The 57,275-nt window shown below is 59.6% G+C and carries 49 protein-coding genes and 4 pseudogenes (2 of these 53 running past the window's edge); 27 read left to right on the top strand and 26 right to left on the bottom strand.

The genetic code is table 11. The annotated features are described in order from the left end of the window. The 5 genes in view from trpB to ACLI1Q_RS11775 are tightly spaced (at most 23 nt apart) and all read right to left on the bottom strand, a layout consistent with a single transcriptional unit that may run on beyond the window. Positions 1-1,053: the 5' portion of a tryptophan synthase subunit beta gene (gene trpB / locus ACLI1Q_RS11795; protein ID WP_239269583.1), read on the bottom strand. It extends 150 nt beyond the left edge of the window; the window shows 1,053 of its 1,203 coding nt (coding positions 1-1,053); the start codon lies at positions 1,051-1,053; the stop codon falls past the left edge of the window. A gap of 2 nt (positions 1,054-1,055) precedes the next feature. Further along, positions 1,056-2,483, bottom strand: a complete 1,428-nt coding sequence (gene trpCF / locus ACLI1Q_RS11790) for a bifunctional indole-3-glycerol-phosphate synthase TrpC/phosphoribosylanthranilate isomerase TrpF (protein WP_411697009.1) — start codon at positions 2,481-2,483, stop codon at positions 1,056-1,058. 23 nt (positions 2,484-2,506) lie between these two features. Beyond that, positions 2,507-3,526 (bottom strand): anthranilate phosphoribosyltransferase, encoded by a 1,020-nt coding sequence (trpD, locus tag ACLI1Q_RS11785; protein ID WP_239269585.1) that lies wholly within the window; start codon positions 3,524-3,526, stop codon positions 2,507-2,509. Beyond that, positions 3,526-4,173 carry an anthranilate synthase component II gene (locus tag ACLI1Q_RS11780; RefSeq protein WP_239269586.1) on the bottom strand — a complete coding sequence of 216 codons (648 nt, stop codon included), beginning with the start codon at positions 4,171-4,173 and terminating at the stop codon, positions 3,526-3,528. Before ACLI1Q_RS11780 ends, trpD begins: the two co-directional genes overlap by 1 nt. Next, positions 4,170-5,696: an anthranilate synthase component 1 gene (locus ACLI1Q_RS11775; protein WP_239269587.1), complete on the bottom strand. Its 1,527-nt coding sequence runs from the start codon at positions 5,694-5,696 to the stop codon at positions 4,170-4,172. The genes ACLI1Q_RS11780 and ACLI1Q_RS11775 overlap by 4 nt, the downstream gene beginning before the upstream one ends. Positions 5,697-6,006: 310 nt before the next feature. Here ACLI1Q_RS11775 and ACLI1Q_RS11770 point away from each other — a divergent pair, with 310 nt between their 5' ends. Together ACLI1Q_RS11770 and ACLI1Q_RS11765 are read left to right on the top strand one after the other, a co-directional pair. Continuing rightward, complete coding sequence (locus ACLI1Q_RS11770; RefSeq protein WP_239269588.1) at positions 6,007-7,482, top strand: NAD-dependent succinate-semialdehyde dehydrogenase; 1,476 nt, start codon at positions 6,007-6,009, stop codon at positions 7,480-7,482. A 220-nt stretch (positions 7,483-7,702) separates the two neighbouring features. Continuing rightward, on the top strand, positions 7,703-8,887 hold the full coding sequence (locus ACLI1Q_RS11765; RefSeq protein ID WP_370657797.1) for an MFS transporter: 1,185 nt from the start codon (positions 7,703-7,705) through the stop codon (positions 8,885-8,887). 26 nt (positions 8,888-8,913) lie between these two features. On the opposite strand, the gene ACLI1Q_RS11760 is transcribed toward ACLI1Q_RS11765, so the two are convergent. The 3 genes from ACLI1Q_RS11760 to ACLI1Q_RS11750 form a co-directional block, all read right to left on the bottom strand. Continuing rightward, on the bottom strand, positions 8,914-9,546 hold the full coding sequence (locus ACLI1Q_RS11760) for an MOSC domain-containing protein (protein WP_239269628.1): 633 nt from the start codon (positions 9,544-9,546) through the stop codon (positions 8,914-8,916). 1 nt (position 9,547) lies between these two features. Then, a complete protein-coding gene (locus ACLI1Q_RS11755) occupies positions 9,548-12,133 on the bottom strand; it encodes a hypothetical protein (RefSeq protein WP_239269590.1) in 2,586 nt (861 codons plus the stop codon). A 111-nt stretch (positions 12,134-12,244) separates the two neighbouring features. Then, the gene (locus tag ACLI1Q_RS11750) at positions 12,245-13,828 is read right to left on the bottom strand and encodes an alkaline phosphatase (RefSeq protein ID WP_239269591.1); all 1,584 of its coding nucleotides are present in this window, start codon (positions 13,826-13,828) and stop codon (positions 12,245-12,247) included. 297 nt (positions 13,829-14,125) lie between these two features. Between ACLI1Q_RS11750 and leuS the strand changes: the two genes are divergently transcribed. The 6 genes from leuS (at position 14,126) to ACLI1Q_RS11720 (ending at position 21,451) form a co-directional block, all read left to right on the top strand. Continuing rightward, positions 14,126-16,972, top strand: coding sequence for a leucine--tRNA ligase (leuS, locus tag ACLI1Q_RS11745; protein WP_284772022.1), 2,847 nt, complete (start codon positions 14,126-14,128; stop codon positions 16,970-16,972). Between the two features lie 3 nt (positions 16,973-16,975). After that, positions 16,976-17,710: a metal-dependent transcriptional regulator gene (locus ACLI1Q_RS11740; RefSeq protein WP_284772023.1), complete on the top strand. Its 735-nt coding sequence runs from the start codon at positions 16,976-16,978 to the stop codon at positions 17,708-17,710. 136 nt (positions 17,711-17,846) lie between these two features. Then, the gene (gene nrdI / locus ACLI1Q_RS11735; protein WP_023016373.1) at positions 17,847-18,320 is read left to right on the top strand and encodes a class Ib ribonucleoside-diphosphate reductase assembly flavoprotein NrdI; all 474 of its coding nucleotides are present in this window, start codon (positions 17,847-17,849) and stop codon (positions 18,318-18,320) included. A gap of 39 nt (positions 18,321-18,359) precedes the next feature. Beyond that, positions 18,360-19,373: a class 1b ribonucleoside-diphosphate reductase subunit beta gene (gene nrdF, locus ACLI1Q_RS11730; protein ID WP_284772024.1), complete on the top strand. Its 1,014-nt coding sequence runs from the start codon at positions 18,360-18,362 to the stop codon at positions 19,371-19,373. Positions 19,374-19,619: 246 nt separating this feature from the next. Then, positions 19,620-21,254: an IS21 family transposase gene (gene istA / locus ACLI1Q_RS11725; RefSeq protein ID WP_239275901.1), complete on the top strand. Its 1,635-nt coding sequence runs from the start codon at positions 19,620-19,622 to the stop codon at positions 21,252-21,254. 2 nt (positions 21,255-21,256) lie between these two features. After that, positions 21,257-21,451, top strand: coding sequence for a hypothetical protein (locus ACLI1Q_RS11720; RefSeq protein ID WP_284849815.1), 195 nt, complete (start codon positions 21,257-21,259; stop codon positions 21,449-21,451). On the opposite strand, the pseudogene ACLI1Q_RS11715 reads toward ACLI1Q_RS11720, so the two are convergent. Beyond that, a pseudogene (locus ACLI1Q_RS11715) lies at positions 21,448-22,665 on the bottom strand (IS3 family transposase). The gene ACLI1Q_RS11720 and the pseudogene ACLI1Q_RS11715 overlap by 4 nt on opposite strands. A gap of 69 nt (positions 22,666-22,734) precedes the next feature. Between ACLI1Q_RS11715 and ACLI1Q_RS11710 the strand changes: the two are divergent. Both ACLI1Q_RS11710 and ACLI1Q_RS11705 read left to right on the top strand, forming a co-directional pair. Next, positions 22,735-23,382 (top strand): annotated as a pseudogene (locus tag ACLI1Q_RS11710) (ATP-binding protein); the annotation flags it as partial. An 82-nt stretch (positions 23,383-23,464) separates the two neighbouring features. Continuing rightward, a pseudogene (locus ACLI1Q_RS11705) lies at positions 23,465-23,974 on the top strand (NADPH-dependent FMN reductase); the annotation flags it as partial. A gap of 28 nt (positions 23,975-24,002) precedes the next feature. Here the strand turns inward: ACLI1Q_RS11705 and ACLI1Q_RS11700 are convergent. Further along, complete coding sequence (locus tag ACLI1Q_RS11700; protein WP_284772240.1) at positions 24,003-24,641, bottom strand: hypothetical protein; 639 nt, start codon at positions 24,639-24,641, stop codon at positions 24,003-24,005. A 314-nt stretch (positions 24,642-24,955) separates the two neighbouring features. On the opposite strand from ACLI1Q_RS11700, the gene ACLI1Q_RS11695 reads away from it, so the two are divergent. Further along, complete coding sequence (locus ACLI1Q_RS11695; RefSeq protein ID WP_284772239.1) at positions 24,956-25,402, top strand: MarR family winged helix-turn-helix transcriptional regulator; 447 nt, start codon at positions 24,956-24,958, stop codon at positions 25,400-25,402. An 83-nt stretch (positions 25,403-25,485) separates the two neighbouring features. On the opposite strand, the gene ACLI1Q_RS11690 is transcribed toward ACLI1Q_RS11695, so the two are convergent. From ACLI1Q_RS11690 to ACLI1Q_RS11675, 4 genes are read right to left on the bottom strand one after another with little or no spacing between them, the layout of a single operon-like run. Then, positions 25,486-26,460 carry an MDR family oxidoreductase gene (locus ACLI1Q_RS11690; RefSeq protein ID WP_284772238.1) on the bottom strand — a complete coding sequence of 325 codons (975 nt, stop codon included), beginning with the start codon at positions 26,458-26,460 and terminating at the stop codon, positions 25,486-25,488. 35 nt (positions 26,461-26,495) lie between these two features. Then, positions 26,496-27,479, bottom strand: coding sequence for an NAD(P)-binding domain-containing protein (locus ACLI1Q_RS11685; protein WP_284772237.1), 984 nt, complete (start codon positions 27,477-27,479; stop codon positions 26,496-26,498). Next, the gene (locus tag ACLI1Q_RS11680) at positions 27,479-28,096 is read right to left on the bottom strand and encodes a response regulator (RefSeq protein WP_411697007.1); all 618 of its coding nucleotides are present in this window, start codon (positions 28,094-28,096) and stop codon (positions 27,479-27,481) included. Before ACLI1Q_RS11680 ends, ACLI1Q_RS11685 begins: the two co-directional genes overlap by 1 nt. After that, complete coding sequence (locus ACLI1Q_RS11675; protein WP_284772235.1) at positions 28,089-29,186, bottom strand: sensor histidine kinase; 1,098 nt, start codon at positions 29,184-29,186, stop codon at positions 28,089-28,091. The genes ACLI1Q_RS11680 and ACLI1Q_RS11675 overlap by 8 nt, the downstream gene beginning before the upstream one ends. 153 nt (positions 29,187-29,339) lie before the next feature. Here ACLI1Q_RS11675 and ACLI1Q_RS11670 point away from each other — a divergent pair, with 153 nt between their 5' ends. Both ACLI1Q_RS11670 and ACLI1Q_RS11665 read left to right on the top strand, forming a co-directional pair. Continuing rightward, positions 29,340-30,323, top strand: coding sequence for an ABC transporter permease (locus ACLI1Q_RS11670; RefSeq protein ID WP_239269598.1), 984 nt, complete (start codon positions 29,340-29,342; stop codon positions 30,321-30,323). A gap of 1 nt (position 30,324) precedes the next feature. Beyond that, positions 30,325-30,960, top strand: coding sequence for an ABC transporter ATP-binding protein (locus ACLI1Q_RS11665; protein ID WP_239269599.1), 636 nt, complete (start codon positions 30,325-30,327; stop codon positions 30,958-30,960). Here the strand turns inward: ACLI1Q_RS11665 and ACLI1Q_RS11660 are convergent. Next, a complete protein-coding gene (locus tag ACLI1Q_RS11660) occupies positions 30,947-32,539 on the bottom strand; it encodes a bifunctional ADP-dependent NAD(P)H-hydrate dehydratase/NAD(P)H-hydrate epimerase (RefSeq protein WP_239269600.1) in 1,593 nt (530 codons plus the stop codon). The two genes, ACLI1Q_RS11665 and ACLI1Q_RS11660, sit on opposite strands and share 14 nt — an antisense overlap. A 17-nt stretch (positions 32,540-32,556) precedes the next feature. Continuing rightward, positions 32,557-33,372: an Fpg/Nei family DNA glycosylase gene (locus ACLI1Q_RS11655; protein WP_239269601.1), complete on the bottom strand. Its 816-nt coding sequence runs from the start codon at positions 33,370-33,372 to the stop codon at positions 32,557-32,559. 118 nt (positions 33,373-33,490) lie between these two features. Here ACLI1Q_RS11655 and ACLI1Q_RS11650 point away from each other — a divergent pair, with 118 nt between their 5' ends. The 4 genes from ACLI1Q_RS11650 (at position 33,491) to ACLI1Q_RS11635 (ending at position 37,247) form a co-directional block, all read left to right on the top strand. After that, positions 33,491-34,987, top strand: a complete 1,497-nt coding sequence (locus ACLI1Q_RS11650; protein WP_411697006.1) for a DUF1846 domain-containing protein — start codon at positions 33,491-33,493, stop codon at positions 34,985-34,987. 42 nt (positions 34,988-35,029) lie between these two features. Beyond that, positions 35,030-35,971: a rhodanese-related sulfurtransferase gene (locus ACLI1Q_RS11645; protein WP_239269603.1), complete on the top strand. Its 942-nt coding sequence runs from the start codon at positions 35,030-35,032 to the stop codon at positions 35,969-35,971. A gap of 370 nt (positions 35,972-36,341) precedes the next feature. Continuing rightward, positions 36,342-36,863 (top strand): hypothetical protein, encoded by a 522-nt coding sequence (locus ACLI1Q_RS11640; protein ID WP_411697005.1) that lies wholly within the window; start codon positions 36,342-36,344, stop codon positions 36,861-36,863. A gap of 21 nt (positions 36,864-36,884) precedes the next feature. Then, on the top strand, positions 36,885-37,247 hold the full coding sequence (locus ACLI1Q_RS11635) for a hypothetical protein (RefSeq protein ID WP_239269605.1): 363 nt from the start codon (positions 36,885-36,887) through the stop codon (positions 37,245-37,247). A gap of 942 nt (positions 37,248-38,189) precedes the next feature. Here the strand turns inward: ACLI1Q_RS11635 and ACLI1Q_RS11630 are convergent. From ACLI1Q_RS11630 to ACLI1Q_RS11610, 5 genes and pseudogenes are all read right to left on the bottom strand, one after another. Next, positions 38,190-40,053, bottom strand: a pseudogene (locus ACLI1Q_RS11630) (chorismate-binding protein). 17 nt (positions 40,054-40,070) lie between these two features. Beyond that, on the bottom strand, positions 40,071-40,553 hold the full coding sequence (locus tag ACLI1Q_RS11625; RefSeq protein WP_239269607.1) for a hypothetical protein: 483 nt from the start codon (positions 40,551-40,553) through the stop codon (positions 40,071-40,073). 10 nt (positions 40,554-40,563) lie between these two features. After that, the gene (locus tag ACLI1Q_RS11620) at positions 40,564-41,535 is read right to left on the bottom strand and encodes a universal stress protein (RefSeq protein WP_411697004.1); all 972 of its coding nucleotides are present in this window, start codon (positions 41,533-41,535) and stop codon (positions 40,564-40,566) included. Between the two features lie 94 nt (positions 41,536-41,629). Then, a complete protein-coding gene (locus tag ACLI1Q_RS11615; RefSeq protein WP_239269609.1) occupies positions 41,630-42,124 on the bottom strand; it encodes a MarR family winged helix-turn-helix transcriptional regulator in 495 nt (164 codons plus the stop codon). A gap of 54 nt (positions 42,125-42,178) precedes the next feature. Next, positions 42,179-43,267 carry an inositol-3-phosphate synthase gene (locus tag ACLI1Q_RS11610; RefSeq protein ID WP_239269610.1) on the bottom strand — a complete coding sequence of 363 codons (1,089 nt, stop codon included), beginning with the start codon at positions 43,265-43,267 and terminating at the stop codon, positions 42,179-42,181. 116 nt (positions 43,268-43,383) lie between these two features. On the opposite strand from ACLI1Q_RS11610, the gene ACLI1Q_RS11605 reads away from it, so the two are divergent. The 8 genes from ACLI1Q_RS11605 to dnaB all read left to right on the top strand — a co-directional run bounded on the left by ACLI1Q_RS11605 (position 43,384) and on the right by dnaB (position 51,102). Then, on the top strand, positions 43,384-43,758 hold the full coding sequence (locus ACLI1Q_RS11605; protein ID WP_239269611.1) for a DUF5318 family protein: 375 nt from the start codon (positions 43,384-43,386) through the stop codon (positions 43,756-43,758). Between the two features lie 75 nt (positions 43,759-43,833). Continuing rightward, positions 43,834-46,092: a transglycosylase domain-containing protein gene (locus ACLI1Q_RS11600; RefSeq protein ID WP_239269612.1), complete on the top strand. Its 2,259-nt coding sequence runs from the start codon at positions 43,834-43,836 to the stop codon at positions 46,090-46,092. A gap of 16 nt (positions 46,093-46,108) precedes the next feature. Beyond that, entirely contained in the window at positions 46,109-47,500 is a 1,392-nt protein-coding gene (locus ACLI1Q_RS11595; RefSeq protein ID WP_239269613.1) for a glycosyltransferase family 87 protein, read from the top strand. Further along, the gene (locus tag ACLI1Q_RS11590; RefSeq protein WP_239269614.1) at positions 47,497-47,685 is read left to right on the top strand and encodes a hypothetical protein; all 189 of its coding nucleotides are present in this window, start codon (positions 47,497-47,499) and stop codon (positions 47,683-47,685) included. The genes ACLI1Q_RS11595 and ACLI1Q_RS11590 overlap by 4 nt, the downstream gene beginning before the upstream one ends. A gap of 122 nt (positions 47,686-47,807) precedes the next feature. Next, positions 47,808-48,098: a 30S ribosomal protein S6 gene (gene rpsF, locus ACLI1Q_RS11585; protein ID WP_023016353.1), complete on the top strand. Its 291-nt coding sequence runs from the start codon at positions 47,808-47,810 to the stop codon at positions 48,096-48,098. Positions 48,099-48,147: 49 nt separating this feature from the next. Then, positions 48,148-48,705, top strand: a complete 558-nt coding sequence (locus ACLI1Q_RS11580; protein ID WP_239269615.1) for a single-stranded DNA-binding protein — start codon at positions 48,148-48,150, stop codon at positions 48,703-48,705. A 48-nt stretch (positions 48,706-48,753) separates the two neighbouring features. Continuing rightward, positions 48,754-49,206, top strand: coding sequence for a 50S ribosomal protein L9 (gene rplI / locus ACLI1Q_RS11575; protein WP_023024485.1), 453 nt, complete (start codon positions 48,754-48,756; stop codon positions 49,204-49,206). A gap of 462 nt (positions 49,207-49,668) precedes the next feature. After that, positions 49,669-51,102, top strand: a complete 1,434-nt coding sequence (dnaB, locus tag ACLI1Q_RS11570; protein ID WP_239269616.1) for a replicative DNA helicase — start codon at positions 49,669-49,671, stop codon at positions 51,100-51,102. A 5-nt stretch (positions 51,103-51,107) separates the two neighbouring features. Here dnaB and ACLI1Q_RS11565 read toward each other — a convergent pair whose 3' ends face one another. From ACLI1Q_RS11565 to ACLI1Q_RS11550, 4 genes are read right to left on the bottom strand one after another with little or no spacing between them, the layout of a single operon-like run. Further along, entirely contained in the window at positions 51,108-51,572 is a 465-nt protein-coding gene (locus tag ACLI1Q_RS11565; RefSeq protein ID WP_298695115.1) for a VanZ family protein, read from the bottom strand. 28 nt (positions 51,573-51,600) lie between these two features. Next, the gene (locus ACLI1Q_RS11560) at positions 51,601-52,902 is read right to left on the bottom strand and encodes an MFS transporter (protein ID WP_284849757.1); all 1,302 of its coding nucleotides are present in this window, start codon (positions 52,900-52,902) and stop codon (positions 51,601-51,603) included. Positions 52,903-52,905: 3 nt separating this feature from the next. Then, a complete protein-coding gene (locus ACLI1Q_RS11555) occupies positions 52,906-55,101 on the bottom strand; it encodes a heavy metal translocating P-type ATPase (RefSeq protein ID WP_284849758.1) in 2,196 nt (731 codons plus the stop codon). Between the two features lie 9 nt (positions 55,102-55,110). Then, on the bottom strand, positions 55,111-55,311 hold the full coding sequence (locus tag ACLI1Q_RS11550) for a heavy-metal-associated domain-containing protein (protein WP_023024475.1): 201 nt from the start codon (positions 55,309-55,311) through the stop codon (positions 55,111-55,113). A 119-nt stretch (positions 55,312-55,430) separates the two neighbouring features. On the opposite strand from ACLI1Q_RS11550, the gene trxA reads away from it, so the two are divergent. Together trxA and ACLI1Q_RS11540 are read left to right on the top strand one after the other, a co-directional pair. Beyond that, positions 55,431-55,802 (top strand): thioredoxin, encoded by a 372-nt coding sequence (gene trxA, locus ACLI1Q_RS11545; protein ID WP_023024472.1) that lies wholly within the window; start codon positions 55,431-55,433, stop codon positions 55,800-55,802. A gap of 91 nt (positions 55,803-55,893) precedes the next feature. After that, positions 55,894-56,631 (top strand): PspA/IM30 family protein, encoded by a 738-nt coding sequence (locus ACLI1Q_RS11540; RefSeq protein ID WP_239269619.1) that lies wholly within the window; start codon positions 55,894-55,896, stop codon positions 56,629-56,631. Here ACLI1Q_RS11540 and ACLI1Q_RS11535 read toward each other — a convergent pair. Next, positions 56,628-57,275 carry the 3' portion of an NYN domain-containing protein gene (locus ACLI1Q_RS11535; protein WP_239269620.1) on the bottom strand. It continues 528 nt past the right edge of the window, so the window shows 648 of its 1,176 coding nt (coding positions 529-1,176); the start codon falls outside the window, past its right edge; the stop codon is at positions 56,628-56,630. The genes ACLI1Q_RS11540 and ACLI1Q_RS11535 overlap by 4 nt on opposite strands.

Here is a 57,275-nt window from a genome sequence, read left to right as displayed (position 1 = left end):
GAGGGCGGGAATGATGCCTTCCTTCTTGGACAAGAGTTGGAATGCCTCTAGGGCCTCGGCGTCCGTGATTCCCACGTATTTTGCTCGGCCGGTTGCGTGAAGGTGCGCGTGCTGTGGGCCCACGCCGGGGTAGTCCAAACCCGCAGAGATGGAATAGGATTCTTCAACCTGACCGTCAGAATTGCGCATGAGGTAACTGCGCGCGCCGTGGAGGATGCCCACGGTGCCGTTGTTGATGGTGGCTCCGTGTTCGCCGGAGTCGAGGCCCGCACCGCCTGGTTCGGCGCCGACCAATTCCACCGCGTCCTCGTCAATGAAGTCCGCGAACATGCCGATGGCGTTGGAGCCGCCGCCCACGCAGGCGACGACGAGATCGGGAAGGCCGCCCGTCTTCTCGATCAGCTGCGCCTTGGCTTCGGTAGAAATGACGCGGTGGAATTCGCGCACGATGGTGGGAAATGGGTGCGGCCCCGCCGCGGTGCCGAGCAGGTAATGCGATTCATGGAAGGTAGCGGTCCAATCGCGCAGGGCCTCGTTGACGGCATCCTTCAGGGTTCCGGATCCGGTATCAACGGGGATGACCTTCGCGCCCATGAGTTCCATGCGGAAGACGTTCGGTTGCTGGCGCTGGACATCCTTGGCGCCCATGTAGACCACGCATTCGAGATCGAGCAGCGCACACGCTAATGCCGTTGCCGTGCCGTGCTGGCCCGCGCCGGTCTCGGAAATGATTCGCTTTTTGCCCATACGCTTTGCCAGGAGGGCCTGTCCGAGCACTTGGTTGGTCTTGTGTGCCCCGCCGTGGACGAGGTCTTCGCGCTTTAGGAAGATCCGCGCCTTCCCGCCGAGCTTTTTTACCTCGGTAACGGGGGTTGGACGACCCAGGTAGTCGCGCAGCAATCCGGCGAGCTCTTCGCGGAACCTGGGATCATTTTGGGCATCAACAAACGCCTGCTCCAATTGATCCAATGCGGGGATGAGGGATTCCGGGACGTATTGACCGCCGAATTCCCCGAAGTACGCGGGAAGGAGTGTTTCACGTGAATCGGGCATGGTTAATCTTTCTTGTCTGGTTGGTTGAATAATTGGATGGTGCGGAAGGTTTGAGAAATCAGGGCGGCGTCTTTGTTCCCGGGGCGCGTTTCTAATCCTGAATTCAGGTCGAGCCCAGCGGTACCCACGCGGAGCGCGCCTTCCAGGTTGTCTAGACTGAGGCCCCCTGCCAGGAGGCTGTGAGCTTTGATGTCTTCCGGGATCGACGCCCAATCAAATCTTTGGCCGGTGCCTCCCCTACCCGAGTCGAGCACGAGGCGGTCCACACGCGCGGCGAGTTCCGGCGCCATCTCTATCCACTGGGGGTTGGTCATGTCGATGGCCCGCCAGACAAACTCGGCATCGGTGTCCGCGAGCACCGCGCGGGCACGCTCGATCAGCGCCAGCTCGCCATCCAAGTTGCCCTGGAACGGGGCGTGCAACTGGATTCCGGATAGCCCGCGGGTCGCCGCCGCGGCCCGCAACTCTGCGGGGTCGTCGCTGCGGCTGACTGCTACGAAATCCAAGCCGTGCTCGGCGGCGATGATTTTCTCGGCGGTTTCACGTGAAACATTGCGCGGGGAATCCGGGGCGAAGATGAGCCCTCCGTAGCGGGCACCGGCGGCACGGGCGGCTTGGGCCGTGGAGGTGGCGGTGAGCCCGCACACCTTATTCGCGCCGAAGAGCAGATCCCGGGCGGCGCGGTCGATGTCCTCGTGAGAGGTGAGTTGGGAGCCGACGAGGAAGGCATTGGCGTGGGCACCTAAACGCCGGACGGTGTGGTTATCGCGGATACCGGATTCGGAGACGACGACCTTATCGTCAGGCACGTACCCGGCGAGTTGCTCGGTGCGGGAGAGGTCGATGCTCAAGTCATGGAGGTTGCGGTTATTAATGCCGATGATCTCCACCCCGAAGGATAGCGCCCGGTCCATCTCCTCCTTGGTGATGGCTTCAGTCAGTACATCTAGTCCTAATTTATCCGCCAAGGACTTCAGCTGTGCAAAAGTTTCATCATCCACGATGGACATCATGAGCAAAATCGCATCCGCGCCGTAGTAGCGCGCGGCATAGACCTGAACCGGATCGACGATGAAGTCCTTGCACAAAACCGGCAGGTGCGTGGACTGGGCTACGGTCTGGAGGTGATCGTAATCCCCGCCGAACCGCTCCGGCTCACACAGCACGGAAATGGCATTCGCGTAGCGGGAATAGACGCGCGCGATTTCGCCGGGGCGGTAATCCTCGCGAATCATTCCGAGTGATGGCGATGCAGACTTGCACTCCATGATGAAGCGATTGGTGCCATTGAGCGCCGCAAAAAGCGAACGCCGAGACGGCTCAAGCTTGTCCACATCTACGTGGGCGATGCGCTCGCGAATGCCGGCAAGGTGAGTGCGGCGCTGAGCCACAATCCCCTCGAGCACCGTCGGCAGTTTCTGTTTTGTCATTTCTTTTCCCTCGTGTGGCCTTCTTAGTATTCCGCTTGCTCGTGGGTGCGCAGCCAGCGGTCCACGTCCCCGCTATCGATGAGCCCCTTGGCGTGCGCGACGCCCTCTGCAATGGAGGCCGTGGTGCCACCCAGATAAAACATTGCCCCAGCCGATGCCACGACAGCGTCATAGTGCGCCGGCTTACCCGAGCCATTAAATATGGCGCGCACGTGCGCGGCATTATCTTGGCCGTCGCCGCCGGCAAGCTCACTGAGCTCATGCTTGGCGATGCCCAACTCCTCCGGCGTTAGCTCATAGTGTGAAATCTCGCCGTCCTTTAGCTCCCAAACCTGGGTGGTGCCGTGGGTGGCAATCTCATCGGTACCAGCGCCGTGGACGACGAGCGCCCGCGTGCGCCCCAGCTCCCGGAAGACTTCCGCGATCATGGGACCCTGGGCGGGGTTGGCGATGCCCATGATCTGTAGTTTGGGGCGGCCCGGGGAGAGCAGGGGTCCCAAGGTATTGAAGATGGTGGAGACCCCGAGCGCCTTGCGCACCGGTTGCACGTGAGCCACTGCGGGGTTGTAGGCCGGAGCGAAGAGGAAGGTGAAATTGGAGGCCTCGAATTGCCGGACGGCGCGGTCCACGTCCAGGTCCAGGGGAATATTCAGTGCCTCGAGCACATCGGCGGAACCGGACTTGGAGGAAACGGACCGGTTGCCGTGCTTGACCATCCTCACTCCCCCAGCGGCGGCAACCAAGGAGGCCGCCGTAGTGATATTGATGGTATTTGCGCCATCGCCGCCCGTGCCCGCGGAGTCCATGAGTCCCTCGCCGGTAATGGGAAAGGGGTGTCCAACTTTCAGGAATGCCTTGGCGGCACCCGTGATATCCGCGAGGGTTTCGCCGCGGGTGCGGATATGTGTGAGCAACGCGGAGATCTGAATATCGTCATAATCACCCACGGCAACCGGGGTGAAGACCTTGGTGGCCTCCTCCACGGTGGGTGCGGGATTATCCAAGAAGGCTTGCAGCGTTTTCAATGGGCTTTGGTTCGTCATTAATGCTTTGGCTCCATAGTGGGATGGGTCGATAGTCGGTGGATGCAACGGTCTAGCATGTCTGGGCCACGGGGCGAGAGGATTGACTCGGGGTGGAATTGCATCCCTAGTGCCATCCCATCGTCCGTTTCTGCCGCCATGGCGATGGTCCCGATCTCTGCCTCCGTCTCCGCGAGCACCCGCATGCCGGCTGGCACGCGCGTGCACCCCAAGGAGTGATACCGGGCCACGGGGACCTGGGTGCCGGGGACGCAGGGCTGGGCGGGATCGGCATCGGTGGCTAGGCCGGCGAAGACTGGGTGGGCGGTGCCGGCATCGGTAAGCGTCATAGGTATGGACTTGCCGTGCACGGGGCCGCACGGCCCTACCCCGCCACCGTGGTATTCCAGTAGCGCCTGGAAGCCCAAGCAGACGCCGAGGATGGGGATGGTGCCCAAGGTGGCACCGATAAGCTCCATTATGCAACCAGCATCGCGCGGGTGGCCGGGGCCTGGGGAAAGGACAATAATATCGGGCTCGGCCGCCAGCACCTCCGCGACGGAGACGCTGTTGCGGTAGACGGTGGTGCGGTAACCGGCGAGGGCATCGACGAGGTTATAGACAAAGGAATCGTGGTTATCGAGCAAGACCACGTGCGGTGAATTCATCGCTGTACCTCCAGGGTGGCGTTGTGCGCGAGGGCAATGGCGTGGAGAACGGCATAGGCCTTGTGCAGGGTTTCATCGGCTTCGGATTGCGGGATGGAATCGTGCACCACCCCGGCACCAGCTTGGACGGCGGCCGTACCGCGGTGGACGAAGGCGGAGCGAATGACAATGCAGGTATCCATGGCGCCGTCGCCGCGCAGGTACCCCACTGCGCCGCCGTAGGAGCCACGGCGCTTGTGTTCGGCCTGGCGGATGAGCTCGCTGGCGCGCAACTTGGGTGCGCCGGTCAACGTTCCCATGTTCATGCAGGCGCGGTAGGCATCGAGGGCATCGAAGTCCTCGTGCAACGTGGCGGTCACGCGGGAGACCAGGTGCATGACTCGTGAATAGCGGTCTACTTGGAGCAGGTCTGCCACCCGCCGGGTGCCGGGTTCTGCTACGCGGGCGAGGTCATTGCGCGCCAGATCTACCAGCATGGTGTGCTCGGCTAACTCCTTGGTATCCGTGCGCATTTCTAGCTCATTGCGGATATCCAATTCATCGTTGATCGTGCCGTCCGGGTTGAGCCCGCGGGGCCTAGTTCCGGCAATGGGATAGAGCTCCACCTGCCGCGTCTCTGGGTCAAACTTCAAATTGGATTCCGGTGATGCGCCGAAAAGCTCATAACCTTCTCCCCGGAGATAGAACATATACGGCGAAGGATTAGTCTCCCGGAGCTGGCGATAGGCCGCGAAGGCATCGGGGCAGTCCACCGTGAAGGTGCGAGCGGGGACGACCTGGTAAATATCGCCAGAGTCAATATTGCCCTTGAGCCGCGTCACCTGCTCGCAAAACGCGGCATCGTCAATATCCGCGGTCGCCCTCAAGGTCTCCACGGGCTGGTCAAGCGCCGGATTCTCTATCGCGTCGATGGGCGTGGCGGCCAAGGCGTCGAGCCTGTCTTCCAAGCGGGCTCGGTCGATATCCCAGCCCTCTACCCGCGCCGTCTTCGTTAGGTGGTCCACCGCAAGGACAGTTTGGGCGACGAGGAATTCATAATCGGGAAACGTATTGGGCCCCTCGCCTACCTCAGGCAGGTTTTCAAAAGTGGCCAAATAGTCATAGGCAAAGCCGCCGGCGACGAATGGCAACAAGGGCGAGGAATAGGAATGATCGCGCTGCAGCGCGCGGAGGATATCGGCCGTCGATTCATCTAGGAGCCGTTGCCGTTCATCAGACTCGCTGGAGGGCGAGAACTCAAAGACAATTTCCGTGGTTTCACGTGAAACAATCCGGTTTGTAAAACGCGAGTACAGCATGGTGATGAGCTGCTCCCCCGCTGGGCTGAGTGCGAGGACGCGAACTCGCTGGCCGGTGCAGGTCACTCTCGCCGCGGCATCGAGCACGGCCAGGCACGTGAGGTTTTTCTTGGTTTCAATATCCGCGCTTTCCAATAACAAGGAATCGCTCGATCGCGCCAAGCTATGAAATAGCGCTGAGGCATCCCGGCAATAGGCAATATCGCGGGTGGCGGTGTATGTCATTGCAGTGCCCTTTCAGGAGTAACTGAGGAACAGAGTGCGAGGGACCCGGGGTATCCGCGAGCAAAGGCACTGAAAACGCCGAAAGGCCCGCAGAATGCGAGCCTAAAAATGGGGTGCGAAGAAAGGCCCGCGAGTTACGCGCGCCACCACCAACGAGTAGTCATTTTCTTCATGGGCACTAGCCTAGCCTAAATTTCTATAGCGTGGAAGAAACAAGTGAAAAATATTCAATCGGTATCTAATGAGTGGTCTTCGCGCCCGTTAAGGGTAATGTGGTGCAGGTCAATATCTTCAAGAAAGGTGACGATAAGTGAGTATTAATATCGACGAGGTAATTGCAAAGGTCCCCACCCAATTGCTTATTGGTGGTGAGTGGCGCGATTCCACCTCCGGCGAGACTTTTGACGTTGAAAACCCAGCGACGGGCGAAACGCTGGCGACGCTATCTTCCGCAAACTCGGACGATGCGATTGCTGCCCTCGACGCTGCCTGTGCCGTGCAGGATGACTGGGCGCGCACCACGCCGCGCGAGCGCGCGGAGATTCTGCGCCGAGCATTCGATCTAGTACAGGAGCGGGCAGATGAATTCGCCGCCCTGATGACGCTAGAGATGGGCAAGCCCTTCGCGGAAGCTAAGGGCGAGGTCACTTATGGCGGCGAGTTCCTGCGTTGGTTCAGTGAGGAAGCGGTGCGCGATTACGGTCGCGCCGCAACCGTTCCCGAAGGCACGCTGCGGATGATCACTCGCCGCAAGCCGGTGGGCCCCTGCCTTCTGATCACCCCGTGGAACTTTCCGTTGGCCATGGCTACTCGCAAGGTGGCTCCTGCGGTGGCAGCGGGTTGCACGATGGTGCTCAAGCCGGCCAAGCTGACTCCCCTGACTGCGCAGTACTTTGCGCAAACCATGATCGATGCTGGGCTTCCAAAGGGCGTTCTCAACGTCGTTGCCGGCAAGTCTGCATCTGCAATTTCGGAGCCATTGCTTGCCGATGACCGCTTGCGCAAGCTTTCCTTCACCGGTTCTACCCCAGTGGGCCGGACCCTTTTGAAGGGCGCGGCCGATAACGTGCTGCGTACCTCCATGGAACTGGGCGGCAATGCCCCATTCATTGTCTTTGAGGACGCAGATATTGACCAAGCGGTCCAGGGTGCGATGGGCGCCAAGATGCGCAATATCGGCGAGGCCTGCACCGCAGCTAACCGCTTCTTGGTCCACGAGTCTGTTGCTGAGGAGTTCTCTGAGAAACTCGTTGCGGAGTTTGAGAAGCTCAATCTGGGCAATGGTATGGACGAAGGTATTACCTGCGGACCTCTCGTCGAGTCCAAGGCTTTGGAGAGCATTGCGGCATTGGTGGACGATGCTGCAGAAAAGGGCGCTACCATCGCCACCGGCGGTAAGCGCGGGGACGGTGCCGGATACTTCTACGAGCCTACGGTGATTACCAATGTTTCACGTGAAACACGCGTCGCCCAGGAAGAGATCTTCGGTCCAGTCGCCCCGATTATCACCTTCAGTACCGAGGAAGAGGCGCTCGAGATCGCCAATGATACCGAGTACGGTTTGGCATCTTACGTCTTTACCGAGAACTCGGACCGCCTGTGGCGCATCGCTGATGGCCTAGAGTTTGGCCTGATGGGCTTCAACGCCGGCGTTATCTCTAATGCCGCTGCCCCCTTCGGCGGAGTGAAGCAATCCGGAATGGGCCGCGAGGGTGGCGCGGAAGGTATCGAGGAATACACCTCCGTGCAATACCTAGGCATCCGCGACCCTTATGCCAACGCTTAGGCCTTTAGCCGGCAACGCAATCACTGTTTAGCGCGCTTATAACCGTGTTTGATTAAACATTTAAGTGCGTGCGGCGTATACTCACTCCCCGCATAATTGTGATTGCTTTCCTTCTCCCCGCACGCGGCCCTTCTGGGGCCGTGCGCGGTTGGGAGGATTTTTTATTTTTTATTTGGAGTGAGTCTTGTCAACAACGAATTCAGCGGCAGCTCAGCCGCCATTGATTACACCCACGTTCCTATTGGCGTGGGTGGCTAATTTTGGCCAGTTCCTTGTCTTCTACCTAACGGTGACGACCATGGCCCTGTATGCCGTCGAAAGCTTCGGGGCGTCCGATACCGTCAGTGGTTTTGCCTCCAGCGCCTTCGTTTTGGGCGCGACCTTCATGCGCATCGTCTCCGGCTGGTTGGTGGACCGCGTGGGGCAAAAGCACGCCGCCCTGACCTCGCTGGCCTTCGTCAGCATCGTGACGGTGGGCTATTTCGTGGCGCATAACGTGGCCGTCCTGATCCTGGTGCGCCTGCTTCACGGCGCAGGCTATGCGCTGACCTCTACGGCGCTGATGGCCGTCGCGCAATCCGTCATCCCCCAGCAGCGCCGCGCGGAAGGCACCGGCTACTTCGCCTTGGGCACCACCCTTGCCACCGCCTTCGGCCCGGCAGTGGGCTTGTTCTTGGCCAATAATATTGGCTATAACACCCTCTTTGCGGTCGCCCTAGGTTCCAATATCGTCTCCCTCGTGCTGGCGCTCGTATTGCGCTACCCGGCGGAGCTCGATGAGGAAAAGCCGGCCTTCAAGCTGCGCAACGCGGTGCACCCCAACGTGTTGCCGATCGGCTTTTTCATGCTGCTTGTGGGCATCGCCTACTCCGGTGTGGTCACCTATCTCAATGCCTATGCGCGCGAAGAGGACCTGGCCGCCGGCGCCGGCCTCTTTTTCATCGGCTACGCCGTAGTCATGCTCATCATGCGCTTCTTCTTGGGCCGCATCCAGGACCACAAAGGCGATAACTCGGTCATGTACCTGGGCCTGGTGTCCTTCGCCATCGCCCTTATTATCATGGGCTTTCCCAGCAATGACGTGATGCTCGTGGTCGCGGGTGCGTTTACGGGCATGGGATACGGCACGCTAAGCCCCGCCTGCCAGGCCATTTCTGTACGCTCTGTATCGGCCGCCCAGATAGGCGCGGGTATTTCCACGATGTTCCTCTTGATGGACTTCGGCATCGGCCTCGCCCCCTTCGGGCTTGGCCCCATCGTGAGCGCCACCGGCTTCGATACGATGTACCTCATCCTGGCCGGCCTCATCGCCGTAGCGGCGGTGTACTACTACATGGTCCACGGGCGCTACCCCAAGGCGAAGGCGCCCGTCGTCAGCGCCACAGAGGGCACGCAGCCGGCTTAAAGGCGCAATGAATTTTGGCTCCGGGTTTATACCCGGAGCTTTTTTGCGTGCTGGGGCGGCAAGCACTTGGCATCGACCACGCGCCGGGCCAGCGCTCGGTCCCCCATCTTGGCCGCAAATGCCATGCGCATGGTGATATCGTGCGCGGGAGCGGGGCCGCGGGTGATGGCATCCCCCGCAGAAATGCGCCCGGGCGAGATGACGCGGAAGTACACGCCGCAATCACCGCGCGCGGTCCACCGCTTGAGCCAGCCCTTTTCCTGCACCCAGCCGGAAAAGGTAGCGCACGGCTGGCGGGGTATGGAGACCTCGAGCGTGGTCGTACCGATGTGGAGGCGTTGATTGATAAGCAGCGCGGAGAGATCAATACCGCGCGTGGTGAGGTTCTCCCCAAAAGACCCTGAAGCCAGCGTGCGGCCCAGCGAATCCTCCCAATAATCCAATTCCTCGCGGGCATAGGCATAAACCGCCTTGTCACTTCCACCGTGGTGATCGCTATCGCCGATAGAATCACCGCGCACGCCAGAACCATCGCCGTAATTTGGTCCGGGAGCGGAGATATCGATGAAGTCTTGCGGGCGCTTGTCGATGCCCGAAAACTCATGCCTCCCGCTCGGATCCGGCCTGCGCACGGCGACGTTGGTGGAAATAACCTGCATATCAGTCACTGTAGTCGCGGGTAAGTGCCTCCGCAGTGAGAATATCCCGGTAAAACAGCTCCGGGGCCAGCGAAACCGCCTCCGCGAGCTGCGGGAGGGCGTTATCCAGCGCGGAGGCCACGGCTGGATCGGTGAGCTTCCCATTGGCCACCCCTCGCGCGGTAATGGCAAAAACATAGGAAATAAACGGGATCCAGGCAGAGCCGCCAAGATCCGTGTTTCCATCCCCGAAGGCGTCCAGGGCGAGCAGGGTGTGCAATACCGACTTATCTACGCCCAATTGCTGCAGCGTCACCCGCAATTGCAGCGCGGTAGAGCGCAGGTTGGACATGGTCCCCAGGCGGGTCAGCGCCAAGTCGTTATCGAAGCACTCGCGCAGCGCGGCGATGCGGTGGGCGTCATCGCACAGCTGCGCGCTGTCAGTAGCGGGCGTTGGGGCCTCGCCGGTGGCGCTCATGAGCAGCATGGGGCGGGTGACATCGTCTACGCCCGTAGTGGCCGTCCGCCACAGCGAGGGGGAGCCGGAGTGCTCCACGTGGGCCTGGTTGGCATCGGCAAGCGCGGCGAGCACGGAAGACGGATCCGTGGCCTCTTCCCCATCGCTGTTAAAGGAACTGGTAATCAGGCCCGTGCGCACCAACGCGCGCATGCGCTGGCCGCGCGCGAAGTCCACCTGCATGAGCGCATCGAGGCTGGCGCGCGGATCAGCCTCGATGTCCTTGATAACGCCCTCGAAGGTCTCCTTGGCCTTGGGGGCAAGGCGGCGCAGGGCGGCATAGGTCTCCCACGTGCCGGCGGTATTCTCGCTCTCGCCATCGTGGAAGATGATAAGCGAGCTCGCCGGCGGGTACTGCGGGGCGGCGAGATCGCTGGCCGGTTCATCCTCGCGGAAGTCCACGATGAGATCGCCCGCCTCGTGCAATTCCTCCGGCAGCTCGAAGCCCTCCTCAACCGGCTCCAAGGGCAGCGGCTCGCTGGCGGGGTTGCCAAGCGGCCACGCCCAAGCCAAAAGCTCCACCTCTTCCTCGTGGGTTTGCTCGGGCATAAGAATGCCGTCTTCGATAGTGGCGCGGGCGACCAGCGGCGTCTTGCGCACCGTGGCGATGGCGGCATAGATAAGGTCGCTTGCCGCGGTTGCCTCGTATTCCATCACGCGGCGGTCCATGCTGCGCTTCAAGTGCGCCGCGCGCTCCTTATCCGGCAGGCCCTCCAGGTACTCCTCGTAGGACAGCGTGGACCACAGGAGGTAGAGCTCCAGCGAGGACTTCTTGGTCAGCGCGGCCTTAAGCGCGCGATTCGGCACGGAGAGAGTATTGGTCGCCTCCGTCGAGCCATTGGCAGTAACGAGATCCCGGATCTTCTGGTTCTTATCAATGACCACGAATTTCGCCAGCGGCAGCGGCTCCGGTGAGTGCACCGTAAAGAGTGCATCCGCATCCAGCTGATCCGCCAGGATGACTTGCTTGTCCATATAATCCACGGGCTCGGCCGCGGTACGCTTCACGCGCGTGCGGATGGTCGCCGGAATGACCTCAAAGGTCAGCTCGTAGCCGGCCTCGCTGCTGATGGTCTCCTCGCGCACCGATTCGTCTTCGCCAAATACGCGTTGGCCCTTTTCCATGTGAATGGGCTTATCGGAAGACGAGGCCAGGGCATAGCTAAACGGCGAGAGGTTACCCAGCGCGTCGATGAAGCGGAAGTTGGTGCCGCGGGGCCCCTCGTTCTTGGAGCGCATGTGGAGCGTTTCGGCAAAGTTGAGATAGTGGACATCGACAAGCTCCTCGCCCTTAAACAGGCTAAAGCGATACCGGCCCACCCAGGGGTCTTCGAAGACGTCGCCGGGTAGAACCTCATGGATTCCCTCCGGCAGCTCATCTTCTAAGATTTCTTCCTCTTCCCCACCGATGGGGACATAGGTCAGCTGCAGGTGAAGTGGGGTATTGACCAAGAGGCGCGGGGATTTCGTGTACACCAGCTCGCCGTCCAGCCCGCGCGCGTTGGGCAGGGACTTGACCGCCATATCCCAGGAAAAATCCGCGCTATCCGCAACGGTGATGGTGGCCTTGTCCTGGCGCGGCACAGCAATGGAGAAGGAATCTTCTGCCGCTAGCTCAAAGATGGACCAGCCTTCCCACGCGCCATGCGGGCGCGGCTGGCTATCCGGGGTAGGTGTTAGCTGCGTGCCGTTCGGCGCGATGAAGGTGTACGCGCCCTGCGGGATGGGCTGCGTGCTATCGACGGGGCGGTGCGCGGAATCGAGCAGCAGGCCGCCATTGGCAATACCCGCAAACTCCAGGGTCTGCTCCGCAAACGTTACGGCAAGGTGGGTAAAGGGCTGTGGCATGGAAACCCACAGGCCAGGTTCTTCACCGGCGACGTAATAAAACTTGCGGGTGACCTCCGTACCATCCAATAGCTGCGTGGCCACGGTCCATTGCGGGTCTTCTGGTTCATAGGCCGCGCCCACGGCTGGCAGGTAAAGCTCTAAAGTATCGGTATCCGGCGCGAGGCGAAGATGCGGGACCCCCTGAAAAACCGCCGCGTCTAGAAAAGATGATAGCTGGCTACGAAACTTCTCCTGGCTCATTTACACCAGCCTAGATCATTTTTGAAAAGATGTGGATTCTGCAGGCAGAGGCCAAAAAGGCTTTCACCACCGCCGGTGATGAAAGCCTTCGCGCGCGATTAATCGCGTGGATTAGTGGAAGAAGTTACGCCACGCATTCGGGTTGATGGTGATGATGCCCAGCTTTTGCGCCAAGAAGGCAATGGCCCCGATGGCCAGCGAGGCGATACCGGCGCCCGCGATGCCGGCGAGGAGCCCGCTCTTGGAAGAGCCGTCATCGCCGTTGTCATTGTTGCCGGGCTGATCGGATGCAGAATCGTCTGCCTGGTCGTTGCCGCCCTGGTCATCGTGCTTGATCCACCATTCATTCAAGGTGAGCTTGGCCAAGGTGGTGTTATCGATGTAGTCACCGCGCACAGGATCGGTGTGGGTGGCCTTCGCGCGAAGGGCCTCCGAGCCAGCACCCTGGAAGAAGAATGGGACGACCTGGTTGGTGTGCTGCGTGGAGTACCACTGGTGGCCAGAGGGCAAGGTGTTGTTACCGCCACCGTTCATGGAGTTGAACTTGCCCTCAGAGCGCTCATTGGCACCGGAGAGGTATCCCGTTTCGTGGTCAGCGGTAACCACCAACAGGGTCTCGTCCCAGGAGGAGTTTTCTTCTACCCAGTCGATGGCGGCATCGACGGACTTATTGAAGTCCTGTACCTCTTCGATATCGCGGGCAGATTGGTTGCCGTGGCCGCTCCAGTCGATGGCACCGCCTTCGATCATGACGTGGAAGCCCTCGTCATTTTGGCCCAGCGCGTTGAGGGCGCCGGTGGTCATGGTGGGAAGATCCACGACATCGTTAAACGGAATGTCAAAAGGCTCCGCTGACTCGCCGGTGCGCCCCTGCTGCAAGGTCGAGGCCACAGGCGCCAGGCCGAAGTACTTCTCCCCCGCCGCGACCTCGCCTTGGGCCAAGGCCTCAAATTGCTCCTTGGTTTCGGCGTAGTTCCAGTCGGACTCGCCGGAAGACAGCTTGTTGTAGACCTCTTCAGATAGGTACTTGTACTTGGCCTCATCCTTCTTCTTATTGTCATCGTCGTAGAACGAGTGGCCGGCACCCATGATGACATCAAGATCAGAGTTGAACATCTCATCCGCAATCTCCAGGTAGTTATTGCGGGAAATGTTGTGCGCGGCCCAGGCAGCTGGGGTGGCGTGGCTAAACGGCACGGAGGAGACCACGCCGGCGGATTTTCCGGCCTTCTTGGCGCGCTCGGAGGTGTTTTCCTGCTCGTGGCCGTAATCGTTCACGCCCAGCTTGCCGTTATCGGTCTTCACGCCGGTGGACATGGCGGTGCCGGCAGCAGAGGAATCGGTGTATCCCTTATCCACGTACTCATGGCTAGCCCACGCTTTTTGTGGGTCATAGGAAGAGTTATTTGGGTAGGTGGTCATGGACAGGCGGTTGAAGTCTTCGAAGCGCTGCACGGATTCGCCGTCGAGTTCTTCTGGACCTTCGGCGCTAAATGCGCCATCGACCAGGTACTTGGATTGGCCGGTTTCGTAGAGGTTATTAAATGCCACGTGGCCGTAGCCCATCCCATCACCAATCATGTAGATGATGTTCTTTGGGCCCTGGGATTCGGCGGCGGTGGCTGGGGCAATTGCGCCAGCGGTAGCCACGGTTGCGGCTACGGCAGCGGCGCCAATGCGGAGAGAGGTGCGCATGAATTGTCCTTTGTGGAAGTGAGAGATGAAGAGATGGTGGCTTTGCGAGCAAGAGAGAAGTAACCCAGACATAGCTGGGTGCAAAGCCTTGAATTGAAGATAAAGGCGTGGTTTAACCATGAAAGGAACTGGGCGTTAATAGCTCCTAAACACCGCCGGAACATCTCGTGGCGGGCCTTAGTCCTTGCCCCACTCCCCCTTCGTCACCGCCAGAGTGCCAGCCCGGTGCCGGATTAGTGAAGCAAAACCCACCTCTGCCTACCCCGCGCCGGGCTGGGGCTATTACACTGTGTGTTTATGACTAAACCGAGCGATTCCACGTCGTACCGCTACACCCCTGAGCTGGCGAACCAGATCGAAAAGACTTGGCAGCAGTATTGGAAGGACCACGAGACCTTTAACGCGCCGAACCCGGTCGGTTCGCTAGCCACGGGTGCGGGCGAGCTGCCCAAGGAAAAGCTCAATGTGCAGGACATGTTCCCCTACCCTTCCGGTGCGGGCCTGCATGTGGGGCACCCGTTTGGTTATATCGCCACCGATACCTACGCCCGCTATAACCGCATGCTGGGCAAGAACGTGTTGCACACCATGGGCTACGATGCCTTCGGTTTGCCGGCCGAACAGTACGCCATTCAGACCGGTACGCACCCGCGGACCACCACGATGGCCAATATCGACAACATGCGCCGCCAGCTGGGCATGCTGGGCTTGGGCCACGATCCGCGCCGCTCGGTGGAATCCACGGATCCTGAGTTCTTTAAATGGACACAGTGGATCTTCCTGCAGATTTATAATTCTTGGTTCGATGAAGAGCAGCAAAAGGCCCGCCCCATTGCTGAGCTCATCAAGGAATTGGAGGCCAATAAGCGCACCACCAAGGACGGGCGCTACTACGAGGACTTGTCCGCGCAGGAAAAGGCCCAGGCCGTCGATGAGTTCCGCCTGGTGTACCTGTCCAACTCCACGGTGAACTGGTGCCCGGGCCTGGGTACCGTCTTGGCCAACGAGGAGGTCACCGCGGAAGGCAAGTCTGAGCGCGGCAACTTCCCGGTCTTCCGTAAAAATCTGTCCCAGTGGATGATGCGCATTACCGCGTATTCGGATCGCCTGCTCGATGATCTGGAGCTGCTGGATTGGCCGGAGAAGGTCAAGTCCATGCAGCGCAACTGGATCGGTCGCTCCCGCGGTGCGGAGGTAACCTTCCCCGCGGAAGGCTACGGCATCGACGTGTTTACCACGCGCCCAGATACGCTCTTTGGCGCGGAATACGTGGTCTTGGCACCGGAGCATGAGCTTGTCGATGCCCTCTTGTCCCCCATTCCTTACGACGATGACGTGGACGAGCGCTGGACCTACGGCAACGATGACCCGAAGGAAGCCGTCGAGTCTTACCGCGCGGATATCGCGGCAAAGTCGGACCTGGAGCGCCAGGAAAACAAGGAAAAGACCGGCGTATTCTTGGGCACCTATGCCATCAACCCGGTCTCCGGCAAGCGCATCCCGATCTTCATCGCGGACTACGTGCTGACCGGCTACGGTACCGGCGCCATCATGGCCGTTCCCGCGCACGATACGCGCGACTATGAGTTTGCCCAGGCCTTTGGCCTGCCGATTACGGAGGTCGTCTCCGGCGGCAATATCGAGGAAGAAGCCTGGACCGAGGACGGCGCGTTGGTAAACTCCGCCAACGATAATGGTCTGGACCTCAATGGCCTGAATAAGGCGGAGGCCATCGCCCAGGCCATCGAATGGCTGGAAAAGGACGGCTCCGGTCGCGGCAAGATTCAGTACAAGCTGCGCGACTGGCTCTTCGCCCGCCAGCGCTACTGGGGCGAGCCCTTCCCCATCGTCTACGACAAGGACGGCATGGCTCATCCGCTGCCAGAGTCGATGCTGCCGGTGGAGCTGCCCGAGGTGGAAGACTACAAGCCGGCCTCCTTCGACCCAGAAGATAAGGACTCGGAGCCGCAGCCGCCCTTGGCCAAGGTCCGCGACTGGGTAGAAGTAGAGCTGGACTTGGGCGATGGCCCGCAGACCTACTACCGCGATACCAACGTTATGCCCCAGTGGGCGGGTTCTTCCTGGTACCAGCTGCGCTATATCGATCCCCGCAATAGCGAGGCCTTCTGCGATATCGAAAACGAGCGCTACTGGACCGGCCCGCGCCCCGATGAGCACGGTGAAAACGATCCGGGCGGCGTGGATCTGTACGTCGGCGGCGTCGAGCACGCCGTGCTGCACCTGCTCTACGCCCGCTTCTGGCACAAGGTGCTCTTTGACCTGGGCTTTGTCAGCTCTCAGGAGCCATATCGCCGCCTGTACAACCAGGGCTATATTCAGGCCTACGCCTATACCGATTCCCGTGGCGTGTACGTCCCTGCGGCCGAGGTAGAGGAAAAGGACGGCAAGTTCTACTACAACGGTGAAGAGGTCAACCAGGAGTACGGCAAGATGGGCAAGTCCCTGAAAAACGCCGTGGCCCCGGACGATATCTGCCGCGACTTTGGCGCCGATACCCTGCGCGTGTACGAGATGTCCATGGGCCCGCTGGATACCTCCCGCCCGTGGGCGACCAAGGACGTCGTCGGTTCGCAGCGCTTCCTGCAGCGCCTGTGGCGCCTGGCCATCAATGAGGACACCGGTGAAGTGGCTACTACCGATGCCGAGCTCACCCAGGATGATCTGAAGCAGTTGCACCGCACCATCGCGGGCGTGCGCGATGATTATGAGAACCTGCGCCTGAACACGGTGGTGGCCAAGCTCATCGAATACGTCAACTACCTGACCAAGACCTACCGCACCGAGGCACCGCGCGCGGCGGTGGAGCCCATCGCCCAGCTGGTCTCCCCCATCGCCCCGCACATTGCGGAGGAACTGTGGCAGCGCTTTGGCCACGATGAGACCATCACCTACGAGCCACTCCCCTCATTTGAGGAGAAATACCTGGTAGATGATGAGATTCAGGTGCCAGTCCAGATCAACGGCAAGGTTAAGTCCCGCATCAACGTCGCGGCCGATGCTGACCAAGACGCCGTATTCGAGGCTGCTTTTGCCGATGCCAAGGTGGCTGACCTTACCTCCGGCAAGAACGTGGTGAAGAAGATCTACGTTCCCGGCCGGATGGTGAACCTGGTGGTTAAGTAACCAATGAGCGTGGACGTCTCGGGCCTCTCGCCGTCCAATCAGGACTACCTCAAGGCCCTGTTTAAGCTGGGCGAATGGCACGACGAGCCCGTGACGGTGAAGATGCTCGCCCAGCACATAGGCGTTCGGCTCTCCAGCGCGTCGGATGCGGTGCGGCGACTAGAGAAAAAGGGCCTCGTCACCCATACGCCGTATGGTGCCATCGGGCTGAGTGCCGAGGGGCGTGCCTTTGCCCTTGCCATGGTGCGGCGGCACCGCCTCATCGAGACCTTCCTGGTGGAATCCCTGCACTACCGCTGGGACCAGGTCCACGCGGAAGCCGAGCAATTAGAGCACTGCGTCTCCGATTTCTTTCTGGAGCGCATAGACGCTGAACTGGGGTTCCCGCGCCGCGATCCGCATGGAGACCCCATCCCCAGCGCCGCGGGTGACTACCCCGCAGACTATGCCGCGACCCCCGCGTCCGAGCCAGGAGATCTGCGCAAACTCAGCGATTTGGAGCCTGGCGAGGCCGGCGTAGTCGACCGCATCAGTGATGCGGATGCCGATCTGCTGCGCTTTTTCAGCGAGAATAACCTGACCATCGGCGCTGCCGTGAGCGTGCGCGAAAGCCAGCCCTATTCCGGCGGGATGGTAGTGCGCGTAGAGGGCAACCAGAACGAGAATGCCCAGAATGAGTATTCCGTGGCGTTTTCTTTGAGCTCCCATGCAGCCCGCGCCGTGTGGGTGCGCATGTAACTTTCCTACCCCTCCTCTTTTTGGAAGTTGGGTTATTTGCGCATGTCAACGGTGGTTAGTTGCGACGTAGTTAAAAGTACGTTAGATTTGTAGTTGAAGCAGAAAGTGCGCTTCGGCGCAGCCACTAAGGAGCGAGATGACTACAGCCTCGACGCCACCCTGCGGCACTAAGACCGCCGCTAATCTTGTGTATTTTTCCTCGGTCAGTGAAAATACCCACCGTTTTGTCCACAAGCTGGGCTTTCCGGCGGCACGCATTCCTTTGCGGCCGAAGCGCGAAGGAATGCTCTATGTCACCGAGCCCTTTGTGCTCATCGTCCCGACCTACGGTGGCGGCAATATCAAGGCGGCGATTCCGGTGCAGGTGCGCCAATTCCTCAACGTTCCGGAAAATCGCGCACTCCTGCGCGGCGTCATCACCTCTGGAAATACCAATTTTGGTGAAGCGTATTGCTGCGCCGGGCCACAGATAGCCCGAAAGTGCGGCGTGCCTGAGCTCTACCGTTTTGAGCTGCTCGGTACCGACCGCGATGTTGCCCGCGTACGGGAGGGGTTGCAGGACTTCTTTGCGCACCACCTCTACCCCACCGCCCACGCGTCCATTGCCTGATGGCTAGGGCCTCGAAGACAAAGAAAAGAGAAAATACCGATGAAATATCAAGAGCTCATTGAGCGATCCCAAACCCCGCCGCATTTTCGCCACGATGCCTCCACCCCGTTGCGCCCAGTGAACTGGAATCGCATCTGGGATGATAAGGATTTAGAGGTGTGGAACCGCCTGACCTCGAATTTCTGGCTGCCGGAGAAGGTCCCGCTTTCCAATGACCGCAATGACTGGTCCCGCATGGACCCAGCCGAACGAGACCTCACCATCCGCGTATTTACCGGGTTGACCCTACTGGATACCGTGCAGGCGACCGTCGGTGAAATCAGCCAGATTCAAGATGCCCGGACTGAGCATGAGGAGGCTGTTTATACCAATATCGCCTTCATGCAGGCGGTGCACGCGCGGAGTTATTCCTCCATCTTTTCCACCCTGGCCAGCACCGAAGAGATCGAAAAATCCTATGCGTGGGCCGTGGATAACCCAGTGCTGCAGCAGCGCGCTACCAGTGTGATGGTGCATTACTACGGCGACGACCCACTAAAACGCAAGGTTGCCTCTACCCTCTTATCCTCGTTGCTGCTGTACGCCGGCTTCTATCTTCCACTGCACTTTAGCGTGCACGGGAAGCTCACCAATACCGCTGACATGATCAGGCTCATCCTGCGGGATAAGGCGGTCCACGGTTACTACTCCGGATACAAGTTTCAGCGGGGACTGGACCATGCTACGGAAGCTCGCCGCGAAGAAATGCACGAATTCACCTTTGACCTGGTGCGCAAGCTCTATGATCTGGAGATGCGCTATTCCGGCGAGCTCTATGAACCGTACGGGCTTATGGATGATGTCGCTACATTCGTGCGCTACAACGCTAATAAAGCCCTGATGAATCTGGGCTATCCCAACCTCTTCCCGTACGAGGAATGCCAGGTCAACCCGAAAATCCTCGCGGCACTCACGCCAGGATCGGATGAAAACCACGACTTCTTTTCGGGGTCGGGGTCCTCTTATATCATCGGCAAAGCCGTAGAGACCTCCGATGCCGACTGGGATTTCTAAAATCAACAAGCCTCCACGCGAAAGGACACACATCATGAAACTTCTTGTACTCGTTGGCAGCCTGCGGCGGGAAAGCATTGCGAAGAAGATCGCCAACCATTGACGCGCGACGCTATTTAGTACCGGTAGGGCGGTATCGAGTACCGACCGGTGCGGATATCGGGTACCGGGGGTAGTTTTTAGGCACTCTTTAGTGGACGGCCCACGCAGTGTGTACGCGTGGGTCGTGTTCACGTGGAAGGAGTGATGGTGGTGACGGATTACCGTGCCATCATGTTTGCCTTGGTTGCCGGGAATCGTTCCTGGAACCAGATTCGAGCCGATTTAGGGGTCTCGAAGTCGACGATTGATAAGGCCAGTCGCGTTGTAAGGGACCATCGACTCGATGCTCGTGGGATTGCTGGATTGTCGAATGCCCAGTTAGAGGAGCTATTTCCGGATAACCGGCGTCGCAACGATGCGGAGTTCCTCGCACCGGATTTCAAAAAGGTTGCTGAGCGGATGGTCTCTGGCAAGCGCGTGACGTTGAAAGTCGCGCACGCCAAGTACCTGGAGTTCCCTGTTGGTACTGGTCAGCGTCATTATTCGTATCGACAGTACTGTTCGCTGTTTGAGCATTATGTCGATGTTCATCAGCTGTCAGCGCAACTGAATCACGATCCCGGTGACGAGCTCATGGTGGACTGGTCGGGCGATGGAATGGTCGTTGTGGATCCTGTCTCAGGCCAGCGGGTTACCGCGCACTTGTTTGTAGCTTCATTGCCGCACTCAGGGATGATGCATGTATCGGCGTGGCCGGATCAAAAAATGCGGTCGTGGCTTTTAGCCCACCGTGCGGCTTTGGAGTATTTCGGTGGTTGTCCGCTGCGGTTGATCCCGGATAACGCGCTCACAGCCACGCAACAGATTTCCTGTGGGCTGCGGGGGCGTATCCCGGTTGCGGAGTATTCTACATTTGCCGATTTCTATCAGATAGGTATTACTGCGGCGAAAGGCTACCGGCCGCGGTATAAGGCGAATGTTGAAAAGGCCGTGGATATTGCCCAGCAATGGTGCGTGGAATACCTCGACGACCAGGAGTTCTACAGTTTCGACATGCTCAATAAGGCCCTCGAGGACCAAAGCGATTTCATCAACGATCGCCGTCCCTTCCGCGGGCAGGATATCTCTCGTCGCCAGTTGTTTGAAGACCATGAGCAACAGCTGCTGCGCCCATTGCCCGACCGGCGGTGGTCGTGGTCGCGGTGGAAGAAGTCCAAGGTCGCAATGAACTACCACATCCGGATCGCCAATCACTGGTATTCAGTGCCGTGGAAGCTAGCGGGCAAGTTCGTCGACGTGCAACTTTTTGATGACTATCTGGATGTCTTCTACGACGGTGAGATTGTTGCTTCACATCGTATTGCCCCTGCTAATTATGGCTACTCCACCTTGGATGAGCATGTCCCCGACAACCATAAGGACTTAAACACCCAGTGGAACCGGCAACGCTTGGAAGACTGGGCGAAAAGTATTGGGACCGCGACAGCACAGCTCATCGGCCAGATGTTTAACGCTCGTAAAGTCGAAGCCCAAGCATATTCTAGCGTTCTGGGCGTACTGAACCTATCGAAGGATTACTCCCGAATCGAACTCGAACAAGCCTGTGGTCAGCTGTTATCGCGCAAAGCAGTCCCCAGCGTCAACAAAGTAGCCCAAGAGCTCAAGGATCTAAAACAGGCCGCAGCACAGGCGTATTTGCCCACCGATGTACCACTGTCGACGGCCATCGACACTACGCGTGCGCACCGCCAACAGCCCACGGCGGACACGCCGGACTCTGTGTCGCATGTACGCGGGGCCGGGGCGTTTGCCTTCACTGATAAAGAATGGAAGGTATAGCCATGGCTCTTACCGATGAAGACTTCGAACTGCTCGGTTCTCTTCGCGGGATGCGTGTGTTTGCCACGACGCTGCAGGAGATCGTCAACGATCCCAGTCGTGACTTGGACTCCTTTGAAGACAAGATCAAAGAAGCTCTCGATGCTCTGGGGTTGCCCGCAAATCGTGGACACGTAGTAGAGCTACCTAGCGGTTAGGCAGCGATTTTTTCTTCGTTTCTGGTTTGGGTGATGTGATTTTCGAAATCGACAGGGCGGACCATCCCAAGGGCGGAGTGCCGGCGCCGACGGTTGTAGACTACTTCAATCCAGTAAGCCACAGCCTGACGCGCAGTATCGCGGGTTGCCCAGCGTTTCCGGTCGTAGAACTCGGTCTTAAGCGTCGACCAGAACGACTCGGCCATCGCGTTATCGAAACACACCCCAGTGCGCCCTACCGACTGAGCAACCCCTAGGTTGCGGCACACGTCCCAGAGCTGCTCGCTGGTAAATTGTGTTCCCCGGTCAGCGTGAAACACCAGCCCCTCAGGAACATCACTACGCAGTGTATGTGCCATCCGCAGCGCTCGTTCGACCAGGTATGTATCTTGCACGCTATCCATAGCCCAGCCCAGTACCCTGCGGGAATGACCGTCGCGAACTGCGCATAAGTACAACCAGCCCTCGCCGGTGCGCAGGTAGGTAATGTCCGACATCCATACTCGATTGAGCTCGCCGGTATCAAACATGCGCTTTACCAGGTCAGGAAGAGCAGATTTACGCTTAGATTGAATCGTTGTCACCGGCACAAAAGCACGCGGTGAAATCCCTTCAATGCCCATCAGACGCATCCGCTTGGCCACAGTCTTGCGATTCACACTGATCTGGTAGCGCTCACCTAGCTCTGCGGTGATCCGCGGAGCACCATAGACCTCATCGGAGTCTTTCCAAATCTGATGAATCTTGCGATCAACATCATCGTAAAATGATGCACGATCATCCTTACCGGTTAAGCGTTGCTGCTGTATATGGGTCCATTTGTAGTATCCAGACCGAGATACCTTCAACAAGCGTGCCATGCGCTTGATGCTGTAGTTAGCCTTCTCCTGCTGCATTAATTCGAACTTTTCTCTTCGCGTTGCTTTGCGGCGAAGAAGGCTGTCGCTTTTGACAAAAACTCATTATCCATCTTGGCTTCTGCCAGCTCACGACGCAGACGAGCATTCTCCGCACGAAGATCAGCCTCGCTTAATCCATCGGAAGATCCTTAGGCGTTGACGCTCATTTTTTACCCATCGGCCTAAAAGACCAGGTGCGACACCAATTTCTTTCGCTACATGAGCAATTGGGCGCTGCGATTCGATTACCAGGTTCGCGGCTTCGCGTCGATACTCAGGTGTGTATTTCTGGCGTTGTTGACTCACAATGAACATCCTCTCTTACGGACACAAGATCCGCACTAATCGGGTGTCCACTAAACGAGGGTAACCTCAGCTCAGGTAGCTGCACGTGATTCGAAAGTAATCGAAAAACTCGTCAAAGCCGCCAAGCTACCCAACGCGCTTGCGGCTTTGGAACGCTTTGAAGCACACAGCAACCGAGGGATCACTCCAGACCGTATTGAGCGGTTAGCTACCTGCGACTGGATTACCTACGGCAGAGATCTAACCATCGTGGGAGCTACCGGCACCGGCAAAAGCTTCCTCGCCCAAGGCCTAGCCGTGGCTGCGTGCCGGCATAAACTAACCGCACGCTACTTTAGACTCGCCGACTTAGCCGACGAGTTCGACGCCACAGCCGACGCTGCCTATGAGCGCAAAGCCCTCCTTGAGGAACTGACAAAGCCGGCTGTGTTGGTCATCGACGACTTCCTGGCCACGGACGTATCTGCCTTCGCCTTAGCCCAGGTATTCAACCTCCTGGTCAAGCGGGAGCATTCCTCAACCGTCATCGTCAGCCAGCACGAGCCGGAATACTGGTACAGCGTCTTTAGTGAAAACGCGATCGCCGACGCTGTCCTATCCCGACTTGCAAACAACGGCAGCAAACTCACCCTCATCGGTGAAGACATGCGCACCCGTGACGACTTCCAAGAAGAAAGGGGAACACTTAGCAAACAGCTCAAGCAACGTCAACGGTCCAAACGATAAGCGGGGGTAAAACCGGCTACCGGGCGGCTACCGCCACCCCGGTACCTGGTACCGCCTTACCGGTCCCTAAAACAAGCCCGCGTCAAACCATGCCATTGAACTCGTTCCCGAGCACGTAGAGTGCCAGCGCTATGACCTGCGCACACTCCCGCTTTATGATTTCGACTACGACGATCCTGGCGTGGAGGATAAACCCACGCCGGAAGAGTACACCGATTTCCGCAACGCCATTAAGGAAGCGGATGCCATTTTGTTCGTCACTAGCGAGAATAACCGGACGATCCCGGCGTGTTTAAAGAATGCCATCGATATTGGGTCCAAGCCCAATTCCGATGTCGCCTGGAAGAATAAGCCAGCTGGCATCATCAGCCACTCCGTCGGCCGCATGGGTGGCTATTCTTCCCACAAGAATGTGCGCCTAGCCTTGTCCTACTTTGACATGCCGATGCCCGGTCAGCCTGAGGTATTCTTGGGCAATTCTCCCCAGCTCATCGGCGAGGATGGAAAGATCGCGCCTCCCAGCACCATCGATTTCGTGCGGGACTACCTCGAGCGTCTTTTAGCGTTGGTACCTGCAGCTCCGCAACACTAGGATCTACATCCTCCTAGCAGCGAGGCGGTTAATCCCAGTATTCCGTGGCGCAGAGCGCGATGCCGTGCGCCCGGATTTCCTGGCCCGCCTCAACTGGGGCATCAACGATGAGCGGGAGCCCGTCGATTTCGCATACCCAGAACTCCCCTCCCCCAAATTCATTGGTCCTGTTCTCGACGTTGTTCACGGTCCCCGCTAGCTCCACCTGCGGGTTGAGCAGGCTGGGCTTGTAGTTCTGATAAAACCGTTCCGTGGCTGGGGAGCGCAGCGAAAACTCCGCCGGGTCCGTTAATTCATAGTCCAGCGCAACGACCGCGGGCCGCACGCGGCCGCGCAGTTTTTCGCCGCCCACGGGGTTGCCGGTGGGTAGCGTGAAGGGGGCATCGCTAAGCACTGCCCACCGCAGATCTTCCATTTCTAAGATGCCAATAAATGGCATGGCGCGATAAAGCGTTGCCTTAACCTCTTCCCCGCCCCGGAATGACGGCAACACGGTCCACTCCCCCTCGTACTCCATCGCCGTGACGGCTATGCCGGAGGGATCCGCATAGTAGAGCACTTGATCAAAAGCAGGCGCATCCCACAGGGTCCGCTCTGCGGGAAGCTCCGCGATGAGCTCCTCGGTGCCTAGGAAATCGAATCCGCAGACGCTAAAAAGTTTATCCATGTCCGCCATCATAGACAGGCGTCTGCCCTACAGGAGTCGCGGGCGGTCTGAAAATAGTCCGGTGTTTACTTACTAGTGACTAAATATAGAGACAATCAACCGAATATTAATACCAATAAATAGGTTATAAAAAGCGAAGTACATGCGATTAAACGAGCAAAAGTATGGCGCACGAAAATTATTGGTACGGTGAATCCAAGACGTTTAATAATGTTGAGGATTGATGGGTCAACTGCGGCAATCGATACAGGGTTGAGTAATCAACTGCGCAGGGTATAATGCCAATTAAGTCAGAAGCTAAAGGGAGAGATGCCGTGCGCGCAGAGGAAAGTGCGGCGTGGGCGGATTTTGTAGCAATGCAGCGGGCGCTGCATAAGGAGTTGGCCAACGCGCTGCAGGAAACTGCGAATGTGAGCGAGGCCGATTATGCGGTGTTGGCCGTCCTGCAGCGCCGCCGTGGGCAGAGCACCCGGCCGCACGAGTTGGCCGCGGAACTTGGGTGGGAGAAATCGCGCCTGCACCGACAACTGGTCCGGATGGAGGGGCGCAAGTTGGTGACGAGGCGGCACGCGGAGGAGTTAGGACCCCGCGCTATTGACGTCACAGTGACGAAAGTCGGCGGGGAAGCATTCGCCACAGCACTGGAGAGCCACACCGCGAAGGTGGATGACAAGGTGGTCTCCGTCTTGACGGGAGAGGAATTGCGGCAGTTGGGTTCCATCTCAAGAAAAATCATGCGCGGTTTAACGGGCGATACCTAGACCCCAAGGAGTCAATCGCACAAGGAAGGCACCCCGTCACTGATGGGGTGCCTTCCTAGTTTTGAATCCTAAAGACTAGGACCTTAGGAAATCTTCAGCACCGTGCGGCCGTGGTGGTTGCCGTTGATGAGCGATTGCGCTTCCTTTACCGCATCTTCCAGGGGAAGGGTATTGGTCAAGGACTCCAGGATGGACAGGTCCAGGGTGCGGGCGAGGAGCTGCCAAGCATTCTGGCGGTAGTGCAGCGGGGCATCGACGGAGTTCACGCCGGCTAGGTGTACGTTGCGCAGGATGAAGGGCATGACGGTGGCGGGCAGGTCGGGGCCGCTGGCCATACCGGTGGCGGCGACGGTGCCGCCCCACTTGGTACGGGCCAGGACATTGGCCAGCTCCTGGGAGCCGGAGGTGTCCACGGCGCCAGCGTAGATGGCCTTTTGTAGGGGCTTGCCCGGCTCGGTGAATTCGGCGCGGTCAATGACCTCATGTGCGCCGAGCTCGTAGAGGTAGTTGGCGTAATCGTCGGGGCGGCCGGTCATGGCGTGGACCTCGTAGCCAGCATTGCGCAGAAGGTTGACGGCAATGGAGCCGACGCCGCCGGTGGCACCGGTGACGAGAACGGGGCCCTCGGGAAGCCCGCGCAGCGAGTTAACGCACAGCGCCGCGGTGTAGCCGGCGGTACCGACGGCAGCTGCCTGCTCCGCGGTGAAATCCGCAGGCAGGGCAACGGTGGCGCGGGAATTGACGCGCTGCTTCGGGGTATAGCCGCCGTGGCGGAATTCGCCAAGGCCGTCGCCAAAGGAGGCAACCAAGGTGCCCACCGGCAGTCGCTGCACATTGGAATCGGATACGGTGCCGACCACATCAATGCCGGGCACCAGTGGGTTGGTGCGGACGACGCCGGGATCACCGGTGATCGCCATCGCGTCCTTGTAGTTCAGCGAGGAATAAGAGACGTCAACGGTCAGGTCGCCCTCGCCGAGGAATTCTCCATCCTCAAAGGAGGTAGTGACAGATTTGTCTTCGTTACGGGTAACAAGTAGCGTGCTCATGCTCACCATGGTACGTGAATTGTGATGCAAGCATTTTTGGGCGGCTAACGAGCGGGGGAGCAGAGCTTGGCGATGTCCGCAGCGGTCTGCTTGGCAAAAGGGCTCACCCCGGTAATCGTTGCGGAACCGGGGCCCGTCCACGTTCCGTAGCCGACGAGGAAGAGGCCCTCGACGGTGGGGGTGCGGCCATCGAGAAGCGTGCGGAAAGGCCCCAGCGCCGGGCGGAACCCGGTGCACCAGATGAGGTGATCTGCCTTCACCTCATCGAGGCTGGAGAACATGGGGGAGGACTTAAGCAGTCCCTCATCGCGGGCGCGCTTGACGGGAGGAACAACGACGATATCGCCCAAGTTGGTATCCGCGCCGGGATCGGGCTCGCCGCGCATCATGGCATTGAGGCGGGCGCGGTTGCGCTGGAAAAGCACGCGGCCGTCAACGTCATCGGGCATCCACCGCGGCGGCTTCGCCGTAAACCACGTGGTATCTACGCCAGAGAGCACAAGCTCTGCGGCAATCTGGGCCCCGGAGTTGCCTGCCCCAACGACGGCGACGGACTCGCCACGGAAGGGATCGGGCCCGGGGTAGACCGCCGAGTGCCATTGCCGCCCGGCAAAGGAACCGGGGTAGTAGGGGATAAACGGCGAGGACCACGTGCCGGTAGCCGCGACCACGGTGCGCGCGGTAAAAAGCTCATCATCGGTAATGACATGAAAGCGCTCGCCATCGTGGGTGACCTCTTGGACCCGCACCGGCCGGCGTACGGGCAGGTCATAGCGCTGCTCGTAGCGGGTAAAGTAATCGATGACGTGGCTGGCGGGCGGAAATCCGTCGTGGTGGGGCATCGGCAAGCCGGGCAGGTTGGAAGAGGCGCTATTGCTAAAGAGCGTGAGCGATGGCCACGCGTGGCGCCAGGCCGCGCCGGGGGAGGGCTCGGCATCGAGGATCTGGAAGTCGAGTCCCTTCTTGCGTAGGTAATAGCTGGTGGCCAGGCCGGCTTGCCCGCCGCCGATAACGATGGAATCGAGCATTAAATGAGCTTTCTTTCGCGGGCTACGGTCACCGCGGCCGTGCGGGTGTCCACGCCCAGTTTTTGATAGATGTGAATGAGGTGCGTCTTCACCGTGGCCTCAGAGATAAAGAGCTGATTGGCCAGCTCCTTATTGGAGGAGCCGGTCGCAAGGGCACGGAGGATTTCCAGCTCGCGGGTGGAGAGGGACTGCTCCGGCTGGCCCACGCGCTGGGCCAAGAGGTTGACCACCTCTGGGGCGAGGGTGCGCTGGCGCGCGGCGGTATTGAGCACGGCTTCGTGCAGCTCTTCCTCGGGCGAGTCCTTGAGCAGGTATCCCATCGCGCCGGCCTCCACCGCGGCCAGGATATCGGCCTGGGTGTCATGGGTGGTGAGGATGAGCACGGGCGGGCCGCCGGCCTCGGTCAGCTTTTTGGTGGCGGTGATGCCATCGACGCCCGGCATCTGGATATCGCAGACCACGACGTCGACCTCGGGGGCGTCATCGGCAAAGAGCTTGTTCACGTCCGCGCCGTTATCGCCTTCCATGACCACGTGGACATCGGCAAAGGTATTGAGTATCGCGCGCAGCCCGGCGCGGACGACGGGGTGGTCATCGATAAGCATGACGTTAACCATGGGGCTGCTCCTTGAGGGGGATTCTAATGGCAAGGGCGGTGCCGTCGCCGGATTCGAGGCTCAGGGAGCCACCGACGCTCTCCACGCGCTGGGACAATCCTTGCAGGCCAAAGCCGCTATCGCCGCCGTGGCTCGGGGGCTCGACTACACCGTGCCCATTATCCACGACGTCCAGGGTGACCGCATCCTCAAAAAGGCCCAGGGTGACCACCGCGCGGGAGGCGTGCGCGTGCTTGATCACGTTATTAAGGCCCTCCTGCGCGGCGCGCACGACCACCTGCTTGATATCGCCGGGCACGCTCCCGCTGCCGGAAACGACGAGGTCAAAGGTGGTATCGTCGCCCAGTGCCTCCGTGCGTCGGCGCATCTGGGACAGGATGGAATCCAACTGGGTCTCCAGGCGCTCATCGGGCCCGGCGAGCTCGCGGACGAAACGGCGGGCCTCGGCCAGGTTCTCGCCCGCGGTGTCCTCGATGACGGCGAGCTGTTCATTCTTGGTCGCTAGGTCATCGGTATTCCGGGCGGCGCGGGATAGCAGCAGGATGGAGCTCAGCCCTTGGGCCACGGTGTCATGGATATCCCGGGACAGGCGTTCGCGCTCTTCCAGGCGCCCGGCTTGGTGCTCGCTGGCAGCCAGCTCGGCCTGGGTTTCGTGCAGCTGCTTGGCGATGTCCCTGTGGTGCACCGCCTCCGCCTGCAACCGGCGCTGGATATAGAACACGCCCGCGGCAAAGGTCGTGCCGATAAGCGGCCCGATGGCCGCGGCGATGGACCAGCCATCCGGATGCAGCCACGCCGGAATGAACGCGGCCGCCGCCCACAGCACTGTGATGGAGATAAGGCCTGGCCACTTGGGCAAGGCGCGCAGGAAGACGAAGATGAGCGGGAACTCGAGCCACATGAAGTCCTGCGCGTGGACCATCAGCCCCAACCAGAGCAGGCACAACCCGGTGAGCCAGAGCCAGGTGGGAAGCCAGCGCGCGGCCGCGTACACCGCGGCTAGGCCGATGGCCAAAAGGATGGCGCGGGCATCTAGGCGGTCATCGATATAGGCGCGGGCCACACCGAAAAGCAGCAGGAACACGAACATGGCGTGTAAGCCCCAGAGCCATAATTTTTGTCCAGAAAACACAATTTTCTACAGTAACTGCCGGAGGGTGGATGAGGGATCAACCAGTTGGTTGACTGGAGGTTCAACTAGGCCGCCGATTACTTCTGAACTGCGCAAAGGGACTATAGAAGTATGTTCTTAGCTATTCGTGAAATCACCGCAGCGCGCGGCCGCTTCGGGCTCATCGGCCGCACCGTGGCGCTTATTACCCTGCTCTTGGTGATGCTTTCCGGCCTGACGGAGGGCCTATCCAAGCAAAATACCTCGGCGCTTGAGGCCGTGGCGCAGGAATACCCCTATGTCAGCTTTTCTACTGAAGAGCCCGCTTATAACGAGTCCGAGATCAAAGAGGAAGACCTTTCCGGCGAGGCGATTGCCTTGGGCACCGCGCAAACCAAATTGGAGGGCGAGGGCGCGGTAGGCGTGATGGGCTTGCCGGCCGGTACGACCATCCCTAATACCAAAGCCACCATCCCGGAAGATGGCGCCGTCCTGTCTGACACGATTGATGCCTCCGGCACCGTGAATATCGGCGGGGTAGACCTTTCCGTAGAGGGCACCGTTGCCGAAACGCAGTTTTCCCACTCGCCGGTGGTATGGGTATCTACCCAGACTTGGCAGAAGGTAAGCCACGCCCCAGAGGGTGTGGTCGGCACGCTTGCCCTCCATTCCGAAGAGGTCCCCGGCTCGGTCGAGATGTCCGATTCCTTCTCCGGCCTGCCCGCTTATCAGTCCGAACGCGGTTCGTTGCTGACTATGCAGGGCTTCCTTTACGGCATCTCCGCGCTGGTCACCGTGGCCTTCCTGACGGTGTGGACCCTCCAGCGCACCCGCGATCTCTCCATCCTGCGCGCCCTGGGCGCCTCGGTGCGCTATCTGCTGCGCGATGCCCTGGCCCAGGCCGCGCTGATTTTGGCCGCCGGCACCATCCTCGGCGCGTTCGTCGGCTGGCTGCTTGGCCTGCTGGCCTCCGGCACCGTTCCCTTCGACGTATCCGTGCGCACCATCATTGTTCCCGCGGTCGGCATCTGGATCCTGGGCATGGCCGGTGCCCTGGTCTCCACCCGCCGCGTAGCCAAAGCCAACCCCCTCGATGCATTGGGAGGAAATGCCTAAAATGTCCACCGTTCTTGATATTCGCGACGCCACCGTCACCTTTCAGGACGGCACGACGACTACTACGGCGCTTGATAATGCCACCTTTAGCGCCGACTCCGATACTCTCACCGCAATCGTGGGCGAGTCCGGTTCCGGTAAGTCCACGCTGCTCTCCGTCGGCGCCGGGCTCATCACTCCGGACTCCGGCACCGTAGAGGTCAACGGTACGAACTCCATCATCTTCCAGCAGTCGAACCTGTTGTCCGCGCTCAAGGTGCGCGATCAGCTGCTCATCATGGACCACATGGCCGGGCGCAAGCTGCGTAAGGATCGGGCCGATGAGCTGCTAGAATTCGTTGGTCTTAAGGGCATGGGCAATCGCCGCATCGGCCAGCTTTCCGGCGGCCAGGCCCAGCGCGTCAATATCGCGCGCGCCTTGATGGATGAGCCGAACCTGCTGCTTGCCGATGAACCCACCTCCGCCCTCGACTCCCACCTTTCCCAGGAAATCATCCGCCTGCTGCGCGATATTACCCAGGAGATGCATACCGCCACGGTGCTCGTGACGCACGATCGCTCCCTACTCACCTTCGCCGACCACGTGGTTGAGGTCAAAGACGGCCGCGTGAGCACGCAGGACGCTATCGGTGCATAACGAGCAAGCGCGCGATGGACTGGGGCATCGCCGCGGCGATCTGGGAAGCGGAACAAATGCCAAAACCATCGGGGGTATGCGCCGCGATGGCGGCCGCGTGCTGGTGTAGGGCGGCGGCGTGGAGGATCTCCATAATGATGTACTCCGCATCGGCCTTCTCGTGGTCTACCTGCGCGATGGTGGCGCCGAGGATGCCGGATAAAACATCGCCGGAGCCGGCGGTGGCCGCATAAGAGTGGCCGGCATTCATCCCATAGATGGACTGGCCAGGCGCGGTCACCGTGGTGATTCGGCCCTTGTGCAGGACAAAACAGTCCAAGTCCTCGGCGAGCTCGCGCTGGCGCGGGCCCACGCCCTCGCTGAGATCGAGCTCGCGGCCGCAGGTGGCCTCGTAGAGGCGGCGGAACTCGCCGGCGTGCGGGGTAAGGATGACCCGCGGGTGGGCGCGGACGCTATCGCGCAGCTCGGCGCTTTGGGCGAGCAGCGTCAGGGCATCGGCATCCAGGATGGTAGGCAGCCCGCGATCCAAGACGGCGTGGAGCTCGCGGGCTGCTGCTTCATCGGTGCCGCGGCCAGGGCCCACCACCCACGCCTGGGCATGCACCTTATCCTCGGCGCTCGCGTGGGGAACCACCTCGGGTAGGTGGGGGACCACGGCATCGTTATCTATCACCCGCACCATGGAGGGCGTCGCGCGCACCGCCCCGGTAGCCGCTAGGATGCCCGCGCCGGGATACGCGTTGCTACCAGCACAGATGGCGGTGACCCCGCCGGTGTATTTCGTGCTCGAAGCGCGGGGAGTGGGGTCCACGATGGGCCCCGTGCAACCCACGGGCTTGGGGGCGGTGACGTGGCCGAGGTGGGCATCGGCAAGCACGGGGTCCGCAGGCCACTGGAAGGGGAGATCGATGGTGGGCTCGTTGGCGATATAGCCCGCCGGCTCAGCCGTGGCCGTTAGTTCCTCCGCAAAGGAACGCGGCGCCTTGGGCAGCTGCAGATCGCAGAGCACGACCGTGCCGCATTCCGGGGCGAAGATATGGCCGGCGCGCGCCCAACCGAAGCTCGCGGTAATCGTGGCCTCGACGGCATTATCCGCGGCCACGCCCGTATCGGCGTTGATGCCAGAGGGGATATCCACCGAAAGCACCGGGATATCGTGCTGCTTGGCCGCGCGGTACGCGGCAAGGCCCACACCGCTAAGCCCGCGGGTGGAGTTGAGGCCGACGACGGCATCAATAAGCAGCCCCGTAGCCTCCGCGCGCGGTTGCTCCGTAATGGTCCCGCCGGCAGCAGTAAAGGCCTGCAGCGCCGGGTCGTGCGCAGCATCGGCGACGAGGAGCGCGTCAACGCCATAGCCCTCCTCGGCGAGGAAAGCGCCTGCATAAAGGCCATCGCCGCCATTGCCGCCAGGTCCGGCGAGGAGGGTGATGCGGTGAGGCGCAGGGCCCGTCAGCATGGATTTCGCCGTGGCGGCAACGCCCCTGGCGGCCAAGCGCATGAGCTCATCATCGTGGCTCTGCTGCGCGAGGAGCGCGGATTCGGCGGAACGAACGGCGGATACACTATAGGCAGGTCGCATGCCCGCCACTATAGGCCTTAAGCAGCGGATTGGCAGGTAGGGCACCAGGAGAGGTTTCGGCCCTCCATTACTTGTTCCGCAATCGGCGTGCCGCAGACATAGCAGGGCAGGCCGGCGCGCCGGTAGACGTAGACTTCGCCGCCGTGATCATCCTTGCGCGGGTCGCGCCCCATGGCCTCGGGGGAGTGCTCGGCGCGCACGGTATCGATGCGGCCGTGCTCCACGCCGTAGTTCATGAGCTCTACCAGGTCTTTCCAGATGGCGAAGAATGTTTCACGGGAAACATCCTTGCCAGGGGTGAAGGGGGAGAGGCAGGCGCGAAAGAGGGCCTCCGCGCGGTAGATATTGCCCACACCGGCATACAGGTGCTGGTCCATCATGAGGGAACCTATGCTGCGGCGGGATTTGCTCACCTTGGCCCACAGGGCTTTTGGGTCGGCATCGGCGCGGAGCGGATCCTGGCCCACCTTGGTTAGTCGCGCCCGGTAGTCCTCCTCTGTAAGTAGCAGGCAGAATTGGGGCCCGCGCAGTTGCGCGGCTTGCGCCCCATTGTCTATGCGTATGCGGATTTGCCCGCGGGTTTCCTCGCGCGGTTCGAAGCTGAGCTTGCCGATGAGCCCCAGGTGAATATAGAGGATATGCGCCGGGTTGGTGGCGGTGAAGTGCACGAAGAGGTGCTTGCCGAAGGCCTCTGCGTGGTCGATTTCTGTACCGTCCAGGATGGCCGCCTCGGCGGCGAAGCGGCCTTGCGGGCTGGTCACGCTGAGCGGCATCCCGCGATAGTCAGTGTTGAGTGTGAGGGCTAGGCGGTGGATCACGTGACCTTCAGGCATGACTTCAGTGTAGTGAAATAGTTGGTCGCCCCCAACTAGGGTGCGTGGCGCCGGGGGATGAAAAAGAGTAAACTCGAAGCGCGGATTGATTTTATTTCTATTGAAGGGTCGATAAATCATGACGCATAAAATCGGTTTTGACCGAGAAAAATACATAGAGCTGCAGTCAAAGCACATACAGGCCCGCCGCGAAGAAATCGGCGGAAAGCTCTATCTGGAAATGGGCGGCAAGCTTTTCGATGATATGCACGCCTCCCGAGTGCTGCCGGGCTTTACCCCGGATAACAAGATCGCCATGCTGGAGCGCATCAAAGAGGACATTGAAATCCTCCCGTGCATCAACGCCAAAGACATTGCCCGCCACAAAGTCCGCGCTGATTTAGACATCCTGTATGAAGACGACCTCCTGCGCTTGGTGGACGTATTCCGCAGCCGCGGCTTCTTGGTTGAAAACATCGTCATGACCCAGGTGGAAGACGGAAATGCGCAGGCAGAAGCGTTCATCGAAAAGCTCGAGCGCCTCGGCCTCAAGGTAGCTCGCCACCGCGTTATCCCTGGCTATCCCACGAATACGGATCTCATTGTGTCTGAGGATGGCCTTGGCAAGAACGAGTTCGCGGAAACCTCCCGGGACTTGGTCGTCGTGACCGCCCCAGGTCCTGGTTCCGGCAAGCTCGCCACCGCACTATCGCAGGTCTACCACGAGCACCAGCGCGGCAATAACGCTGGTTACGCCAAGTTTGAGACCTTCCCCATCTGGAATCTTCCCCTCGAGCACCCGGTTAACCTGGCCTATGAGGCAGCCACGGTGGATCTCAACGATTCCAATATTATTGACCACTTCCACTTGAGCGCCCACGGCGAATCCACGGTCAACTACAACCGCGACGTTGAGGCCTTCCCGCTGCTGCGGACCCTGCTGGAAAAGCTCACCGGCACCACGCCGTATGAATCGCCCACGGACATGGGCGTGAATATGGCCGGCTACTGCATTACCGATGACGCGGTCTGCCGCGCCGCCGCCCAACAGGAAATCATCCGCCGCTACTTCAAGGCCAAGGTGGAAGAAGCCCGCGCCGGGCTGGGCGATGAGCAGTCTGAGCGCGCCGCCGTCGTCATGGCAAAGGCCGGCATCAAAGCCGATGACCGCCCAGTAGTGGGCCCGGCCCGCAAGCGCGCGGAGGAAACCGATGGACCCGCCTCCGCAATGCAGCTTCACGATGGCACCATCATCACCGGCCGGACCTCCCCGCTGCTGGGCTGCTCCGCGGCGATGCTGCTCAATGCCCTCAAGTACTTAGCCGGCATCGATGACGATACCCACCTGCTCTCGCCGGAATCGATAGAGCCAATCCAAACGCTCAAGACGAAGCACTTGGGTTCTTCCAATCCCCGCCTGCACACCGATGAAGTGCTCATCGCGCTGTCCGTATCCGCCGCAAAGGACGAGGATGCCCGCATGGCGCTGGAGCAGATCAAGGAACTTTCCGGCTGCGATGTCCACACCACCACCATCCTGGGCTCGGTGGATGAGGGCATCTTCCGCAACCTTGGCGTGCTTGTGACCTCAGATCCGGTCTTCGCCCGCAAGAAGGCGCTGTACCAGAAGCGCTAAGGAATTGGGGATCTTTCCGGTAGCGGGCCTAAGATTATGGGCGTGACTATCGGCAAAGTTCTCCTATATTACTGCTTTACCCCCATTGAGGATCCCACCGCCGTCATGCTATGGCAGCGCACCCTGTGTGAGTCCTTGGGCTTAAAGGGGCGCATCCTCATTTCGGAACACGGCATCAATGGCACCGTTGGTGGCGACATGGATGCCTGCAAGCGCTACGTGCGTCAAACCCGTGAGTACCCAGGCTTTAAGCGCATGCAGTTCAAGTGGTCCGATGGCGGAGCCGATGATTTCCCGCGCCTATCGGTTAAGGTGCGCGATGAAATCGTGGCCTTTGGTGCCCCAGGCGAGCTGAAGGTAGATGAAACCGGTGTCGTCGGCGGCGGTACACACCTCAAGCCGGAAGAGGTCAACAAGCTGGTAGAAGAGCGCGGCGATGAGGTCGTCTTCTTCGATGGGCGCAATGCAATGGAAGCAGAGATTGGCAAATTCAAAAATGCCGTCGTGCCGGATGTGCGCACCACCCATGATTTCATTGAAGAGCTGGAATCCGGCAAATACGACTGGATGAAGGACAAACCGGTCGTCTCCTATTGCACCGGCGGCATCCGGTGTGAGGTCCTTTCCTCCCTGATGAAGAATCGCGGGTTCAACGAGATTTATCAGATTGATGGTGGCATCGTGCGCTACGGCGAAAAGTACGGCAATGATGGCCTGTGGGAAGGCTCCATGTACGTCTTTGATAAGCGCATGCACCAAGAGTTTGGCCAAGGACTAGAGGATCCGGGCTTTATCCAATTGGGCCACTGTGTGCACTGCGGCAAGGGCACTAATACCTTCCACAACTGCATCAACGAGGACACGTGCCGCCAGCAGGTGCTCATCTGTGATGACTGCATCCAGCATGTAGAAACGCAGCATTGCGGCCGACCAGATTGCGCCGAGGTGGCAGCAAAATTCGTCGACCAAGATTCCAAGGCTTGATTAGAAATTGCTAGGTACTGTAAAACAGGCGCGAGATCGCTAGATGCAGCGCCCAGCAGATGCTTTGCTTCGTCTTTGCGTGGACTGAGTGTTAACCAAAGTGGTAATAAAATTTTACCACCATTTTACTTGCTGCAAAGTACTTTCAAGTATGTTGATTTTTATAGGTCCAGCTTTGGCCGTTGCGCTGCAGAGATCGTACGCATCGGTGGCAGGCGGGCCTAAGGTTTTCACATTCGACTTGAGGAGTTTAGTTTATGCCCAATATTAAGATGAAGGGGGGCGCGTTGCCGCGGCTGCACTCGTTGCCCTAGGTGCGATTTCTGTTGCAGTTCCGTCCGCCGTTGCGGCTGAACAAACTGATGAGACGGTGAACGCGGTTAATGATGCTGTTGGAAAAGAATTGCCTCCCGAGGTTGCTAAGCAATTGGATGAGTGGGCAGCATCTCAGAATCTTGATCTCGATGCCGAATTTCAAGAGGAACCTGTAACTACATCTACCGAGACTCAAAAGGCTCTTGCTGATAAGCACATTGTAATGTTCAACCGAGCAGGGGTTGAACCCCCACCGGGTTATGTGTATGACCCTTCAAAGGGAAGTCTGAATGACTATTGTACGAAGTCTCCCGATCAGTTCCCCGCTCCTGGCGACAATGCTGATTTCTCTGGCGCATGCACAAAGCACGACATGTGCTACGGAGCCCATCAGGATCCCGGTGAGCGTGTGGGCTGCAATGTTCAACTAAATAAGGACATGGTTCATATTTGCCAGAGCGTTTATCCAAACGCTGCCGATCCGCGTAGGGGAGGCTGTCTTTCTACTGCAGCAACCTATTTTGCTTTTGTCACTGCAGCTCATCCTAGCCAGTGGAACCCTACGATTTCGGGATAAGAGAAGCAAAGGAGAGTAACTATGGCAAGTGGAAAACTCCGTCCGCTTTGGCCTGAATTGGTGGCGGCTGTCTTAGGGGTGGCTCTCGTTCTTATGGCCCCAGTCAGAATCGGTTGGATCGGCACTGTGGTCATTATTCTATCTGCGGTTTCCGCAATTACCACGTTAATTCTCTCGAAACAGTCCGCGAAAGTTCAGTTGACAGGAATGATCATCGGCATCATTGCCATTGCAGTCGGTCTGTTAATCGGTTCAAAAAATGATGGGCAAACTGCGATCTTCTCGCCGGCCCTTGTTTGGGTACTTGGTGCGGGACTAGTGATGTCGACCCTTTGTACTTTGATAGCTCGAAATTTGAAAGTTAATTCAAAGCAAACAGCTTAGGATTTTGAGTCTTTTCTCCGGCGGCCTCGTCTACCTATCTAGCATAGTAGGCGGGGCCGCTCTCGTGCTTACTGACTGGGTGGTTAGGTGTTTGTAGAGGACAGTCGACTTAGAGAGTCAGTACCCATGACTGGTTACGGTCAACATGCAGTGCAAACGCAGTTGGCAGCCCAGCTAGCCAAGCAGGAGAGCTAGTCGCGCGCCTTTTCCTTGTGGAAGGAGTCCCACCACCACTGTTGCCACGCGGTGGCGTGTGGGTTGCCTGGCGGATAGGTGACGCCACCGGGCGTGTGTAGTTCGGTCACCGGGCTAATGCCGTGCAGCGAGTTGAGGAACCACAGGGGGCATTCGGTGGTGAGCTCCGGGGGGGGGGGGGGAGCGGGCGTGTTTCGGTCCGTATGCATAGGGCCGCGGCGCGCCGGGTGACCTGGTGCAGCGTGATGCTGGGCAGCGCCGTCCCGGTGGGGAGGACAAGAGTCTCTCCTCCCAAGCGACGAGCGCGCCGGTGGTAGTCTCCATCATGGCACCGGTGGAATCCACAATGATGGTGTCATCGGTGCCGTCTACCTGATACTCGGCACGGTAGCGTGCCCGTGCTGGGAAATCAGGGCCCTTGACTAACGGCTGCGAGCAAGGGTCGGGAGCATGTGCATAGGATAGCCGGGTGACTGGGCGCGCTGGGGGAGCGGGGCGAATATCCAGGCGCAGTTGTCCGGCGGCTAGCGAGATACGGGGAAAAAGATCGCCCGGGGGCGAAGAGCTGCAGCATCGCAGGAACGAATCCCGCGGGAAGCGGTCCGGCCACCGACTCCAAGCGCCGGAGGTGAAGGTGAAGGCCGTTTGAGTGGGCGTCGCCAAGCATCCGCCAGGAATCCGCAACGTCGAAGGGGCCGGGGTGGGGTTGGTGCGGAATAAAACTGCCGTCGTGCCAGAGATAGGTGCTCATTGCCATGCCCCTAATACGGACTGCGCTTTGAGGTTGCGCTCTTCTAGCTCGGCTATTGGATCCGAATCCAAAACGATGGCCCCGCCGGCCCCGATAGTGACCTCACCGCCCGCGCGTACGGTCGTGCGAATGACCACGCTGAGATCGGCTTGTTCATCAAAACCCAAGTAGCCCACCACGCCAGAGTAGACCCTGCGCGGGCTGGTCTCGAGCTGATCGATGATTTCGCAGGTGCGCAGCTTTGGCGCGCCCGTCATCGAGCCAGGAGGAAAGGTCGCGCGGAGAGCATCTACTGCGGTGGTACCGGTTCGCAGTTGTCCAGTTATGGAGGACACCAATTGATGAACCGTGGCATAGCTTTCTACCTGCATCAACTTTGGCACGCGCACGCTGTCGAGCTCGCATACTCGGGAAAGGTCATTGCGCAGCAGGTCCACGATCATGAGGTTTTCGGCGCGCGTCCTCAGGTCCGTGGTCAACAACGCAGGATCTTGGTCGGCGGAGATAGTGCCTTTAATCGGCTTGGCCTCCATCTCACGCCCGTGCACGGTGAGGAAGCGCTCAGGCGAGGCACTGCACACTTCTACGCCATCGAAGACGAGGTGCGCGGCATAGGGAGCGGGATTGCGCGAGCGCAGTTGGGGGTAGAGCTCCCCCTCCCCTCGGCCGTGGCCGAGTAGGTATCGGTTAGGCAGACCTCGTAGCTCTCGCCGACGTGCAGGAATCCTTGGGCGCGCTTAATCCGCTCCAGGTAGCCGGGGCTGCGCCAGGAGCCCGCGCTGAGCGACGCCCCGCTGCCTTCCCCAGTGTCCTGTAGCCCATCCGCGCCCAAGGCGGTTTCCAATCGGTCCAGCAGATCTTCAGCGCTGTTGCCAGCCAGGCAGCACAGATGCGCGGTTTCTGCCTGGTGGTCATAGACGATAAAGGATCGCGGACGCACAAAATAAGCATCTGGGTAAGGGGAGCGGTGGCTTAACGCAATGGGCAGGGTGAGCTGGGCGCACTCATAGGCTAGGTAGCCGATAACCCCGCCGGTGAAGGGAAGTTCTGGGGCGTTGGTGACGCGGGTAGCGAGCTCACGGTCAAGGAGGGCGGGGATATCGGGGGATTCGCCAAGCCGGTAGCGGAAGGAGCGGCTCAACGTACCGGCGGTATCACCGAGGATGGAATAGCGCCTGTGGGGATCCGCGGAGTCGAGGAAAAGGCATCGTCGCCTTCGGCGCGCAGGGTGGCAAAGACACGTGCGCAGTCTACCGCGCCGGGAATCTCGCGGTGGAGCAGGCGAAACCCACCCAGGAAATTGCGCATGATCTGCCTCCCATAGTGGGTGAGCACCGACTCGGGATGGAATTGCACGCCCCAGTGCGGCAACCCATCGACCTTGAGCGCTTGAATGACGCCATCCTCGCTGCGGGCATGAACGGTGACACCGAAGACCTCGTCAATCTGCAGGGAGTGGTAGCGCACTACCTCGAAGTTTTGCGGGATTCCAGCAAAGATTCCCTCGCCCGAGTGGCTAATGGTAGAGACAAAACCGTGGCGCGGCTGCGGCGCACGAGAAACTTGGGCGCCGGCCAACAGGCCCAGCCCTTCGTGGCAAAGGCATACGCCCAGCACCGGAATCTCGGCCGAGGTTGCGGCGGCAATGACGGCTCAGGCAGCACCGAAATCCTCCTCCCGTTCAGACCTGCCCGGACCAGGAGAAATCACCACATGAGAAAACTCGCCCGCACGGACGCGCTCGGGGAGCCCCTCCGCCTCACCGGCAGCGACGACGAGTGGCTCGCAGCCTGCTACCTCCGCGATGAGGTGGGCGAGGTTAAAGGTATAAGAATCGTAATTATCAAGCAGAGGGATCATCGGGAGGTGGAATTTCTCTAGGTGGTGCCCGAATCCATGAGGAAAAGCTGGATATCGCTAATAGCCCAGATCATGAAATTGAAAGCTACCACCCAAAAGATCGCCATCCAGCTACGCCAGCGCAGGTAGCGGCGCAGCTTGCGCACCATAATGATCGCGCAGCCAATCATGCCCAGCAGTGGGATGATCATGGTGGAAATGGCAAAGAAGTTTCTTTGGCCTTCGGTACACAGCCAGCTTGCGGTGCCGTCCTCGCACAGGGGTCCGCCGGTAAGGCGCGAAAAGAGCGCGACGCCGAAGCCATATAGCGCGGAGATGACCAGCACGGACACCATGTACCAGACGGCTTGGCGTGTGGAGCGCCGGTTGGCGGCGGCTACCTCGACGGGATCGGGCTCGTCTGCCAAATCATCGAAGCTTTGCGGCTCGGGCCGGCGCAGGTTGGCATAATCGGCGTCGGTCGTCAGGTCGTTTTCGGGGTGCTCTGGGCGCGAGCTCATACATCAAAGCCTAGTCGGTCGCGGGGTGAATGAGTACCGGTACGCGAATATGAGGGAGCAACTCGGTTGCGTTAGAACCCAAAAAGACCCGCGCGATGGGGCCTTGTGGGGTAGAGGCCATCAACATTAGATCGCCCTTTTTCCACTTGAGCGAATCAACGGCACCGGACCACCCGGCCCCGGAACCGATCTCAGAGGAGACCTCGAGCTCCGGGTAAGCATCTTGGATGCGGTCGCGAGCCCGGTCGAGCATTGCTAACGAATCCTCGTGCCACTCGGCGGTGAGCTTTAGCGCAATATCGCTTTTATCCTTCGACGGGGAATTCAGCAGGTCATTCGCTGAGAAAGCCAAGATGCGCAGGGGTAGATCCCAGCGATCCGCCAGCGCGGCTGCACCCAATAATTCCCTATCCGCACGGTCACCGCGCTCCGTAATGACAAAAATAAAGCGGGTCACGCCGTGTTTCGATAATTTGGCCTTGCGCGGGATAAGCCCTAAAGATTGTGGCGAGTAGTGCAGGAGGGTATCCGCAGTTGAACTGGGGAAAAAGCGGCCCTTGGGCGCGGCCTGGTTGGGGCCTAAAAGTATGAGATCAGCCTGAAAATCCTGGGCCATCTCAGTAAGGAGCTGGGGGCGGGAAGGGCCATCGACAAGCACGGAGGGCGTATCGTCCCAGTACTTTTCCGGGATACCTGCCTCCGTCAGGGCCGCAGCGGTGGCTGTCGTGCATGCTTGCTTTTGCTCTTTAAACCATTTTTTGTATTTCCCGCCTAGCTTGGACAAGGACGTCGTGGTCCACGGTTGGAAAACCGTGGAAATAACGCGCACCTCTATCACCGCGGTGCGCGATAGCCATGCGGCGAAGTCGAGGGGTTCCGTACCGGAAGAGGAAGGACTCCACGAAATGAGGATGCGCAACGGCTCTTTGGCCGAGCCTTTATGCAGGGTCGGCAGCAGCGGTTGGTTAGATTTTTTGCCCATAGAATGAATAAGTATGCGAAAGCTTAATGAGTACTAAAGCTCATTATCGTCTGTTGCGGCCGCAAAACTAAAATTGCATGTGGCCGTAAGCTCGCTACTCGCTATCCATGGTGGGGCGGTAGACATCCGCAAGCTTGGAAATGACCGCGCCCATCTCGCGGGCGGTGGCCAAGTCCTCGGGCTCGAGCCACCGCATAATCTCCGCAAGGGCCGCGGCGCGTTGCCCGGAAACTATGGCCAATTCGGACTCGCCCAGTTGGGTGAGCGCGACCAGCACGCCGCGGCGATCTTCTTCATCGCGGTGGCGTTCCACGAACCCGCGGCGTTCTAGTTGATAGAGCGCGTTGGACGCGGTGGGCATGCGGATAAGCTCTGCCTGGGCGATGGTGGATACGCGGGAAGGCCCGCGCAAGCGCAACTGGTTCATGATGGAGACCTGCGAGGTAGTCAGCGATGAACCCTCTGCAGTGCGCTGGAAAATAAGAATTAACTTATTGAGCGCCGGTTGGATGTCCCGCGCTACCTCTACCGCGTCCTCGTAGTTGGACGGGGACTTCGTTGGGTCCGTCTCATCATGGTGTTGCGTCATAGAACTAAATTCTATCGTGCCCTACCGCCTGGCGGTAGTATCGCGACGAAAAAATTAGCTTCCCTTAATAAAATCTTCCAGCTCATTGCGCGCGACATCGTCGCCCTTCTGCACTGGAGGGGACTTCATCAGGTAGGAGGAAGCGGAAAGTACCGGTCCGGCAACCTTGCGGTCCAAGGCGATCTTGGCGGCACGGACGGCATCGATAATGATGCCGGCGGAGTTAGGGGAGTCCCAGACCTCGAGCTTGTACTCCAGGTTCAGCGGGACCTCGCCGAATGCGGAACCCTCCAAGCGGACATAGGCCCACTTGCGGTCATCCAGCCACTCCACGTAGTCCGAGGGACCGATGTGGACGTTGCGGTCTGCGCGCTTGCCAGCAATAGGGGAATTGTGCACGTTGGAGGTCACGGACTGGGTCTTGGAAATCTTCTTAGACTCCAGGCGCTCGCGCTCCAGCATGTTCTTGAAGTCCATGTTGCCGCCCACGTTGAGCTGCATCGTGCGGTCCAAGCGCACGCCGCGGTCTTCAAAAAGCTTCGCCATAACGCGGTGGGTAATGGTGGCACCAACCTGGGACTTGATGTCATCGCCCACGATGGGCAGGCCGGCGTCTTCAAACTTCTTGGCCCACTCTGGGTCGGAAGCAATGAAGACCGGCAGGGCGTTTACGAATGCGCAACCAGCGTCGATAGCGGCCTGGGCGTAGAACTTATCCGCCTCTTCGGAACCAACCGGCAGGTAAGAAACAACAACCTCGGCACCGGCCTCGCGGAGGGCAGCTGCGACATCGGCAGGAGCTTCATCCGATTCCGTGATGGATTCCTGGTAGTAACGGCCCAGGCCATCCATGGTGGGGCCGCGCTGAACGGTGACCCCGAGGTCTGGGACGTCTGCGATGGTGATGGTGCAGTTGCGGGAGCTGCGGGTAGCCTCCGCAAGATCCTTGCCCACCTTGTCTCCATCGACGTCGAAGGCCGCGACGAACTCAATATCGCCGACGTGGTAAGGCCCGAACTGGGTGTGCATCAGGCCAGGAATATTTTCCTCTGCTGCGGCGTTGCGATAAAACTCCACGCCCTGAATAAGGGATGTGGCGCAGTTGCCGACGCCGACGATGGCGACCTTTACTTTGTCAGACACACTATGCTCCTTTATAAATTCGTTGCTGTGTGGTGCCTGCGCAACGTTAGGCCAGAAATTATGCCTGGTGGTAGCACGACGGCATATGGATCGATCAAGAAGAGGAAATTAAGATAATGCGGGTGAATTCCGTTGCCTTTAAGCACGAGCTTTCTCACGAATGGGAGCGCACCCAACACGTCCGCGAATACCGCGCCGGGCACTTGGGGCGCGATGAGGTGTGTGACGCGGACTTCCTCCTCCGGGCCGCCGCCGAGCACCACGGCCGCACCATGGATAAGCCCTGCCCGGTCTGTGGGGAGGACCTGCGCCTGACCCGGTGGGTATACGGCGAGAGCCTAGGCCGGCGCGCCGGGAGCGCCCGTAGCGAGCAAGAAATAGCGGAATTTGTTGGTGAAGGCCTGGAATTTACCGTGCATGAGGTGGAGGTCTGTCGACACTGCCGGTGGAATCATTTGTTGCGTTCTGCAACGGCTTTTAACGCGTGTTAGTTTTCGACGCACCGCCTTAGGCAGTAAGCTGCAATTATTTAGATTGTTACCAGGGATGAATGAGGACACGAATCAGTGACCGAGAAGGAATCTACTGGCGAGTCCACTAAGGTGGACCGCCGTAAAGAAGGCGAAGAACCCAAAAAGCGCCGCATCTGGCCGTGGGTCGTTGCGGCTCTCCTAGTGGTTTTTGTGGCACTGCCTGCAGGCCTTTTTGCGTATGCCTATTCGCAATACACCGTTCCGGAGCCCAAAGAGCTGGCCAATAACCAGGTCTCTACCATCTATGCCTCCGATAACGACACCCAGTTGGCGCGTTTGGTTCCGCCGGAAGGCAACCGCACGCATGTGACCTTGGATGAGGTACCCGTCTTTGTCCAAGACTCCGTGCTCGCCGCCGAGGACCGCGACTTCTGGGAAAACTCCGGCTTTTCCTTTACCGGTTTGGGCCGCGCGGTACTGGGTAAGGTCACCGGCAATGACACCGCCGGTGGTGGTTCCACGATTACCCAGCAGTACGTGAAAAACACCCTGGTGGGCAACGAATATTCCTACGTGCGCAAGGCGCGCGAGCTCATCTACTCCATTAAGATGACCAATGAGTGGGAAAAAGAAGACATCCTTAACGCCTACCTGAACACGGTCTACTTCGGCCGCAATGCCTACGGCATCCAGGCTGCATCCAACGCCTACTTTGATAAGGACGCCAAGGACCTCACCCCTGAGGAAGGCGCCATGCTCGCCGGTCTTATCCAGTCGCCTTCTGGCCTGGACCCGCGCGTGAACCAGGAAGGTTCCGAAAACCGGTGGAACTACGTTCTTGACGGCCTCGTGGACATGGGCGATCTCAGCAAGGAAGAGCGCGATGGAATGGTCTTCCCGGAGACCCGCGACCCCTCTGAGTATTCGGCATATACGGAAGCCCCTGGTGCTAATGGCCACATTAAGGACCAGGTCATCCGCGAACTTGAAGAGGTGGGAATTACGGAAAACCAGGTCTCCACCGGCGGCCTGCGCATTACCACCACCATCGATATGAACGTGCAAAACAATACGGTGCAGGCAGTCGATGACCAGCTGGCGCCGCTGCAAGAAGACGCCCGCGCCGCTTCCGTGACCATCGACCCGAAGACGGGTGCGGTGCGCGGTTACTTTGGCGGGCATGATTCCAACGGTTGGGACTACGCCAATTCGCCGCTACAGACCGGCTCGACCTTCAAGATCATGGCGCTTGCCGCTGCACTGCAGCAGGGCATTAGCTTGGATACCAACTACTCCTCGGCGCCGTACCAGCTGCCGGGCTCCGATCTGGTCACCAACGTGGGCGGCGGCTGTGGCGTATGCGACCTACGCGAGGCGACCAAGCAGTCCCTGAACACGTCTTACTTGCGCCTGCAGAGCGATTTGAAGAACGGTACCCAGGACACCGCGGATATGGCCCACGCTTTGGGCGTTGCCCGCTCGCTGCCGGGTATCGAAGAGACGCTGACCGAAAACGGCAAGCAGCCTTTCGAAGGCGTGGTCTTGGGCCAGTACCAGTCCCGTCCGCTGGACATGGCAACCGCGATGTCTACCCTTGCGAACCAGGGCGTCTGGCACAACCCGCACTTTGTGCAGCGCGTAGAAAATGCCGCCGGTGAAGTTCTGTATGAACACCCAGACGATGAGGGCGAGCGCCGCGTTTCTGCCAATGTGGCCAATAACGTCCTTGAGGCCATGGGGCCGGTGGCGGCATGGTCCAACGGCTCGCTGGCGGGCGGACGTGCTTCGGCATCTAAGACCGGTACGACCCAGCTGGGTGATTCGGGAACTAATAAGGATGCGTGGATGGTCGGCGCTACCCCGCAGCTTGCCTCCGCCGTGTGGGTCGGTACGGCCGATAACACCTCTGCCATTTTCGACCAGTATGGCGGCATCATGTACGGTGCGGGCGCACCGACGAAGATCTGGAAGTCCGTGTTGGATAACTCCTTGGCGGACCAGGAATTCCAGCAATTCCCCTCTGCTTATCCCGTACGCTTCGGCACGGTTTCTGCCGGCGGTGGCGCTCCGGCCTACAACTCAGGTGGTAGCGCCGGCGGGCAAAGCACCCAGAACTACACTGGTCCAGCGCAAAATGGCGCCCCTGAAGAAGAGACCAGCCCAGCACCTGCGGAAAGCCCGGAAGCGGGTCGCGATGCCCCATCACAGCAGCCGGAGACCCAGGGAGGCAATAATGGAAACGGCGGCAACCGGGGCAACGGCGGCGGCAATAATGAGCCGGCCCCACCCGAAGCTCCGTCTTTAGATGACATCCTTGACCGCGAAGGCGGCCTGGCTGACCTCTTAGGCTAAGCAAGGAGCGGTACGCGTGAGCCAAGATCAGCGCTTGTCTGCTGCAGACGAACCGATGGCGCGGGGCGTCATCGAGTTCCTGGGCGGGCCGAGGGGACGCTTTGCCCGGGGCAGCCGCACGCAGTGGTGGACCCCGTTGCGCGCGCTCATCGCGGTAGCATGGGTTTTCTTAGCCGGCGGGTTCTTATCCAAGGCAAATTGCGCTACTGGTACTCCCGGCGAAGACGGCACCATCAAGCTTGATTGGTCCGCCAACCGCCAGTACACCTCTTTTTGCTATAACGACATCGTCCCGCTGTATGAAGGCCGCGGTTTAGATCAACCGGGCTTTCCCTACGCCTATTCCTGGCAGGAAGATGGCCTGACCCGCTACATGGAATACCCGGTATTGGCGGGCATGTTCCAGGGCCTGATGGGCTGGATTGCGCGCCATACCTATGGGCTCGTGGAGTGGGCCGGGGTGCCCGCCGCTGGTTGGTACTTTGGGCTAACCGCCATGGTCATGGCCTGCATCTGGGTCGGCGTCATCTACATGGTCTACCTTTTGGTGGGAAATCGCACGTGGGACACCATCCTGGTGGCCGCCAGCCCGTTGATTATCATCCATGCCTTTAGCAATTGGGATATACCTGCCATCGCCTTTGCCGTCGGCGCGCTGCTGGCCATTAGCCGCCACCGCCCCTGGCTCGCCGGCATCCTCATCGGCCTTGGAACCGCATTCAAATTATGGCCGGTATTCCTGCTTGGTGCGTTTTTCGTCCTTGCCTGGCGCAATCGCCGCTGGGACGCTTTTGCCAAGGTCGCCGTCGCTACGGCCGCCGCGTGGCTCGTGGTCAACCTTCCCGTCGCCTTGAAATACCCGGCGGCTTGGGCGGAATTTTTCCGCTTGAACCAGGAGCGCGGCGCGGAATGGACCACCCTGTATGCACTGATTAGCCGGAATTCGGGCATTTCTTTCAGCCAGGACTTTTTGAATACCTTCTCCCTCGTGGCATTCATCCTCTTGTGCGTCTGTATTGCCTTGGCCGGCTGGCGCAGCCCGCTTACCCCGCGGGTGGCGGAGTTGGTATTCCTCATCGTTGCGGCTTTCCTGCTGGTCAATAAGGTATGGTCCCCGCAGTATTCGCTCTGGCTGCTGGTCCCAGCGGCCTTGGCCGTGCCGCGTTGGCGGTTGGTTTTGGGCTGGGCGCTTGCCGATGCCCTCGTATGGCCCCTACTTATGTGGCACATGCTCGGCATTGATAATAAGGGCATTCCCCACGAGCTTTTGGACGTGGCGATCCTCGTGCGCGATGGATTCATTATCGCCATGGCGGTGATTGTTCTGCGGCAAATGTGGAATAACACGGAAGATAAAGTGCGTGCTGCGCATACGGGCCGCGACCCAGTGGCGGGAGTATTTCAATGATTGTGACATTAATCGGCATGGTGTCGATCTTGTTGGGCTTTATCTGCGTCATGGCGGCGTTTTGGCTGTTTCATAACAGGGAAGATAAGCGCGGGCCCATCATCTTGGGCGTCCTTGCCATTGTTTTTCTGACCATCATCCCTGCGACGTGTGCTATCTTTTTTGCCGCCACCACGACGGGATAGATTTCTTTTCGCCGGTCATATGCGGTACTGTGGTGGGGTTGCTTGACGCAACGTACCCTCCTGCTGCATCCGCAAAGGTGATGCAGCCGAAAACGACTAGACCATAGGAGGTGATGAGGTCCGTGCGTCACTACGAAGTCATGATCATTCTGGATCCTAATCAGGATGAGCGCACCGTAACCCCGTCCCTAGATAAGTACCTCGACATCGTCCGCAAGGACGGCGGCAAGGTTGAGAACCTCGATGTATGGGGCAAGCGTCGCCTTGCATACCCCATCGAGAAGAAGGAAGAGGGCATTTACGCCGTCGTTAACCTGGAGTGCGAGCACCCTTCGGTTTCCGAGCTCGACCGCCGCCTGAACCTGAACGACACCATCCTGCGTACCAAGGTTCTGCGCACCGACAGCAAGTAGCGGATACTGGGATCAGGCACAATCCACGTAACCGATAAGGAGTAAAGACATGGCACAGGGAGATACCAATATTACGGTGGTGGGCAACATGGTTGCTGACCCCGAGCTTCGCTTCACCCCAGCGGGTGCGGCGGTAGCTAACTTCCGCGTCGCCTCCACGCCTCGTCGCTATAATTCGCAGACGAACCAGTGGGAAGACGGCGAAGCTATGTTCCTGACCTGCAACGTATGGCGCCAGGCGGCGGAGAACGTCGCCGAGACCCTGAGCAAGGGCATGCGCATCATCGTTACCGGCCGCTTGAAGCAGCGTTCCTTCCAGACCCGCGAGGGTGAAAACCGCACTGTATTTGAGATCGACGTCGATGAGGTCGGTCCGTCGCTCCGCTACGCCACCGCACAGGTAAACCGCAATCCCCGTGAGGGCGGCGGCAACTATGGTGGCGGCCAGCAGCAGCGCTCGAATAACAATAATCAGGGCGGCTTTGGAGGACAGCAACAGCAACAGCAGCAGTCGCAGCAGCAGAACCAGGCTCCTGCAGAGGATCCGTGGAACTCCGCACCGCCCGCTGGCGGCTTCGGAGGCGCTGATTCTGAACCCCCGTTCTAAGTCTGTCACCCGCAACTATTCAACTAACTCAATTGAAAGGCAGGGATCATGAAGCTGATCCTCACCGCTGCCGTTGAGAACCTCGGCGCCGCTGGCGAAATTGTTGAGGTTAAGGACGGCTACGGACGTAATTACCTGCTTCCCCGCGGCTTGGCTATCGTGGCTTCCCGCGGCGCTGAGAAGCAGATTGAGGGCATCAAGCGCGCCCAGGAAGCTCGCGAAATTCGCGACCTGGACCACGCACGCGAGGTCCGCAACCAGCTTGAGCAGCTGACGAACGTTGAGGTCAAGGTTAAGACCTCCACTTCCGGCAAGCTCTTCGGTTCCGTTACCGCAGAAGACATTGTCAAGGCCGTCTCCAAGGCCGGTGGCCCTAACTTGGATAAGCGTATCGTTGATATGCCCAAGGGCCTGGTCAAGAAGACCGGCAACTACCAGGTCGAGCTGAAGCTGCACGCTGACGTGCTCGGCAAGGTGAACTTCTCGGTCGTCGCTGCCTAAGCAGCGCTCGACGGTCCACAGACCCAAAGACAACAGCACGGCTTAAGGCCCCAAGAATTCTCTATGTGAGGTGGAGAATTCCTGGGGCCTTTTGCCTACCCAATTGGCCTGTGGATAACTGTGAAAATCTGTGGATGAATGTGGAATTCAGGGTTCGGGGACACCACGATTTTGTCACGACTTTACCGCTGGTCACGGCCTATTTTCCGCTACGCTGTGGGAATTTTCACACTAGCAAATAACAGCTCTGACCAGCGGTTATTATCGCTGCAGGTCAGGGCGGTGTTGAGTTATCCACACCCGTGACCTCGGTAAATGAAATGCAAGGATCGGCCTACCAGGTAATTCCACAAGACCCTGTGGATAACTGTGGGAGTTATACCCAGGCGGGTAGTGTCCGGGCGCTCGTCTACACTTGGACAGCGTTACACAAGGTCGCTTCACGGACACCAAGGGGGACACATGACCAACGCGAGCTTTGATGATGAACAGCTTCCACCGGAACCGCCTGCGCCGGATAACGCCGTAGCGCGCCGGCCGCGGTATCAACAGGACCAACCGCAGCGCTACGAGGAGTATCGTCAGCCGCCATCGGACCGGGAAGCCGAGCAGGGCGTATTGGGTGCAATGCTGCTTAGCCCCAATACGGTCATGGAGGTTATTGAAGAGCTCGAACCCGATGACTTTTATTATCCGGCCCACGCGCTAATTTATGGCGCGATGCTGGACCTTTATGCAGCGGGCCAAGACATTGACCCGCTTATCCTTTCCTCGCGGTTGGATAGGTTCAATAACCTTGAGCGCGTTGGCGGCGCACCCTATTTGCACACGCTTTTGGCTACGGTTCCTACCGCTGCCAACGCCCGCTATTACGCGGAAATCGTGGCGGAAAAGGCCGTCTTGCGCCGGCTAGTGGATGCCGGTACGCGCGTGGTCCAATTGGGCTTTTCGGGCACGGAGGATGCTGAGATCGAATCGGTGATCGACCGGGCCCAGCAGGAAGTTTTTGCCATCGCCCAGCGCAAAACCGCTGAGGACTACCGCGTGCTGGGGGATCTGATTGACCCGACCATTGATGAGTTGGCGGCGCTGCAGCAGGCCGGCGGCGTTGAATTGGGTGTGCCCACAGGGTTTATTGACTTGGATAAGCTCACCAACGGTTTGCACGCAGGCCAGATGATCATCGTGGCCGCGCGACCCGGTGTGGGTAAGTCCACGCTGGCGATGGACTTCATTCGCTCGTGCTCGCTGCAGCACGGCAAGTCCTCCGTCATCTTCTCCTTGGAAATGTCCGCCTCAGAGATCGTTATGCGCCTGCTCTCCGCGGAATCCGAGGTCAAGCTTACCGATATGCGCAGTGGCGGGGTGTCCACAGAGGATTGGGCGAAGATCGATGACACGCTTAACCGCGTTCAAGATGCGCCGCTGTTTATCGATGATTCCCCGAACCTGACGATGATGGAGATCCGCTCCAAGGCCCGCAGGCTCAAGCAGCAGCATGGCCTCGACCTTATCGTTTTGGACTATCTGCAGCTGATGTCCTCGGGCAAAAAGGTAGAGTCACGCCAGCAAGAGGTCTCGGAATTCTCGCGCCAGCTTAAGCTATTGGCCAAGGAGCTTGAGGTGCCGGTGATTGCCATTTCGCAGCTGAACCGTGGACCTGAAGCCCGAAACGACAAGAAGCCACAATTGGCTGACCTGCGTGAGTCCGGTTCCTTGGAGCAGGACGCCGATATGGTGATGCTGCTTTACCGCCCAGACTCGCAGGACCGTGATAACGAGCGCGCCGGTGAAGCGGATATTATCTTGGCCAAGCACCGCGGCGGGCCCATTGACACCGTACAGGTGGCCCACCAGCTGCACTACTCCAAGTTCGTCAACATGGCGCACGGATAAAAGACTTATAGGTCCACGACGGCCGCGGGGTCCCCTAACCGGGGACCCAGAATTACCAGCACGATAAAGACCGCCGCAGCGGCCAGAGAGAGCCACCGCCAAACCGGGAAGAAGCGTTGGCCGCACCAGTAGGCGATCGCTGCACCGATGAGCGCGCCGAGGGTATTAAAGAGGAGATCGTCGACATCCGTGCGGCCCAGCGCGAAGGCATATTGGGCCGTCTCCAGGGTTAAACTCAGCGCGAATCCCCAGGCCGTGGATACCTTCACGGAACGGCATAGCGTAAATACTAGGAGCCCGAAGGGGATGAAGAAGGCGGTATTACCGGCGTACTCAAAAATCGGGGCGAACCAGCTATTGCCAGAGAATTCGTCGAGGGGAACTAAGTGGAGCTCGCGGACGCGTTGATTTTCGGGCTTCCACAGGTAACCGATCTGGAAGAAGGCCTTCAGGGTAGTCAGCGCTACCATGACGCCGATCCAGGCGCTAAGGGCTAATTTATCGAGCAAGGGCCTCACCCTTAAGCTCAGGCAAAGTAAATGCCGCTACGGCGGCGATGGCGAATGCGGCCGCAAATAACACAAAGAGGAATCCAGCTCCGGTCGCCGCGATCAACGGCGGCACAATAAGGGGTGCCACGATGGAGGCGATGCGGCCAAACCCCGCCGCGGCACCCGTACCGCGCCCGCGCAGCGCGGTGGGGTAGAGCTCGGGACCGATGGCATACAGGGCACCCCAGGCGCCGAGGTTGAAGAAGGACAACAGACACCCGGCGATGATGATGAATACCTCGGAGCTTGCGGTGCCGTAGAGCCCGGCGGAGACGGCGGAGCCGACCAAGAACACGGCGAGGGTAATCCGCCGGCCCCAGACCTCAATGAGCCAAGCGGCGGTGGCATAGCCCGGCAGCTGCGCCAAGGTAATGATGAGGGTGAAGCTGAAGGATTTTACGAGCGAGAAACCATCGGCAACCAGCAGGGACGGGATCCAGATGAAGGCGCCGTAATAGGAGAAATTGACGCAAAACCAAATAGTCCACAGCGCCGCTGTGCGGCGGCGCAGGCCCGGCCCCCAAATGGAGGTCTCGGTGGAGGCGGTGGGTTCCGGGTGGGCATCGTCAAGCGGCTGGCCCGCGGCGGCCTCTTCGAAGGATGCCACAATCTCTTCGGCCTCCTCGTGGTGGCCCTTGGACTCGAGGAAGCGCACCGATTCCGGCAAGCCCAAGCGCACGTAAACCGAATAAGCGGCGGGGATGAGACCCACTGCAAACCCCCAGCGCCAGCCGTTTTCGCCGGCGCCGACGATGAAGGTGCCGATGAGCGCGGCGAGGATCCAGCCGAGCGCCCAGAAGGCCTCGAGGAGGACCACCATGCGCCCGCGGACGCGGCGCGGCGAGAATTCGGAGATGAGAGTGGAGGCGACCGGCAGCTCCGCGCCCAAGCCCAGCCCAACGATGAAGCGGAAGATGATAAGCATGGTCAGCCCACCGGCCAGGGCGGAGGCACCGGTGGCTAGGCCATAGACCAAGAGGGTGAGGGAGAAGATGTGGCGGCGGCCGTATTTATCCGCAAGGAGCCCGCCGAATGTCGCGCCCAGAGCCATGCCGAGGAAGCCAACAGAGGCGAGCCAGGAGGTTTGGGTGCTGCTCAAATCCCAATGCACGGCCAGGGCGGCCATGATGAAGGAAATGAGCCCCACATCCATAGCATCGAGCGCCCACCCTAGGCCGGAGCCTAGGAGTAGGCGCTTGTGTTTGCTGGTGACCGGGAGCCGGTCTAATCGTTCATTGCGGCTGAGCATGCGCTAATCATAGCGCTGGCTAGAAAATTTCCGGAGACGCAGGGAATTGGATACGACGAATACGGAACTCAATGCCATGGCGATGCCTGCAAATAGCGGGTTGAGCAGGCCAAAGGCCGCCACGGGGATGAGAATAATATTATAGGCAAAGGCCCAGAACAGGTTGCCCTTAATGATCTGCAGCGTGCGGCGGGACAGGCGAATGGCATCGGCGGCAGACCGCAGGTCCCCATTCATCAAGGTGATATCGGAGGCCTCGATGGCAACGTCGGTCCCGGCGCCCATCGCCAAGCCAAGGTCCGCTTGGGCAAGGGCCGCGGCATCGTTGACGCCGTCACCAACCATCGCCACATTGTGCCCCTCGGACTGCAGCTTCTTGATGACGTCGACCTTTTCCTCCGGAACCACGCCGGCCGTGACCTCGGTGATGCCAACTTCCTCTGCCACGCGCTTGGCCGCGCCCTCGTTATCGCCGGTCAGCAGGTGCGGGGTCAGGCCCAGCTTCTTCATCTGCTGGACGGCCTCAGCGGAGGTGGGTTTGACGGTGTCGCGGACCTCAATGAGCCCAGCGAGCTCATCGTCGAGGTACACCGCCACCGGGGTAGCACCCGCGGCCTCGGCCTCGCGGAAGGCATCAGCGTATTGGCCTAGGTCTCCACGCGGCTTGCCGACGCCCACGCGCACCCCATCCACCGTTGCTTCCACGCCAGCGGTGCTGGTGGAAAAGTCGGTGCCGGGCTCTACGTCGCGCTCACGGGCAATCGCCTGGGCGATGGGGTGCTCGGAGTTTCGCTCGACGGCTGCGGCGTATTCGAGGACATTGCCATGCACGGCCGTAACGGACATTTCACCGGCGGTCACCGTGCCGGTCTTATCCATCACGATGGTATCGACCTGCTTGGTGGACTCGAGGATCTCCGGGCCCTTAATGAGCAAGCCCAGCTGGGCACCGCGCCCCGTGCCGACCAAGATGGCGGTTGGGGTGGCAAGGCCCAGCGCGCAAGGGCAGGCGATGATCAACACTGAGACAGCGGCGATAAACGCCGGCGCCACGCCGCCAAAGATGAGGTGTACCAGCAGCGTGAGGACGGAAATCCCGATCACTACCGGAACGAAGACCTGCGCGATGCGGTCCACCAAGCGCTGCACGGGGGCCTTTGAGGCCTGCGCGTTGGTGACCAAGGTGGCCATTTGGGAAAGGACCGTGTCCTCGCCCACCTGGGTGGCCTTGACCTCCAACTTGCCGGAAGCGTTAATGGTGGCGCCGGTAACGGTATCGCCCACGCCCACCTCTTCCGGGACGGATTCACCGGTGATCATGGAGGCATCCACGGCGGAATTGCCGGAGACGACCTCACCATCGGTGGCAACCTTTTCGCCCGGGCGCACAACGAAGACATCGCCCACCTGCAATTGGGAGATGGGGATGCGCTTTTCCTTGCCATCCCGCAGCACGGAGGCTTCCTTCGCACCCATGGACAGCAGGGTGCGCAGCGCCTCGGACGATTGTCCCTTGGCCTTGACCTCGAACCAGCGGCCGAGGAGCAGGAAGGTAATGACCATTCCCACGGACTCAAAGTAGATATGGTCCATCTCGGCCGAGCTGGAGGACCACGACATGCTCATGGTCATGCCGGGCTCGCCGGCGTTGCCAAAGAATAGCGCGTACAGGGACCACAGGTATGCGGCCGAAGTGCCCATGGAAATTAAGGTATCCATGGTGAACGAGCCGTGCTTCAGGTTGGTCCACGTAGCGGAGTGGAAGGGGGCGCCACCAAAGATGAAGACGACGGTGGCCAGCATGGCGCAGGCCCACTGCCAGTTCTGGAACTGCAGGGCAGGCACCATGGAGACGACCATGATGGGAGCAGACAATACCGCGGAGATGATGGTGCGCCGCAGCAGGCTCTGCTGTTCTTCAGCGCGGGCATCATCAACCGGCGTGCCTTCTGCGTCTGCGTCCCCGCCCTGGTCGGCGTCATCACTGCCAGACATATCGAAGGCGCTGTATCCTGCACCTTCCACGACTTTGATCAGATCCGCGGCCGTGGACGTTTCTGGATCGAACTCAATAGAGGCGGATTCGGTGGCAAAGTTAACGCTCGCCTCCACGCCGTCTACCTTGTTGAGCTTGCGTTCTACCCGGGAAGAGCAGGACGTGCAAGTCATGCCCGAGACCCCGAGATCAACGTGTGACATAGTATTCGCCTACTTAAGGGTGTATCCGGCTTCGGCTACGGCAGCTGCTACTTGCTCATCGGTGAAATCGCTACCGGAAACAGACACAGCGCCAGTGGTGTGGTCTGCAGAAACTTCCTCAACACCGGCGATTTCGCCTACCTCTTCGCGGATGGACATTTCGCAGTGTCCGCAGCTCATTCCTTCTACGGTGTAGTTCTTCGTTGCCATGACTATCATCCTTTCTCGATTGCTTATGTCTCCATGTTATACCCCCTCGGGGTATCTAGCAAGGAAGAGATTTAGGTACGGTGGGGAATAAACCACAATGTAAAGGAGTTACAACGAGTATGGCTACTATCGACGTCACTGAAGAGAACTTTGAACAGACCGTAACCGGCGAAGGCATTACGCTTGTCGATGCCTGGGCGGACTGGTGCGGCCCATGTAAGCGCTTTGCCCCTGTCTACGAGAAGGCATCCGAGGAGCACACCGATGCTACCTTTGCCAAGCTGGACACCGAGGCAAACCAGGGCCTTGCTTCCGCGCTGCAGATTCAGTCCATTCCTACCCTGATGATCTTTCGCGATGGCATCCTCGTATTCCGCGAGGCCGGCGCACTGCCGCCCGCAGCGTTGGAGGATCTGCTCAAGCAGGTTAAGGACCTTGATATGGCTGACGTTCGCCGCCAGGTTGAAGAGCAGAACGCACAGCAGGCATAGAATCTGAATTTTCAGAGCTTCCACGGCGCTTTCTGGTGAGTATCGCTAAACTCGCTAGAAAGCGTCTTTTTTATGACCAAAGGAGATAGTGATGGCTAACCCCTTCAGCAAGGGCTGGAAGTACGTGATGAGTTCTCTCGATCAAAAGATTGATGAGAACGCCGATCCAAAGGTCCAAATCCAGCAGGCGGTCAAGGCCGCCAAGGAACAGCACCAGGAAATCTCGGATCATGCGGCAGAGATCATCGGGCACAAGTCTCAGTTGGAAATGCAGATGAACCGCCTGGTGAAGTCCCAGCAGGATTACCAATCTCAGACCGAGCGCGCACTGGAGCTTGCGGATTCCGCCGAGGACCCGCAGAAGGCGAACGAGTACAACCAAGCCGCTGAGGTAGTGGCCTCTCAGCTCGTTGCGGTGGAACAGGAACTGGAAGACGTCAAGCAGCAGTACGCGGCGGCGGAGCAGGCGGCTGAACAGGCCAAGAACCAGCAAAAACAATCCGAGGCTCGCCTGAAGGAGCAGTTGGCCCAGGTGAGCCAGCTAGAAGCGCAGGCGGATCAGGCTGCTATGCAGGAGAAGAACGCGGAAGCGCTCGATTCCATGAACGAGCTCAAGCCCGATGATTCCGTGCCGAGCCTGGATTCCGTCCGCTCCAAGATCGAAAAGCGCTACGCCGATGCCCTTGGTGCACAAGAATTGCAGCAAGCAACCGGCGGCGACCGCATGAGTGAGATTCAAGCGGCCGGCAACGACATGAAGGCCAGCGCGCGGCTGGATGCGCTGCGCGCCGATATGGCCAAGAAGAAGGAAATCGAATCCGGGGATTAATTCTCGCGGCGGATATTAATAAGCACGCCGCGAATCCCTGAGTGGAACCCATCGCGCAAGTTCACGCGCTGGGTTTCCGTCAGCGTGTATTCATGCAGGGTTTCGCAGGCGAACTGTAGCAGCGGGCGGTCGATCTCCGGTGGCAATCCGCCGCCAGACAGTAAGTGGGCTTGGTCGCGCTGCTCTGAGTTGGCGGCATTATCAAACCACCACGATGCGTATTGCTGGCCTACATCGAATGGGGACTGGAACCCAGCAGAGCTCCAGACCTCTTCTGGCAGCGGGACGTACTTCGAGCGCAGCTTGCGCCGCGGTGCCATCATTGACGGTTTCGGCGCAGGCTTTGGTGCTGCTTGATCGGTAGCCTCGGCCTCTTCGGCAGGGCCCTTCTCCGCTTCTGCAGAGGGCTTTTCCTGCTCTTGTGGGGCTGGGGTTGCGGCCTGCTGTGCGCTTTGGGGCGGCGCAGGCTTTGGGGCGGGCGCCGGCGTGGGCTTTTCCGGGGTGCCGAATGCGGTTTCCACCTCGGAGGGCTCCTCGCACTCGTCGCAGTGCTCGGTGCCTGGAAGCTCCTCTTCTGCTCCCTCTGCCTTCTGCGCCGTATCGCGCACCACCGGGGGAAGCGGGCCTTCGAGGACCTGTAGCTC

It is taken from the genome of Corynebacterium limaceinasi, from assembly GCF_046717465.1.
Taxonomy (GTDB): domain Bacteria; phylum Actinomycetota; class Actinomycetes; order Mycobacteriales; family Mycobacteriaceae; genus Corynebacterium.
This window is presented reverse-complemented; position numbering and strand designations above follow the sequence as displayed.

Bases quoted from the DNA above. Each gene is read 5' to 3' on its own strand.
- nrdI (WP_023016373.1), top strand. From the start codon at position 17,847: ATGACTACAGCCTCGACGCCACCCTGCGGCACTAAGACCGCCGCTAAT.
- ACLI1Q_RS11605 (WP_239269611.1), top strand. From the start codon at position 43,384: ATGCGGGTGAATTCCGTTGCCTTTAAGCACGAGCTTTCTCACGAATGG.
- ACLI1Q_RS11675 (WP_284772235.1), bottom strand. From the start codon at position 29,186: ATGTTCGTGTTCCTGCTGCTTTTCGGTGTGGCCCGCGCCTATATCGAT.
- ACLI1Q_RS11755 (WP_239269590.1), bottom strand. From the start codon at position 12,133: ATGAGCCAGGAGAAGTTTCGTAGCCAGCTATCATCTTTTCTAGACGCG.
- ACLI1Q_RS11670 (WP_239269598.1), top strand. From the start codon at position 29,340: ATGTTCTTAGCTATTCGTGAAATCACCGCAGCGCGCGGCCGCTTCGGG.
- trpD (WP_239269585.1), bottom strand. From the start codon at position 3,526: ATGACGAACCAAAGCCCATTGAAAACGCTGCAAGCCTTCTTGGATAAT.
- ACLI1Q_RS11775 (WP_239269587.1), bottom strand. From the start codon at position 5,696: ATGACATACACCGCCACCCGCGATATTGCCTATTGCCGGGATGCCTCA.
- istA (WP_239275901.1), top strand. From the start codon at position 19,620: ATGGTGGTGACGGATTACCGTGCCATCATGTTTGCCTTGGTTGCCGGG.
- ACLI1Q_RS11625 (WP_239269607.1), bottom strand. From the start codon at position 40,553: ATGAGCTCGCGCCCAGAGCACCCCGAAAACGACCTGACGACCGACGCC.
- ACLI1Q_RS11780 (WP_239269586.1), bottom strand. From the start codon at position 4,173: ATGAATTCACCGCACGTGGTCTTGCTCGATAACCACGATTCCTTTGTC.
- nrdF (WP_284772024.1), top strand. From the start codon at position 18,360: ATGAAATATCAAGAGCTCATTGAGCGATCCCAAACCCCGCCGCATTTT.
- ACLI1Q_RS11615 (WP_239269609.1), bottom strand. From the start codon at position 42,124: ATGACGCAACACCATGATGAGACGGACCCAACGAAGTCCCCGTCCAAC.
- ACLI1Q_RS11690 (WP_284772238.1), bottom strand. From the start codon at position 26,460: ATGGTGAGCATGAGCACGCTACTTGTTACCCGTAACGAAGACAAATCT.
- trpCF (WP_411697009.1), bottom strand. From the start codon at position 2,483: ATGACAAAACAGAAACTGCCGACGGTGCTCGAGGGGATTGTGGCTCAG.
- ACLI1Q_RS11660 (WP_239269600.1), bottom strand. From the start codon at position 32,539: ATGCGACCTGCCTATAGTGTATCCGCCGTTCGTTCCGCCGAATCCGCG.
- dnaB (WP_239269616.1), top strand. From the start codon at position 49,669: ATGACCAACGCGAGCTTTGATGATGAACAGCTTCCACCGGAACCGCCT.
- ACLI1Q_RS11750 (WP_239269591.1), bottom strand. From the start codon at position 13,828: ATGCGCACCTCTCTCCGCATTGGCGCCGCTGCCGTAGCCGCAACCGTG.
- ACLI1Q_RS11680 (WP_411697007.1), bottom strand. From the start codon at position 28,096: ATGGTTAACGTCATGCTTATCGATGACCACCCCGTCGTCCGCGCCGGG.
- ACLI1Q_RS11740 (WP_284772023.1), top strand. From the start codon at position 16,976: ATGAGCGTGGACGTCTCGGGCCTCTCGCCGTCCAATCAGGACTACCTC.
- ACLI1Q_RS11760 (WP_239269628.1), bottom strand. From the start codon at position 9,546: ATGCAGGTTATTTCCACCAACGTCGCCGTGCGCAGGCCGGATCCGAGC.
- ACLI1Q_RS11550 (WP_023024475.1), bottom strand. From the start codon at position 55,311: ATGGCAACGAAGAACTACACCGTAGAAGGAATGAGCTGCGGACACTGC.
- leuS (WP_284772022.1), top strand. From the start codon at position 14,126: ATGACTAAACCGAGCGATTCCACGTCGTACCGCTACACCCCTGAGCTG.
- ACLI1Q_RS11555 (WP_284849758.1), bottom strand. From the start codon at position 55,101: ATGTCACACGTTGATCTCGGGGTCTCGGGCATGACTTGCACGTCCTGC.
- ACLI1Q_RS11565 (WP_298695115.1), bottom strand. From the start codon at position 51,572: ATGGTAGCGCTGACTACCCTGAAGGCCTTCTTCCAGATCGGTTACCTG.
- ACLI1Q_RS11620 (WP_411697004.1), bottom strand. From the start codon at position 41,535: ATGGGCAAAAAATCTAACCAACCGCTGCTGCCGACCCTGCATAAAGGC.
- ACLI1Q_RS11560 (WP_284849757.1), bottom strand. From the start codon at position 52,902: ATGCTCAGCCGCAATGAACGATTAGACCGGCTCCCGGTCACCAGCAAA.
- ACLI1Q_RS11590 (WP_239269614.1), top strand. From the start codon at position 47,497: ATGATTGTGACATTAATCGGCATGGTGTCGATCTTGTTGGGCTTTATC.
- ACLI1Q_RS11540 (WP_239269619.1), top strand. From the start codon at position 55,894: ATGGCTAACCCCTTCAGCAAGGGCTGGAAGTACGTGATGAGTTCTCTC.
- rplI (WP_023024485.1), top strand. From the start codon at position 48,754: ATGAAGCTGATCCTCACCGCTGCCGTTGAGAACCTCGGCGCCGCTGGC.
- ACLI1Q_RS11665 (WP_239269599.1), top strand. From the start codon at position 30,325: ATGTCCACCGTTCTTGATATTCGCGACGCCACCGTCACCTTTCAGGAC.
- ACLI1Q_RS11635 (WP_239269605.1), top strand. From the start codon at position 36,885: ATGGCAAGTGGAAAACTCCGTCCGCTTTGGCCTGAATTGGTGGCGGCT.
- ACLI1Q_RS11685 (WP_284772237.1), bottom strand. From the start codon at position 27,479: ATGCTCGATTCCATCGTTATCGGCGGCGGGCAAGCCGGCCTGGCCACC.
- ACLI1Q_RS11720 (WP_284849815.1), top strand. From the start codon at position 21,257: ATGGCTCTTACCGATGAAGACTTCGAACTGCTCGGTTCTCTTCGCGGG.
- ACLI1Q_RS11700 (WP_284772240.1), bottom strand. From the start codon at position 24,641: ATGGATAAACTTTTTAGCGTCTGCGGATTCGATTTCCTAGGCACCGAG.
- ACLI1Q_RS11650 (WP_411697006.1), top strand. From the start codon at position 33,491: ATGACGCATAAAATCGGTTTTGACCGAGAAAAATACATAGAGCTGCAG.
- ACLI1Q_RS11655 (WP_239269601.1), bottom strand. From the start codon at position 33,372: ATGCCTGAAGGTCACGTGATCCACCGCCTAGCCCTCACACTCAACACT.
- trxA (WP_023024472.1), top strand. From the start codon at position 55,431: ATGGCTACTATCGACGTCACTGAAGAGAACTTTGAACAGACCGTAACC.
- ACLI1Q_RS11580 (WP_239269615.1), top strand. From the start codon at position 48,148: ATGGCACAGGGAGATACCAATATTACGGTGGTGGGCAACATGGTTGCT.